The 57,327-nt window shown below is 62.0% G+C and carries 48 protein-coding genes, 1 rRNA gene and 2 pseudogenes (1 of these 51 only partly in view); 26 read left to right on the forward strand and 25 right to left on the reverse strand.

The window, feature by feature from the left end; all coding sequences use genetic code 11:
- The 4 genes from rrf to TU80_RS25010 all read left to right on the forward strand — a co-directional run.
- A 5S ribosomal RNA gene (gene rrf / locus TU80_RS34055) occupies nt 1-75 on the forward strand; the annotation flags it as partial.
- A gap of 168 nt (nt 76-243) precedes the next feature.
- Nucleotides 244-903, forward strand: coding sequence for a paraquat-inducible protein A (locus TU80_RS25000; RefSeq protein WP_046384830.1), 660 nt, complete (start codon nt 244-246; stop codon nt 901-903).
- Nucleotides 890-1,513, forward strand: a complete 624-nt coding sequence (locus tag TU80_RS25005) for a paraquat-inducible protein A (RefSeq protein WP_057005631.1) — start codon at nt 890-892, stop codon at nt 1,511-1,513. The genes TU80_RS25000 and TU80_RS25005 overlap by 14 nt, the downstream gene beginning before the upstream one ends.
- Nucleotides 1,506-3,809, forward strand: coding sequence for a PqiB family protein (locus tag TU80_RS25010; protein ID WP_057005632.1), 2,304 nt, complete (start codon nt 1,506-1,508; stop codon nt 3,807-3,809). The genes TU80_RS25005 and TU80_RS25010 overlap by 8 nt, the downstream gene beginning before the upstream one ends.
- 186 nt (nt 3,810-3,995) lie before the next feature.
- Here TU80_RS25010 and mksF read toward each other — a convergent pair whose 3' ends face one another.
- The 3 genes from mksF to mksB are packed head-to-tail and all read right to left on the reverse strand — an operon-like array spanning nt 3,996 to nt 8,807.
- Nucleotides 3,996-6,836 carry an Mks condensin complex protein MksF gene (gene mksF / locus TU80_RS25015; RefSeq protein WP_017844513.1) on the reverse strand — a complete coding sequence of 947 codons (2,841 nt, stop codon included), beginning with the start codon at nt 6,834-6,836 and terminating at the stop codon, nt 3,996-3,998.
- The gene (mksE, locus tag TU80_RS25020; protein ID WP_046384827.1) at nt 6,833-7,540 is read right to left on the reverse strand and encodes an Mks condensin complex protein MksE; all 708 of its coding nucleotides are present in this window, start codon (nt 7,538-7,540) and stop codon (nt 6,833-6,835) included. The genes mksF and mksE overlap by 4 nt, the downstream gene beginning before the upstream one ends.
- Nucleotides 7,530-8,807, reverse strand: a complete 1,278-nt coding sequence (gene mksB / locus TU80_RS25025; protein ID WP_017844511.1) for an Mks condensin complex protein MksB — start codon at nt 8,805-8,807, stop codon at nt 7,530-7,532. Before mksB ends, mksE begins: the two co-directional genes overlap by 11 nt.
- A gap of 187 nt (nt 8,808-8,994) precedes the next feature.
- Here mksB and TU80_RS25030 point away from each other — a divergent pair, with 187 nt between their 5' ends.
- Complete coding sequence (locus TU80_RS25030; protein ID WP_017844510.1) at nt 8,995-9,738, forward strand: hypothetical protein; 744 nt, start codon at nt 8,995-8,997, stop codon at nt 9,736-9,738.
- Nucleotides 9,731-10,183 carry a ribosomal protein S18-alanine N-acetyltransferase gene (rimI, locus tag TU80_RS25035; protein ID WP_057005633.1) on the forward strand — a complete coding sequence of 151 codons (453 nt, stop codon included), beginning with the start codon at nt 9,731-9,733 and terminating at the stop codon, nt 10,181-10,183. Before TU80_RS25030 ends, rimI begins: the two co-directional genes overlap by 8 nt.
- Nucleotides 10,184-10,236: 53 nt before the next feature.
- On the opposite strand, the gene TU80_RS25040 is transcribed toward rimI, so the two are convergent.
- Nucleotides 10,237-10,611, reverse strand: a complete 375-nt coding sequence (locus tag TU80_RS25040) for a hypothetical protein (RefSeq protein WP_046384824.1) — start codon at nt 10,609-10,611, stop codon at nt 10,237-10,239.
- 151 nt (nt 10,612-10,762) lie between these two features.
- Here TU80_RS25040 and can point away from each other — a divergent pair, with 151 nt between their 5' ends.
- A complete protein-coding gene (gene can / locus TU80_RS25045; RefSeq protein ID WP_017844507.1) occupies nt 10,763-11,407 on the forward strand; it encodes a carbonate dehydratase in 645 nt (214 codons plus the stop codon).
- Here can and TU80_RS25050 read toward each other — a convergent pair.
- The 4 genes from TU80_RS25050 to TU80_RS25065 form a co-directional block, all read right to left on the reverse strand.
- Nucleotides 11,404-11,928, reverse strand: a complete 525-nt coding sequence (locus tag TU80_RS25050; RefSeq protein ID WP_057005634.1) for an SET domain-containing protein — start codon at nt 11,926-11,928, stop codon at nt 11,404-11,406. The two genes, can and TU80_RS25050, sit on opposite strands and share 4 nt — an antisense overlap.
- A gap of 147 nt (nt 11,929-12,075) precedes the next feature.
- The gene (locus TU80_RS25055) at nt 12,076-13,245 is read right to left on the reverse strand and encodes a hypothetical protein (RefSeq protein ID WP_057005635.1); all 1,170 of its coding nucleotides are present in this window, start codon (nt 13,243-13,245) and stop codon (nt 12,076-12,078) included.
- Between the two features lie 122 nt (nt 13,246-13,367).
- The gene (locus tag TU80_RS25060) at nt 13,368-15,068 is read right to left on the reverse strand and encodes an acid phosphatase (RefSeq protein WP_017844504.1); all 1,701 of its coding nucleotides are present in this window, start codon (nt 15,066-15,068) and stop codon (nt 13,368-13,370) included.
- 141 nt (nt 15,069-15,209) lie between these two features.
- Nucleotides 15,210-16,628, reverse strand: a complete 1,419-nt coding sequence (locus TU80_RS25065) for a short-chain fatty acid transporter (RefSeq protein ID WP_017844502.1) — start codon at nt 16,626-16,628, stop codon at nt 15,210-15,212.
- 185 nt (nt 16,629-16,813) lie between these two features.
- Here TU80_RS25065 and TU80_RS25070 point away from each other — a divergent pair, with 185 nt between their 5' ends.
- The 7 genes from TU80_RS25070 (at nt 16,814) to TU80_RS25100 (ending at nt 26,487) form a co-directional block, all read left to right on the forward strand.
- Nucleotides 16,814-18,118, forward strand: coding sequence for an MFS transporter (locus TU80_RS25070; protein WP_046384821.1), 1,305 nt, complete (start codon nt 16,814-16,816; stop codon nt 18,116-18,118).
- 72 nt (nt 18,119-18,190) lie between these two features.
- Entirely contained in the window at nt 18,191-19,327 is a 1,137-nt protein-coding gene (locus tag TU80_RS25075; protein WP_046384820.1) for an XRE family transcriptional regulator, read from the forward strand.
- On the forward strand, nt 19,324-19,821 hold the full coding sequence (locus tag TU80_RS25080) for a DUF4411 family protein (RefSeq protein WP_017844499.1): 498 nt from the start codon (nt 19,324-19,326) through the stop codon (nt 19,819-19,821). Before TU80_RS25075 ends, TU80_RS25080 begins: the two co-directional genes overlap by 4 nt.
- Before the next feature lie 137 nt (nt 19,822-19,958).
- A complete protein-coding gene (locus TU80_RS25085) occupies nt 19,959-20,864 on the forward strand; it encodes a cation diffusion facilitator family transporter (RefSeq protein WP_046384819.1) in 906 nt (301 codons plus the stop codon).
- Between the two features lie 109 nt (nt 20,865-20,973).
- On the forward strand, nt 20,974-22,197 hold the full coding sequence (locus TU80_RS25090) for a TolC family protein (RefSeq protein ID WP_057005636.1): 1,224 nt from the start codon (nt 20,974-20,976) through the stop codon (nt 22,195-22,197).
- Between the two features lie 18 nt (nt 22,198-22,215).
- Nucleotides 22,216-23,322 (forward strand): efflux RND transporter periplasmic adaptor subunit, encoded by a 1,107-nt coding sequence (locus TU80_RS25095; protein WP_057005637.1) that lies wholly within the window; start codon nt 22,216-22,218, stop codon nt 23,320-23,322.
- 18 nt (nt 23,323-23,340) lie between these two features.
- Nucleotides 23,341-26,487 (forward strand): CusA/CzcA family heavy metal efflux RND transporter, encoded by a 3,147-nt coding sequence (locus tag TU80_RS25100; RefSeq protein WP_057005638.1) that lies wholly within the window; start codon nt 23,341-23,343, stop codon nt 26,485-26,487.
- Here the strand turns inward: TU80_RS25100 and TU80_RS25105 are convergent.
- From TU80_RS25105 to TU80_RS25115, 3 genes are all read right to left on the reverse strand, one after another.
- Nucleotides 26,411-27,847, reverse strand: coding sequence for a heavy metal sensor histidine kinase (locus TU80_RS25105; RefSeq protein WP_057005639.1), 1,437 nt, complete (start codon nt 27,845-27,847; stop codon nt 26,411-26,413). The genes TU80_RS25100 and TU80_RS25105 overlap by 77 nt on opposite strands.
- The gene (locus TU80_RS25110) at nt 27,844-28,518 is read right to left on the reverse strand and encodes a heavy metal response regulator transcription factor (RefSeq protein ID WP_046384814.1); all 675 of its coding nucleotides are present in this window, start codon (nt 28,516-28,518) and stop codon (nt 27,844-27,846) included. The genes TU80_RS25105 and TU80_RS25110 overlap by 4 nt, the downstream gene beginning before the upstream one ends.
- Before the next feature lie 343 nt (nt 28,519-28,861).
- Complete coding sequence (locus TU80_RS25115; protein WP_057005670.1) at nt 28,862-30,181, reverse strand: OprD family porin; 1,320 nt, start codon at nt 30,179-30,181, stop codon at nt 28,862-28,864.
- Nucleotides 30,182-30,406: 225 nt separating this feature from the next.
- Here TU80_RS25115 and TU80_RS25120 point away from each other — a divergent pair, with 225 nt between their 5' ends.
- From TU80_RS25120 to TU80_RS25130, 3 genes and pseudogenes are all read left to right on the forward strand, one after another.
- The gene (locus tag TU80_RS25120) at nt 30,407-30,739 is read left to right on the forward strand and encodes a DUF2790 domain-containing protein (RefSeq protein WP_046384813.1); all 333 of its coding nucleotides are present in this window, start codon (nt 30,407-30,409) and stop codon (nt 30,737-30,739) included.
- A gap of 25 nt (nt 30,740-30,764) precedes the next feature.
- Nucleotides 30,765-31,043: pseudogene (locus TU80_RS34060) on the forward strand (chemotaxis protein); the annotation flags it as partial.
- 60 nt (nt 31,044-31,103) lie between these two features.
- Entirely contained in the window at nt 31,104-31,691 is a 588-nt protein-coding gene (locus TU80_RS25130) for a flavin reductase family protein (RefSeq protein ID WP_057005641.1), read from the forward strand.
- A 6-nt stretch (nt 31,692-31,697) separates the two neighbouring features.
- Here TU80_RS25130 and TU80_RS25135 read toward each other — a convergent pair whose 3' ends face one another.
- The gene (locus TU80_RS25135; RefSeq protein ID WP_017844488.1) at nt 31,698-32,507 is read right to left on the reverse strand and encodes an AraC family transcriptional regulator; all 810 of its coding nucleotides are present in this window, start codon (nt 32,505-32,507) and stop codon (nt 31,698-31,700) included.
- A gap of 140 nt (nt 32,508-32,647) precedes the next feature.
- Between TU80_RS25135 and TU80_RS25140 the strand changes: the two genes are divergently transcribed.
- Entirely contained in the window at nt 32,648-33,286 is a 639-nt protein-coding gene (locus TU80_RS25140) for a LysE family transporter (RefSeq protein ID WP_057005642.1), read from the forward strand.
- Nucleotides 33,287-33,330: 44 nt separating this feature from the next.
- Nucleotides 33,331-34,425 carry a D-alanine--D-alanine ligase gene (ddlA, locus tag TU80_RS25145; protein WP_017844486.1) on the forward strand — a complete coding sequence of 365 codons (1,095 nt, stop codon included), beginning with the start codon at nt 33,331-33,333 and terminating at the stop codon, nt 34,423-34,425.
- A 27-nt stretch (nt 34,426-34,452) separates the two neighbouring features.
- Here ddlA and TU80_RS25150 read toward each other — a convergent pair whose 3' ends face one another.
- The 9 genes from TU80_RS25150 to ssuD form a co-directional block, all read right to left on the reverse strand.
- Nucleotides 34,453-34,767: a helix-turn-helix domain-containing protein gene (locus tag TU80_RS25150; protein WP_046384808.1), complete on the reverse strand. Its 315-nt coding sequence runs from the start codon at nt 34,765-34,767 to the stop codon at nt 34,453-34,455.
- Between the two features lie 896 nt (nt 34,768-35,663).
- On the reverse strand, nt 35,664-36,386 hold the full coding sequence (gene pgeF, locus TU80_RS25155) for a peptidoglycan editing factor PgeF (RefSeq protein WP_057005643.1): 723 nt from the start codon (nt 36,384-36,386) through the stop codon (nt 35,664-35,666).
- Nucleotides 36,387-36,411: 25 nt separating this feature from the next.
- Nucleotides 36,412-38,241, reverse strand: a complete 1,830-nt coding sequence (ggt, locus tag TU80_RS25160) for a gamma-glutamyltransferase (RefSeq protein ID WP_057005644.1) — start codon at nt 38,239-38,241, stop codon at nt 36,412-36,414.
- 35 nt (nt 38,242-38,276) lie between these two features.
- Nucleotides 38,277-39,056, reverse strand: coding sequence for a PhzF family phenazine biosynthesis protein (locus TU80_RS25165; protein WP_017844482.1), 780 nt, complete (start codon nt 39,054-39,056; stop codon nt 38,277-38,279).
- A 193-nt stretch (nt 39,057-39,249) separates the two neighbouring features.
- The gene (locus TU80_RS25170; protein ID WP_046384805.1) at nt 39,250-40,500 is read right to left on the reverse strand and encodes an acyl-CoA dehydrogenase family protein; all 1,251 of its coding nucleotides are present in this window, start codon (nt 40,498-40,500) and stop codon (nt 39,250-39,252) included.
- Nucleotides 40,501-40,531: 31 nt separating this feature from the next.
- Nucleotides 40,532-41,959, reverse strand: a complete 1,428-nt coding sequence (locus TU80_RS25175; RefSeq protein WP_057005645.1) for an LLM class flavin-dependent oxidoreductase — start codon at nt 41,957-41,959, stop codon at nt 40,532-40,534.
- 200 nt (nt 41,960-42,159) lie between these two features.
- Complete coding sequence (locus TU80_RS25180; RefSeq protein WP_057005646.1) at nt 42,160-43,332, reverse strand: acyl-CoA dehydrogenase family protein; 1,173 nt, start codon at nt 43,330-43,332, stop codon at nt 42,160-42,162.
- 78 nt (nt 43,333-43,410) lie between these two features.
- Nucleotides 43,411-44,256, reverse strand: a complete 846-nt coding sequence (locus tag TU80_RS25185; protein WP_046384802.1) for an amidohydrolase family protein — start codon at nt 44,254-44,256, stop codon at nt 43,411-43,413.
- Nucleotides 44,253-45,398, reverse strand: a complete 1,146-nt coding sequence (gene ssuD / locus TU80_RS25190) for an FMNH2-dependent alkanesulfonate monooxygenase (protein WP_057005647.1) — start codon at nt 45,396-45,398, stop codon at nt 44,253-44,255. The genes TU80_RS25185 and ssuD overlap by 4 nt, the downstream gene beginning before the upstream one ends.
- A 433-nt stretch (nt 45,399-45,831) precedes the next feature.
- Between ssuD and TU80_RS25195 the strand changes: the two genes are divergently transcribed.
- The 6 genes from TU80_RS25195 (at nt 45,832) to TU80_RS25220 (ending at nt 52,791) form a co-directional block, all read left to right on the forward strand.
- The gene (locus TU80_RS25195) at nt 45,832-46,923 is read left to right on the forward strand and encodes an AMP-binding protein (protein ID WP_057005648.1); all 1,092 of its coding nucleotides are present in this window, start codon (nt 45,832-45,834) and stop codon (nt 46,921-46,923) included.
- 8 nt (nt 46,924-46,931) lie between these two features.
- Nucleotides 46,932-47,732, forward strand: coding sequence for an ABC transporter ATP-binding protein (locus TU80_RS25200; protein WP_046384799.1), 801 nt, complete (start codon nt 46,932-46,934; stop codon nt 47,730-47,732).
- A 2-nt stretch (nt 47,733-47,734) separates the two neighbouring features.
- Complete coding sequence (locus TU80_RS25205; protein ID WP_057005649.1) at nt 47,735-48,616, forward strand: branched-chain amino acid ABC transporter permease; 882 nt, start codon at nt 47,735-47,737, stop codon at nt 48,614-48,616.
- A gap of 22 nt (nt 48,617-48,638) precedes the next feature.
- Nucleotides 48,639-49,706 carry a branched-chain amino acid ABC transporter permease gene (locus TU80_RS25210; RefSeq protein WP_057005650.1) on the forward strand — a complete coding sequence of 356 codons (1,068 nt, stop codon included), beginning with the start codon at nt 48,639-48,641 and terminating at the stop codon, nt 49,704-49,706.
- Nucleotides 49,707-49,754: 48 nt separating this feature from the next.
- Nucleotides 49,755-51,086 carry an ABC transporter substrate-binding protein gene (locus TU80_RS25215; RefSeq protein ID WP_057005651.1) on the forward strand — a complete coding sequence of 444 codons (1,332 nt, stop codon included), beginning with the start codon at nt 49,755-49,757 and terminating at the stop codon, nt 51,084-51,086.
- A 352-nt stretch (nt 51,087-51,438) separates the two neighbouring features.
- Complete coding sequence (locus TU80_RS25220; protein ID WP_046384795.1) at nt 51,439-52,791, forward strand: OprD family porin; 1,353 nt, start codon at nt 51,439-51,441, stop codon at nt 52,789-52,791.
- A gap of 104 nt (nt 52,792-52,895) precedes the next feature.
- Here TU80_RS25220 and TU80_RS34065 read toward each other — a convergent pair whose 3' ends face one another.
- From TU80_RS34065 to TU80_RS25235, 4 genes and pseudogenes are all read right to left on the reverse strand, one after another.
- Nucleotides 52,896-53,690, reverse strand: coding sequence for a methyl-accepting chemotaxis protein (locus tag TU80_RS34065; protein ID WP_390896568.1), 795 nt, complete (start codon nt 53,688-53,690; stop codon nt 52,896-52,898).
- Nucleotides 53,691-53,753: 63 nt separating this feature from the next.
- Nucleotides 53,754-54,770: pseudogene (locus TU80_RS34070) on the reverse strand (HAMP domain-containing protein); the annotation flags it as partial.
- 229 nt (nt 54,771-54,999) lie between these two features.
- Entirely contained in the window at nt 55,000-56,154 is a 1,155-nt protein-coding gene (locus tag TU80_RS25230; protein ID WP_057005653.1) for a Fic family protein, read from the reverse strand.
- A 306-nt stretch (nt 56,155-56,460) separates the two neighbouring features.
- Entirely contained in the window at nt 56,461-56,979 is a 519-nt protein-coding gene (locus TU80_RS25235; protein WP_057005654.1) for a carboxymuconolactone decarboxylase family protein, read from the reverse strand.
- Between the two features lie 129 nt (nt 56,980-57,108).
- Between TU80_RS25235 and TU80_RS25240 the strand changes: the two genes are divergently transcribed.
- Nucleotides 57,109-57,327, forward strand: the beginning of a protein-coding gene (locus TU80_RS25240; protein ID WP_046487441.1) for an AraC family transcriptional regulator. 606 nt of this gene lie beyond the right edge of the window; the window shows 219 of its 825 coding nt (coding positions 1-219); its start codon is at nt 57,109-57,111; its stop codon lies off the right edge, out of view.

Here is a 57,327-nt window from a genome sequence, read left to right on the forward strand (position 1 = left end):
GAACTCAGCAGTGAAACGATGCATCGCCGATGGTAGTGTGGGGTTTCCCCATGTGAGAGTAGGTCATCGTCAAGATTAAATTCCAGAACCCCTGTTTGCTCGCGCAGACAGGGGTTTTGTTTTGGGCGGTCGGAAAGGGTCAAGTGGCTCGCCCCCCTCGGTACTCGACAAAATTGCGCAGTTATTTCTGAACCAGACCACTAGAATAGGTACCTAACCTTTTTTAGCGTCCGAGCCCTATCTATGCCCGATCCGGTTGATGCCCCCAAGGTGTCGGATTTACCCCTGGACGACCTGGTGGCATGCCATGAGTGCGATTTATTGATGCGCAAACCTGTGCTCGCCCTCGGCGAAAAAGCCCAGTGCCCGCGCTGCGGTTACGAGCTGTACGCGCATCGCCACAACGTCGTCGAACGAAGCCTCGCCTTAGTCTTGGCAGCGCTATTGTTGTACATCCCCGCGAACTTTTTGCCCATCATGCAGCTCAATCTACTCGGACAGTCCTCGGAGGACACCGTGTGGACCGGCGTCGTCGGCCTGTTCGACACCGGCATGCACGGCGTCGCTGCCGTCGTGTTCCTGTGCAGCATGGGTATTCCCCTGCTCAAGTTGCTCTGCCAATTGGCGGTGTTGCTCAGCATCCGCTGGAACATCGGTCGCAGTTACGGGCTGTTGCTCTACCGCATTTACCATCACCTGAGAGATTGGGGGATGTTGGAGGTGTACCTGATGGGCGTCCTGGTGGCGATCGTAAAGCTCGCCGACATGGCCTCCATCACGATTGGCCTGGGTCTGGTCTGCTTCGTCAGCCTATTAATGGTTCAGGTTCTGCTTGAGGTGGTGATGTCGCCCCACCAGATCTGGCAAGCACTGTCAGGAGAGGATGATCATGCGGGCGATTGATGCAGGCATTCTGATTTGTACCGAATGCCACGAATTGAACAAGCAAGAACCGGACACCGATGAGCAAACCTGCACCCGTTGCGGTGCGCTGGTCCATGCCCGTCGTCCCAACAGCCTGACGCGCACCTGGGCCTTGCTGATCACCGCTGCGATTCTCTATATCCCGGCCAACCTGTTACCGATTATGACCGTCAATTCCCTCGGCCAGGGCGATCCCAGTACCATCATGTCCGGCGTGATCCAACTGGTGCAGCACGGCATGTTCCCCATCGCCGCCGTGGTGTTCATCGCCAGCATCCTGGTGCCGACGTTCAAGCTCATAGGTATTGGTCTGCTACTGTTCTCGGTGCAGCGTCACCAACCGCTGTCCGCGCAACAACGGATTATCATGTACCGCTTTATCGAATTCATCGGCCGCTGGTCCATGCTGGATATCTTCGTGATCGCCATCCTGGTGGCGGTTGTAAACTTTGGACGGCTTGCCAGTGTCGAGGCCAACCTCGGCGCGGCGGCGTTCGCCAGTGTGGTGATCTTGACGATGCTTGCCGCAGTAACTTTTGATCCCCGACTGATTTGGGATAACACGGAGTCGGACGACGACCATGAGTGATTTGCCTAAAGCTAAAACCCGCCCGGCTTCCAACTGGTCGGCTATTTGGGTACTGCCCCTGATCGCCCTGATCATCGGCGGTTGGTTGGGCTGGCGTGCCTATTCTCAGCAAGGCATCGAGATCCAGGTACGCTTCGAAAGCGGCGAAGGCATCCAGGTCAACAAGACCGAAGTAGTCTACAAAGGCATGCCCGTGGGCAAGGTCAAGACCCTGGCCCTGGACGACGAAGGCAACAATCGCGGGGTGATTGCCACCATCGAGATGAACAAGGACGTCGAGCAATACCTCAAGACCAACACGCGCTTCTGGCTGGTCAAACCCAGCGTCAGCCTCGCCGGCATCACCGGCCTGGAGACCCTTGTGTCGGGGAACTACATTGCCGCCAGCCCCGGCGACGGTGAGCCCACACGCAAATTCAAGGCGCTGTCCGAAGAACCGCCCTTGTCCGACGCCAAGCCAGGCCTGCACCTGACCATCAAGGCCGACCGCCTTGGCTCGCTCAACCGCGGCAGCCCGGTGTTCTACAAGCAGATCCAGGTCGGCCAGGTCAAAAGCTACCTGTTGTCCGAGGACCAGAGCACCGTCGAGATCAAGGTCTACATCGAACCGACCTACGCCAGCCTGGTGCGCAAACACACGCGTTTCTGGAACGCCAGCGGCATCAGCATCGACGCCAACCTCTCCGGCGTGAAGGTGCGCAGCGAATCGCTCTCCAGCATCGTCGCCGGCGGTATCGCCTTCGCCACCCCGGAGAATCGCAAGGACAGCCCGCCGACCGACTCGAGCCTGCCCTTCCGTCTGTATGAAGACTTCGACGCCGCCGCCGCCGGCATCAAGGTCAAGGTCAAACTCACCGACTTCGAAGGCCTGCAGGCCGGGCGCACCCCGGTGATGTACAAAGGCATCCAGGTCGGCAGCCTGAAAACCCTGAAGATCGACCCGGACCTGTCCAGCGCCAACGCCGAGCTGACCCTCGACCCATTGGCCGAAGACTACCTGGTACAGGACACCCAGTTCTGGGTGGTCAAGCCGTCGATTTCCCTGGCTGGCATCACTGGGCTCGAGGCGTTGGTCAAAGGTAACTACATCGCGGTTCGTCCCGGTGACAAAGGTTCTCCGCCCCAACGGGAATACGTGGCTCGAGCCAAGGCGCCGCCCTTGGACCTGCGTTCCCCTGGCCTGCACATGGTGCTGTTCACCGACAGCCTCGGCTCCTTGGATGTCGGCAGCCCGATCCTCTACAAGCAGGTCAAGGTCGGCTCGGTGCAGAGCTATCAGTTCTCGCGCAAGAACAAACAGCTGGTGATCGGCGTCCATATCGAGAAGGAGTACGCCAACCTGGTCAATGGTTCGACGCGTTTCTGGAACGCCAGCGGCGTGACCCTGACCGGCGGCCTCACCGGCGGTATCCAGGTGAAAAGCGAATCCCTGGCCAGCCTGATGTCCGGCGGTATCGCCTTTGAAACGCCGGAACCGAACGTGCCGCTGAAAAAACGTATCCCACGTTTCCGCCTGTTCGCCGATCGTGAAGCGGCCAATCAGAGTGGCACCCTGGTGACCATCAAAGTCGACCGCGCCGACGGCCTGCGCCCCGGCACCCCGGTGCGTTTCAAAGGCCTGGACGTCGGTAAGATCGAGAGCGTCGACCTCAGCGCCGATCTGCAATCGGTGCTGCTCGGTGCGCGCATCACCCAGGTGACGGATCGCATCGCACGCGTCGGCAGCCAGTTCTGGGTGGTCAAGCCGGAACTGGGCCTGATGAAAACCTCGAACCTGGAAACCCTGGTCACCGGCCAATACATCGAAGTGCTGCCCGCGCTGAAAAACGCCGGGCCGCAGAAGAGCTTCGTCGCGTTGGACCAGCCGCCCGAAGCCGTCCACCAGGAGGCAGGCCTGAGCCTGGTACTGAGTGCCGCACGCCGTGGTTCGCTCAAAGAAGGCGTGCCCGTCACTTACCGCGAAGTCACTGTGGGCAAAGTCACCGGCTACGAATTGGGCCAGACCGCTGACCGCGTGCTGATCCACATCCTGATCGAGCCCAAGTACGCGGCGTTGGTGCGCAGCGGCAGCCGCTTCTGGAACAGCAGCGGTTTTGGTCTCGACTTCGGCCTGTTCAAAGGCGCGACGGTACGCACCGAGTCCCTGGAAACCCTGGTTGCCGGCGGCATCGCCTTCGCCACGCCCGATGGCGAACGCATGGGCAGCGCCGCGCGGCCGCAGCAAACCTTCCCGCTGTTCGATAAGTTTGAGGATGAGTGGCTGACCTGGGCGCCTAAGATTCCGCTGGGCAAGTAGGCCGAGGCGCGGCTATCGCGGGCAAGCCCCCTCCCACAGATGAGCGCATTCCTACAGGATAAACGCGGTCACTTGTGGGAGGGGGCTTGCCCGCGATGAGGCCCTCAAAAACACCACCAAACCCCAGCCCACAAAAAAGGCCGCGATCCATAAGATCGCGGCCTTTTGGCATTTCACCGCCGAACGTCAGACCTCATCCAACTCCGGCTCATCCGCCTGCACCGTCACCGTTGCCTTCACCGCATCATGGCGCCGGATGTACTTCCAGTCCGCCTCATCGATGTAGATCCCGTTCGGCCCGCTGCCGCCTTCCAGGTCGATCGCCACCTGGGCCGACACCTGCGGCTTCACGCTCGCCAGGATCGGCACGAAGCCCAATTGCAGGCTGGTCTCCAGCAGCGCCGCCTGGTTCTTCTCATCGATGTCGGCCGCTTCGTCGAGGTAGTACGGCAAGCGCACGCGCCCGGCCTGGTCGCGGTCCATCAAGTGCAGCAACAAATACATGTTGGTCAGCGCCTTGATGGTCATGGTGGTGCCGTTGGACGCCGCGCCATCGATGTCGGTGTGAATCACCGGCTGGCCATGCACCTTGGTGATCTCGAACGCCAGTTCGAACAAGTCCTTGAGGCCCAACTGGTTGTGGTTGGCCGCCACCAGGCGCGCCAGGTATTCCTTGGCCTCTTCGTTCTTGTTGTCCTGCTCGGCGCTCTGGCTCAAGTCGAACACCGACAGGGTTTCGCCTTCTTCGTACTGACCGGCGCTGTGGATGATCTGGTCGATATGCTTGAGCGCTTCCTTGTTCGGTGCCAGCACGATGCGGAAACTCTGCAGGTTCGACACCTGGCGCTTGTTGATCTCACGGTTGAACAAGGCCAGTTGGTGTTCCAGGCTGTCGTAGTCGCTGCGGATATTGCGCAAGGTCCGTGCGATATCGGTGACCGCCGCGCGCCGTGCCTTGCCCAGGGTCAGGGCTTCGTCGGTACGGTGAGCATAGGCGTTGATCAGCAGTTGCAGACGCCGCTCCACGTCATCCTCGCTGTCGAATTTGGCCACGCCCTTGAGGCGAACCTGGGCGTACAGCGCTTCGATCTGGCCATCAGCGCGCAGCAAGCCTTGCCAACTGTCCTGATAGTCATTGAGCAGCGGCAGCAGGTTGTCCATGGAATCGTCGACCGGGTCCATGAACGGCGTGCCGAACGGCAAGTCCGCCGGCAGCAACTGGCGACGGCGCAAAGCGTCATCCAGGGTGCGTTGCTTGGCTTCCATATCGCCGATCTGGCGACCGACCAGTTGCAGCTTGGCCGACAGTTGCTGGACACGTTCGGTGAACGCATCGCTGGAGCGTTTCAATTCATCCTGGGCGGCTTCCATCTGCGCCAGCTGTTCCAGCTTCTCGCCTTCTTCGGCGCTCAGGGTTTGCGCACGGCGGAAATCTTCCAGGGCCTTTTGCGCGTCCAGCACTTGCTGGTACAGCGCTTCGGTCTGGGTTTTACTCGCGGCGCGGTCAGAGGCCACCGCCTGCTGCGTCTTGAGCTGCTTGAGTTCTTTTTCCAGGCGCTCTTTCTGGTCGCGCAACGCCGCACGATCCGCCAGGGCCTGCAAGGCGGGCGGCTCGATGTGGGAGATGTCGATCGACAGCCCCGGCACTTCAAAGCGCTCACCCTTGAAACCATCAAGGATCAGTTCCAGGGATTTGACCCACTGGCCGTCCTCATCCAGCGTGATGCCATGCTCACCCAGCGGCAGGCTGAACAGCGAACTGTTGAACAGACGCATCAGACGCTCGACATCTTGCTGCGAGAATTCTTCGCGCAGCTTGGCGTAACTGTTGTTGTCTGCGTGATCGAGCTGTTGCTTGACCGACTTCAGGCGTTTTTCCAGCTCGCGCAGGCGCTCGTCCAAGTCCTCGGCGCTGAACTGCCGCGACTGCGCCAGGGCGCCGGCGAGTTCATCGTGGGCATCCTTGGCTGCCAGCAGTTGCTGTTCCAGCACCCTGACATCATCGACCAGCGCAAAGCGATGCTTGAGCACCGACAGCTCGCCCAGCCAACGCTGGATACCGCTGATTTCGCGCTCCAGGCGCATCAGCTCCTGGGTGCCGCCACGTTGGTCGTGCTGCAGCGCGTCCTGCTCGTTGCGGTAGTGCTCGGCCTGGATGGTCAGCTCTTCCTTGCGCGCACTGGCGTAGTCCGACCAGGTGCCCAGCAGCGAGTCCAACAGCGGCGACAGGCGATGCAATTTGCCGCGCAGGATGTCGCGTTGTTTCACGCCATTGGCCAGGGCCTCGACCAGCGGGCCGGCGGCGACCAGGGAGTTGTAGTCCTGCTCCATGCGTCGCACGTCGCGGAAGGCTTCTTCACACGCGGCGATGTAATCGACACTGCCGGAGCGCAGGCTGTGCTCAAACGCATCGAGGAACAATTGCTTGAGCTTGGCTGCGGTGATTTCGCGCATGTGCAGCAGGTTGATAAACAGCGCGCGGAAGGTCTTCAGGCTCTGTTCGCTGGTGGAACGCAGCGGGATCAGCGTCAGGTCCAGCGGGATCGACGTGTGGCCGCCGACCAGCAAACGACGTAGTTCATCGGGCTTGAGTTCGTAGGCTTTCAGGCCCTCGCGCTCCAGGTTGGTGAACAGCTCTTTCTGGCGCAGGCAGGTGTCGTTTTTCTGGTAGTGGGCCAGGTCGAGCTTACCGGCGTAGGCAAAGAACTGGTGACCGAAACCACCGCCCGGGCCGCGCCCGACCACGCCGATCACATGCGGGCCGTGGGGCAGGGAGACTTCCACGAGGATGTAGCTGGTGTCGGTGGCGAAGTAGAAGCGCCGCGATTGTTCCAGGGTGTACTTGCCGAAACTCATGTCCGACATGCGCGCCAGGATCGGGAACTGCAAGGCGTTGATCGATGCGGATTTACCCAGGTTGTTCGCGCCGTACACCGACAGCGGCTCTTCGAGCGGGAACAAACCGAGGCTGTAGCCGGCGGTATTCAATAGGGCGAAGCGGCGGATGCCGTAGCGTTCCTTGCTCATGCGTCGGTCTCCTGTTCTTCGGCAATGGCGCGGGCCAGGGCGTCTTCTTCGCTTTCGTCGGCAAAGTCGCTCAAGTCCAGCGGGTCATCGGTCTTCAGCAGTTTTTCATCGCTGTCTTCATCGATGAGCACCGGTGTCGGCAATGGCAGCACGCTGTGGATGCTGGCCGCGAGGTCGCGGTCCTGTTGCACCGACAGGCACACATCGAGGAAGCGATGCATCGGCGGCAGAAAGCGATAGATGCCGTTTTCTTCGCTGGCAAAACCCAGTTGGGTCATGCGGCGCATGATTTTCTCTTCGAGCTCTTCCTGGGTTTGCACTTCGGCCTGGATAAACAGGTCGCGGTATTTTTCCAGCAGTGACGGCAGTTCATCGCGGCCGAGGCTGCCGCCGTCGAGCACGGCAATCGGGTCGCGGCCCTGGTCGGCCAGGTGCTCGACGATGATAAAGGTGAACAGCGCCAGGCGCTGCGCGGTCTTGTTCACCTGCGCGCTGGCGATGGCCGAATCCGGCACGAAGTAATAGAAACCACGGGTATCGCACACCAGTTCAAAGCCCAGGGCCTTGAACAGCGTGCGGTACTGGTCCTGGAAATTCGACAGTTGTGCGTACAGCTCCGGGTCGCGGCGGCTGACGTGGTAACCCTTGAACAGCTCGCGAAAGATCGGCGCCAGCTGGGACAGTTCGGATAGATCAAGATGCATAAGGGGTGCTCGCAGAATTCTCGGCGGCGTCGGGCGTGGCCGGGAGCAGGGCGAATGAGCGCAGGCTGACCTGATGCTCGTGTGTGTGGTAATCGCGGCGTTCCAGGCGCTCGCGCTTGAAGCGTTTTTCGCGGGACAGGCGCGAGAACCAGTAGAGCAATTCGTCGGTGGCGCCGTCCGGTTCCTGTTCCAGCAGCCATGTCATCAGGTCCGGCATCGGCAGCGCGTCTTCGCAGCGTTCGAGCATTTCCTTGACCGTGCGCGGTGCGCGCTGGGCTTCGCCTTTATGGGACTTGTGCGCCTTGGGGAAGCGCGCCGGTTTCGGCTCGAAGTTCGCCAGGGCGTACACGTAGGCCTCGACCTGGCTGGCGCTGCCGAGGAAGGTGCTTTGCGGCCGGGTGAACATCGGCATCGCGGCCTGCGGCACCGCGTCCAGGCCTTTACGGCGAATGGCCGACAGCGCCAGCGCGGCGCCACGGGTCACGGCGTTGTGCCGACGCGCTTCTTCACGCAGCGGCAGCAGCAGCTCGCGGGCGTGACGCAGGGTCAACTGGGCGCTGGTCTGCATTTCGAGGATGCGCGCGTGGGTGCGCAACAGCATGTCGTCGTCGACCAGATGGCCGAGGCGCTGCTGCTCGGTGAGCAGGCGCAGCAGCACGTTTTCGACCTTGCGCACGCCTTGTTCGAAGGCGCCGTCGGCGTTCACCAGTTGGATCATCGGTTCGACGTATTCGTCCCAGGTCGCCAGCACTTCGGCGTAGCGCTGACGCAACGGGATCTGCCGGTCGCTGGTCTTGGCGCGGTCGGCCACGGCGGCGAGGGCCTGTTCGTCGTTGGCGAGTTTTTTCAGCACGTCGCGCACGCGCATGTCGAGCAGGCGCAGTTGCCGGGCCAGGTCGTGGCCGTCACGGATGTCGAAGGCGTCCTGGATATAACCGGCCAGGCGCTCGAGGTGGCGCAGGTAGGCTTCGATTTCCAGGCACAGGCCAAGCCGGTGCTCCTTGCGAAGATAGGCGAGGAAGTCGTGGATCTGCGCATTGAGCTCGAAACGGTTCGGGCTCTTGGCGACAGGCACCAGGATATCCAGGCGAATCCACACGTCCAGCAGGCTGGTGATGTCCTGGGGCGTGCTGTCCAGTTGTTGGGCGGCCAGTTGTGCGCGCAGCTCGCCGAGGCTCAGGGTGCCTTGGTCGAAGTGTTCGCACAGTGGCTCAAGTAAGGCCCAGTGTTCGGCGAGGGCGCGCAGGACGCGCTTGGGTTCGATCATGGGAATGGCCGGCTGGTTGGCGATTAAAAGTCGCAATTGTACTGCATCAGGCGCGGGATTTATCCACAGCCGGTCAGTGCGCAGTGGGCGATTGTTACCGAACAGCGGTAGAATCCCCGCTCTTTACTTATCCACAAGTGGCCGAGCTGTGCTTATCGAGTCCCGACGTCGCGCTTACTTGACTGCCATGCAGGTGGTCAACTGGCTGCCCCGCACCGAACTGCCGTTTGCCGCCCCGTCGCGGCCCGAGCTGCTGCAGGCGCTCGAGCCCGATGACGGATTGGAAACGTCGGGCGAGGAGGCGGCTGCGCCCGTGGCGGTGGTCAAGCCTGAGCCGCCGACGCGGCCGGTGGTCGAACGCGCCAAGGTCGAGGTGCCACGCCCGTCGCCGATGGCCAAGCCGGCGGTGGCTGAAGAGGCGGCCCCGGTGGTCAAGGCGCCTGTCGTCCCACCGCCGCGGTTTGCCCTGCAATTGCTGCGGGCCGGGCGTTGCCTGTTGCTGGTCGAGCTGCCTACCGGCGAGCGCTTCCAGACCCGCGATCCGGCCTACATGTTGCTCAAGGACATGCTGCGCGCCGCCGGCCTGCCCGACAGCCCGCAAATCGTCGGCGACCCGGTGCGCTGGCCGTTGCTGGTGCGCGGCACCATGGACCAGGGCCCGGACGCCGCGCGGGATTTTGTGCAAGGTTTTGTGTCGGCACGCCTGGAAGACGAACCCTGCGTGTGCCTGTGGCTGATCGGCCTGCCCGCCGTGCGGTTTGCAGGCGAAGCCGATGCCGAAGTCTGGTACCGCGAGCTGCAGGTCGAAGGCCTGGGCTCGGTATGGGCCCTGCCGGGCCTGGAATTATTAATGGAAGAGCCACAGCGTAAGGCTGATGTCTGGCAAGCCATGCGCCGGCTGATGGCGCGCTGGAAAACAATCGATGAGTGAGGCTTTATCCTTCCGCCCGATGACCGAGGCCGACCTCGACGCCGTGCTGAAAATCGAATATGCGGCATACAGCCACCCCTGGACCCGCGGGATCTTTCTCGACGGGCTGGGCAAGTACCAGATCTGGCTGATGTTCGAAGGTGAGCAGCAAGTGGGCCACGGGGTGGTGCAGATCATCCTCGATGAAGCGCATTTGCTGAACATCACCGTCAAACCGGAAAACCAGGGCCGCGGTCTCGGCCTGGCGCTGCTCGAGACCCTGATGTCCCGCGCCTATGCCGCCAGCGCACGGGAATGTTTCCTCGAAGTGCGTGACAGCAATGCCGGCGCGTTCCGGCTGTATGAACGCTATGGCTTCAATGAAATCGGCCGTCGGCGCGATTACTACCCAGCCGTCGGCGGTCGCGAAGATGCGGTCGTGATGGCCTGCACCCTCGTCGACTGAACACGCAACCCATGTGGGAGCCAGCGCCCTCCCACATTTGGAACTACAGGGTGTCAGCGGTTGCCGTCGACAGGATCTCGCTCGGCCAATTCGGCCTCATCCAACCCGTTGCCGCCGCCGATGTCATCTTCATTCACGATGCTCAGGTCCCAATCGGCCTGTTCGCCTTCGCCTTCTTCCTGTGCATCCCGTGCGCCGTCCTCGCGGATCAGGTTCTCCGGGCTCATCTCGTCATCGGTCGTCTCGGCCTCGCCCACCCGTTTATCGCGCATCCGGTGTTTGCGCTCGACAAGCGGCAGTTCATCGCCGATTTGCGCCGTCGGCTCTTGATCGTCAAAGTCCAGCTCGCGCACCGAGCCCATGCGATCCTCATTGTCATCAATCGGTTCCGGCTGTGTAGCGCCGTATGGACGTCGTGATTCAGTCATGGCCAATCCTCATACTGTGGGGCTTATAGTGTGTGGACAGGCCTGGCGCACCAAGATTCAAGTCATCGCCTGCCGTCTATCTTTATTCCGGGCGTGACCCGGACGGGCGGTCGTCTGTCAAAGCTGCGCATCATTCCTGAGGCTTTCCCTGATGAACGAACTACAAGAGCTGCTTGATAACAACGAACGCTGGGCGGATGCGATCAAACAGGAAGATCCCGAATTCTTCGCCAAACTGGCCCGCCAGCAAGCACCGGAATACCTGTGGATCGGCTGTTCCGACGCCCGCGTACCGGCCAACGAAATCGTCGGCATGCTGCCGGGTGATCTGTTCGTACACCGTAATGTGGCCAACGTGGTGCTGCACACCGACCTTAACTGCCTGTCGGTGATTCAGTACGCCGTCGATGTGCTCAAGGTCAAACATATCCTGGTCACCGGCCACTATGGCTGCGGCGGTGTGCGGGCGTCGATGCAGGACCGTCAGTTCGGCCTGATCGACGGCTGGCTGCGCACCATTCGCGACCTTTACTACGAAAACCGCGATCTGCTGGCCAAGTTGCCGACTGAGGAAGAGCGCGTCGACCGCCTCTGCGAATTGAACGTGGTTCAGCAGGTGGCCAACGTCGGTCATACCAGCATCGTGCAAAACGCCTGGCACCGGGGGCAGAGCCTGTCGATCCACGGTTGCATCTACGGCATCAAGGATGGCCGCTGGAAGAGCTTGAACACCACTATCACTGGTTTTGAGCAGTTGCCGCCGCAGTATCGCTTGCGCCCGCTGGGTGAAGCCTAAGGGCGCTTGCGCTCGCGCCACAGGGTCATGAACGTCTGCCCTTCGGCGTTCAGCGGCTCCTGGCTGCCGGTGATCCAGCCCCGGCAGTTCAGCTCGCCGCATTGGCACGCGAACTGCCGGAACAGCGCGTCCTCGGTGCAGGCGTAATCCAGGGTCAACAGGGCGCCGGCCGCGATGGGCTGCACGGTCCAGAGCTCCAGGTAGGTGGTGTCCAAAAATACATTCGGGTTGCAGGAGTGGCGCAGCAGGCCGCAGAACCAACAGTCGTACAAGTGGATGCGCGGCGACAGTTGCAAGGTGTGCGGGCGTCGCTCGTTCACCGCGTAGCCGGAGACCTTGGCAATGCGTATGCGACTCTCAAAGGCGATGCGCGTCTTGACCCTGGCCCCGGCGCCGTCCCTGGCGTGGCTGACCTGGAAGTGTTTGGACGAAGGGTAGCCCTGCCCGACGAACAGTGTCTTGAACGGGTAAAGGCAGTCATTCACAGGGTTTACAGCCTTATCCATGGCGCGAGTTTTCATAACTCTCCTGGGTTGGGCTGCATCGACCTGCGGGTGGTGTCTGACTGCCAGTCTTGCAGCGGATGGGCCCGGATCAAGACTCGCTGAACATAACGCCGATTTCTACTGTCAACTTTGACAGTAGAAATCGGTTTTTTTTTTGCGTTTTTACAGCGCCGGGGCGCTGATCGTCGGGGTGGGCGCGGCGTCTTTCAGTTGTTTGAGCTGGGCTTTGATCGCGGACGTGGCGCATTTGGCGTTGGCCTGTTCCGGGGTCAGGTTGCGCACCGAGGTGTAGAACAATTCGCAGGTCTGTTCTTTACGCGTGACCTGCCAGGTGTTCATGCACGCCTTGAGCAGCACATTCGCATCGCTCGCCGGTTTCTGGCCCATTCCGGCTTGCCAGCAGGCGGCGCTCAAATCCTGGCCCATCACTTTCAAACCGGCCTCGTCGGCCTTCTGCTCGTTACCGTCATACGTGTCGGGGCTTGCCGCATACCAGATGTAACTGGGGTGGTTGGCGCCCAGGACCGAGACGGTTTTGCCGGGGATCGGGCTGATCTGCGCCAGGCCCAGCACACCCACGGTTTGCCCGTATTGTTGCTTGATCCAACTGCGCACCGGTGCGCCGAACGCGACCATCGGCAACGCACCTTTGGGCGGCAGGCTCAGTTCCTTGACCATGCGTGTCTGGTAGTCGGTGAAGTAGCTGTAGACGTTTTCCAGGTCTTTCCCGGCGTTGGACGGCGCGGCGATCGGGGCGATGTCGATGATGGTCTGGTAGGCCGGGGTTTCGGTGGCCGGAATGCCATTGTCGACGAGCAGGGCGGCCCAGCGGTCGGTGGTGGCCGATTCCAGGTAATCTTGGGCCTGGGTCAGTGAGTAATCTGGCGGAAAGTGCAGCAGTTCGATGCTTTTGCGGTTTTCCAGGGCCATGCCCAGCGGCAGGAACAAGTACCAGTTGTAAGCCCACTTGCCATCGCTGTTAAGCCGGCTCGCGCCCTGGTAGGCCAGGTCGGCGGTAGCGAGCAAGCTCGTCAGCGGCTGGCCATAGTTGTCGGGCACGCCGCTGAAGGTCGCCGCGACCTGGCCGTCATGCTTTCTGACGCTGACCTTGGCGCGGCTGTAACCGTCGCGCTGCAGGCTCTGGTTGAGGTAGTGCTCGACGGTCTGCTCCAGCGTCCACGGCCGGAAGCAGATCACGTTGCAGTTATTGGGGTAAGCGAACAACTGGGTAACCCGTTGCGTGCTGCCCAGCGGTACGTCGATGTCGGCCTGTACGACCGCACTCGCGATCAGTGCGGCCAAGGTGAAGGACAACCTGGTCGGTTTAAACATAGATGATTCCTTGTCAGCGAGAGCCCGTCTGCGCGGGGTGAAAGCCCACCTCCACACAGTAGCGGCTGACCAGGAAAACCGCGTGCAAAATCGCCGGGCGTGTCGCTATTGGATAAGCCGTCCTACACCTCGAACTGCAACGCATTGCTCAAGTCGCCCATCGGTTTCTGGCCGCGGGCGATCATGGCGTCGTCGCGCCGCTTGAGCCCGTCCAGTGTCTCCAACTGGAAGACGCGGGTGATCAGGCGCAGGATCGACGCGGTGTCGTACACCGTATGGTCCACCGTGCCTTTGCGCGCGAACGGCGACACCACCAGGGTCGGAACCCGTGTGCCAGGGCCCCAGCGGTCGCCTTTGGGCGGTGCCACGTGGTCCCACCAGCCGCCGTTTTCATCGACGGTCACCACCACCACCATGTTTTTCCACTGCGGGCTTTCCTGCAGCACCTTGAGGGCGCGGGTGATATGGCGGTCGCCCGAGGCTACGTCGGCATAACCGGCGTGCATGTTGAGGTTGCCCTGGGGTTTGTAGAAGGTCACGGCGGGCAGCTTGCCCGCCTGCGCGTCGGCAAAGAACTTGTTGGTGCTCGACTCATCGCCCAGGCCCGCGTCGCGCAGGCGCTTGTCACGCTCCGCGCGGTTTTCCGGGCCCTGTTGCTTGAAGTAGTTGAACGGCTGGTGGTGGTACTGGAAGTTGGGGATCTTCGGAATGCCGCCCGAGTCCTTGAACTGTTCCAGCGTCGCTTGCCAGGCCCCGGCGTACCAGGCCCAGTCGATGTTCTTTTTCGACAGCTTGTCGCCGATGTGTTCGTGGGTCTGCGGCACCAGCACGTTGGGCAGGTCGGGCTTGGCGTAGTCCGGGTTTTGCGGGTCGCGAATCCAGGTCGGCCAGTAGGGCGGGGCCAGGGTGTTCACGGCGTAACCGTCCGGGGTCAGCGCGCTCGGGCCGAACTGCGGCGGGCCGCTCATGGCGCTGGCCGGGGATTTGTCCAGGGGCTTGAGGCGTGGGTCGGTGGGATCGTCGCTTTGCAGCGTGGCGATCTGCGCCTTGGCCACCGACTGCGCGGCGTTCGGATAAACCGGCGCGGTCGCGCTGATCAGGTATTGGTGGTTGAGGAACGAGCCGCCAAATGCGCCCTGGAAGAAGTTATCGCAGAGCACAAACTCCTTGGCCACGTCCCACAGGCGCAGGGAATAACGGCTCTGGGCGTAATGCCCCATCACCAGGCCGCCGGAGTCGGCCCAGGCGACGAAATTGTCGTTCTTGCCGCCGTTGATCTGCATCTGGTTCTGGTAGAACACGTGCCACAAATCCCGGGTGACCAGGCTCAAGGGCAGGTCTTCGGCGTTCGGGCCCTTGAGGGCGAACGGGGCGTTGGGCAGGTTTTCCTGGAATTGCACTTCGCTGGGGTAGGTCACCCCGTCGACGCTTTGCGAGCCGACTTGCAACACACCACCCCACACCGGGGGCAGGGTGGTCAATACGCTGGCGTCGCGGTCGCGCTGCTGATAGTCGGCGGGAGACAACGCCGACAGCGGTTTCTCCAGCCCGGGGAAATCGGCAAACAGGTTGTTGAAGCTGCGGTTTTCGGCGTAGATCACCACGACGGTTTTCACTTGGTCGTGTAATGCCTTATCCAACTCTTGCGGCGTGAGCGGCCGAGGCAGCGGTTTGCCCGGCGCGTCGCCGGGATTGCCGCAGGCACTCAAGGTCGCGCCCACCCCCAGCACCGCTGCGCCGCCGAGGAAGCGTCGCCGGCTGGTGTCTACCGGCGGTTGATCGATGGAATCGGGGGCCGGGCGGTCTTCGTGCTCGTCACTCATTGCGGGAGTCCTTGCTGGCGGTTTGTTGCAAGATATTTCGCCAGGACGGTAGCAGTGGAATGTGACGCAGGGAAGACAGCTTGAAGTTACACGCTTTAAGCGGAAAGCCTGGAGCTACAAACCTCAAGCTTGCCGCTGCGTTTAAGGCATCACCGGCGGCAAATACTTCAACGTCGTCCCCAACGCCCACAACAAAAACAACACCAACGGCGCGTGTACCAGCAACTGCACGAACGAAAACCCGATCAGATCCCGCGCCTTCAGCCCCAACACGCCCAGCAGCGGCAGCATATAAAACGGGTTGATCAAATTCGGCAGCGCCTCGGCCGCGTTGTAGATCTGCACGGCCCAGCCCAGGTGGTATTGCAGGTCAGTGGCCACTTGCATCACGTAGGGCGCTTCGATGATCCACTTGCCGCCGCCCGACGGGATGAAGAAACCCAGCACCGCCGAGTACACGCCCATCAACAGGGCATAGGTGTCGTGGGAGGCGATGGAGGTGAAGAAGGTCGAGATATGGTGAGCCAGGGTCTGGCCGTCGCCGCCCTTGACCACCGTCATCAGCGCGGCAATCGAGCCGTACAGCGGGAACTGGATCAGCACGCCGGTGGTGGTTGGCACCGCGCGGGCGACCGCGTCCAGAAAGCTGCGCGGGCGCCAGTGCAGCAGCGCACCGACCATGATGAACAGGAAGTTATAGGTGTTCAGCCCGGAAATCGCGCTGATCGCCGGTTTGGTCGAGAACTCGTGGAACAACCAACCCGCCGCCAGCACCGCCAGCAGGATCGTCAGCACCGGGCTGTGTTCCAGCCATTCGCCCGGGCGTGTCGGGGCCTGCGGCGTGGGCAGGTTGAAGGCCGGGTCGACCCCGCAGGCCTTGGCGTCACGGGCGCTGTTCGGGCCGGGCGCGGTGGCGTAGGCGATGATCAGCGAGACCACGATCAGCGCCAGCAGCAGCACGCCGGATTGCCACAGGAAGATGGTGTCGGTGAACGGGATCACCCCGGTGATCGACAGGATCGACGGCGGCAAACTGGCCGGGTTGGCCTGCAACTGCGCGGCCGACGACGACAGCCCCAGCGCCCATACCGCGCCGAGCCCCAGGTAGGCCGCGGCACCGGCAGCGCGGTAGTCCATGCGCAAGTCCGTGCGCCGCGCCAATGCGCGCACCAGTAAACCGCCGAACACCAGGGACAGCCCCCAGTTGAGCAACGAGGCAACCATGGAAATCAACGCCACCCAAGCCACGGCCGAGCGGCCGTTCTTCGGGATGCGCGCCAGGCGGTCGATCAGTTTCACCGCCGGTGGCGAACTGGCGACCACGTAACCGCCGATCACCACGAAGGCCATCTGCATGGTGAACGGGATCAGGCTCCAGAACCCATCGCCAAACGCCTTGGCGGCTTCGGTCGGCGCGGCGCCCATGCCCAGGGTCGCCACGGCGACAATGATCACGGCGAGGGCGGCAAACACCCAGGAGTCGGGAAACCAGCGTTCGGCGAAATTGGAGCAGCGCAGGGCAAATCGGGCATAGCGGCTTTCTTCGATAGCATCGGCCACGAGTCATTCCTCTTGTAATTGTTATGGTTTTGGCAGTTTTACGGCATGTTCCGCTACGGCCATTGATATGGGAATGCAGTTATCTTCATCGATCATTGAGGAAAACAAATATATCCGCCGCGATTGCCATCATCCGGCGCAGCTCATAACCTGCACGCCATTTTGTTTGTCTGCCGAGCCTCAACATGACTGCCACCTCGCTTGCCCAGGCGCAGCGTTTTTCCCGCTCCGACTACAAAACCCTGGGCCTGGCCGCCCTCGGCGGTGCCCTGGAAATCTACGACTTCATCATTTTCGTGTTTTTCGCGCTGACCCTCAGCCAACTGTTCTTCCCGCCGGAAATGCCCGAGTGGCTGCGCCTGCTGCAAAGTTTCGGGATCTTCGTCACCGGCTACCTCGCGCGCCCGCTGGGCGGCATCCTGATGGCGCACTTCGCCGATCACCTGGGGCGCAAGCGCGTGTTCAGCCTGAGCATCCTGATGATGGCCTTGCCCTGCCTGCTGATCGGGATCATGCCGACCTACGCGCAAATCGGCTATTTCGCACCGCTGATCCTGCTGGTGCTGCGCGTGCTGCAAGGTGCGGCGGTGGGTGGTGAAGTGCCCAGCGCCTGGACCTTTGTCGCTGAGCACGCGCCGCCCCATCACCGCGGTTACGCCTTGGGCTTCCTGCAGGCCGGCCTGACCTTCGGCTACCTGCTCGGCGCACTGACCGCCACGCTGCTGGCGCAAATCTTCACCCCGGCGGAGATCCTCGACTACGCCTGGCGCTTCCCCTTCCTGCTCGGCGGCGTTTTCGGCGTGATCGGCGTGTGGCTGCGCCGCTGGCTCAACGAAACCCCGGTATTCCTCGACATGCAGGCGCGCCGCCAAGCCGCCGCCGAACTGCCGCTGCGCACCGTATTGCGCGACCATCGCCGCGTGTTGCTGCCGGCGATGATCCTCACCTGCGTGCTCACCTCCGCCGTGGTGGTGCTGGTGGTCATCACCCCGACCATGATGCAGAAAACCTTCGGCATGACGCCCAGCCACACCTTCGCCCTGAGTGCGCTGGGCATTGTGTTCCTGAACATCGGTTGCGTACTCGCCGGCCTGCTGGTGGACCGCATCGGCGCCTGGCGCGCGGTGCTGGTCTACAGCCTGTTGCTGCCACTGGGGATCGCCGTGTTATACGCCAGCCTGATCGCCGGTGGCGTCTGGCTCGGCGCGGCATATGCCGTGGCAGGCTTGAGCTGCGGCGTGGTCGGCGCAGTGCCGTCGGTGATGGTCGGACTGTTCCCGGCGCCGGTGCGGGTGTCAGGCATTTCCTTCACCTACAACATTGCCTACGCGCTGTGGGCGAGCACCACGCCCTTGATGCTGATCGCACTGATGCCGACCAGCCCGTGGATTTGCGTGGGTTATTGCGTGGTGATGGGCGCGGTGGGGGTGGTGAGTGTGGTGCTGTTCAGCAAGCGCCACGCAGTGGATGCAGGCGCTCGCGGAGCCTAAGGGCCACCAATTGACGGGTATTGCGGCCGCTCCTATAGTCAGGTCCACCCCCCGATCAGCACATAGCCCTTCATGACCCAGACGGCCCTTATCAACCCCGCCATTCTGTCCTGGTCTCGCCAGCGGGCGGGGCTGTCTGAGGCTCAGGTCGCCAAGGGGCTTACGGTCAAGACGCAAAGGGTCATGGAGTGGGAGAGCGGCCGGAGCCTTCCCACCTTTAACCAGGCGCAAAAGTGGGCTGCCATCGCGCATGTTCCTTTTGGTTTTCTCTTTCTCCAGGCGCCTCCACAGGAGCATCTGCCACTTCCGGACCTGCGCACGGTAGGCGGCGAATTACCCGATAAACCCAGCCTGGATTTGATGGACACCGTCAGGGATGTGCTACGCAAACAGGCCTGGTACCTGGAGTATTTGCAGGATCACGAACGAGCGCCGCTTTCCTTTGTCGGGAGCTTCAACAGTCGCTCGCCGATCAAGGACGTCGTTGCCGATATCCGTCGTGTCCTGGGCGTAACCGATGCCCCGGCCCGTATGAGTTATGAAGACTATATGCGGGCATTGGTGAGTGGCGCGGAAGACGCCGGCATTCTCGTTATGCGCAGCGGTGTTGCCTTGGGCAATACCCGCAGGAAACTTGATGTCAGCGAGTTTCGAGGATTTGCGATCAGCAACGTGATGGCCCCCGTTGTGTTTATCAACAGTGCGGATGCACCCTCGGCACGGCTTTTTACCCTGGTGCATGAGCTTGCCCATCTCTGGATCGGCAGTACGGGCGTATCCGATGGGGGCAGTCAGGGGCCTGGTCAAGAAGAAGCCTTCTGCAATGCGGTGGCGGGCGAGTTTCTTGCGCCGGGAATCGCCTTCAGCGCGTACTGGGACAGCGATCTTTACTGGGAAGACAACCTGGCGCCTTTGGCGGGGCGCTTTCATGTCAGCACACTCGTCATTGCCCGCCGTGCGCGTGACCTTGGTTACATCAGCGGCGATCAATACGGCGCCTACTACCGACGGATCTTGCAGGCATATCGAGATAAGGACGGCGGTGGAGGGGACTACTACCGTACCGCTGCGACCAGGAACAGTACCCGGTTGAGCAAGGCTGTTCTGGCGCAAGCCCAGAGCGGTCAGATTTTGCTACGCGACGCGGGAAAACTGCTGGGTGTGCAGCCTGCCAAGTTGAAGACGTATGGAATGAAGCTCTCGGCATGAAGCATCTATTGGATTCGAATACGCTGATCGAGGCCAAGAATCGCTATTACGGGATGACGATTTGTCCGGGCTATTGGGCATGGATACTTCAACAACACCAGGCTTTGGAGATTGCCAGTATCGTACCGGTAAGGGACGAGCTGGCTAAAGGCAATGACGATCTGACCCAGTGGGTCAAGAGCAATGCCCAGCTCTTTGAAGACGCCAGCGATGAACGGACTCAAGTGGCATTTGGGTATATCGTCGCCAAAATTGCCGAGCAGGCGCCGCTGATGAAGGTTGGCGCGCTTGAGGAGTTTCTTGAAGGGGCAGACCCGTGGCTGATTGCCAAGGCGATGACGACGGGAGCGGTGGTTGTAACCCATGAAGTGTATAACCCCGATATCAAGCGTAAATACACCATTCCCAATGTGTGCTCACTGGTCGGCGTCTCTTATATGAATACGTTTGAGTTGCTCGGTAAGCTGGACGCACGTTTCGTTTTGCACCGCTGACCCATTGGGGCAAAGAGGTTTTGGTGTCATCAAAGGTAACCGCCTGCTGGCGTGCGGATGACAATTTTGTAACCCGTGCCAGCGTATTTAGCCGATAGCTCTATGATTCATCCAACCACACCCCACGAGGATGTTTCATGAGCGCAGGACACAACCACGCCCAGGTACGCGCCGGCCACGAACGGCAGTTGTGGATGGCCCTCGGGCTGACCAGCAGTTTCATGATTGCCGAGGTGATCGGTGCCTTTATCACCGGCAGCCTGGCGCTGTTGTCCGATGCCGCGCACATGATGACCGACGCCCTGGCCATGGCGATTTCCCTGGTGGCGATCCAGATCGCCAAGCGCCCCGCCGACCGCAAGCGCACGTTCGGCTATGCCCGCTTTGAAATCCTGGCGGCGGCGTTCAATGCCTTGCTGCTGTTTGCGGTGGCGTTCTACATCCTTTATGAGGCCTATCAACGCCTGCAGGCACCCGCCGAAATCCAGTCGACCGGCATGCTGGTGATCGCCGTGCTGGGGCTGCTCGTCAACCTGATCTCCATGCGCCTGCTCAGCGCCGGCAGCGGCGAAAGCCTGAATGTCAAAGGCGCGTACCTGGAGGTCTGGAGCGACATGCTCGGCTCTATCGGCGTGATCATCGCGGCCGTCGTGATCATGTTGACCGGCTGGGCTTGGGTCGACTCCGTGGTGGCGGCGGCGATTGGTTTCTGGGTGTTGCCGCGCACCTGGGTGCTGCTCAAGGACAGCATGAATGTGCTGCTGCAAGGCGTGCCCGACGGCGTCGATATCGACAGCGTGGAGCAGGCCATGCGTGGCGTGCCCGGCGTGAAGGACGTACACGACCTGCATATCTGGGCGCTCACCAGTGGCAAGAACGTGCTGAGCAGCCATCTGGTGGCGGATGCGATGCCGGGCACCGAACAGCAGGTCCTCGCTCAAGTGACGCAATTGCTGCATGAACAATTCGATATTTCCCACGTCACGCTGCAGGTCGAGGGCGAGGGTTTTCATCGTGACGGGCCCGAAGACGCCCATGCTTGAGCCTTGCTAACGGATTTGTAATGTTCGCCCCACCGCCCTGATAAGTACCGAAAGTTACAGTGCCCCGGCTTGGATTTATCCGCCATTTCATGGGCCTGGAACTCTCGTTATGCCAACTCGTGCAAGAACTCTACTGTGCTCGATCATCGTGTTGCTGGCGACGGCGCAAGGGGTCGGCGCCCAAACCCTGACCCTCGACGCCGCCCTGCAAACCGCCTTCGCCAACAACCCCGACCTGGCCGCCGCGCAATGGGAGATCGACATCGCCAGCGGCGGCCGCCAGCAGGCGGGGCTGATCCCCAACCCGGTGGCCTCGTGGGATGCCGAAGACACCCGCCGCGACACCCGCACCACCACGCTCAAGTTAAGCCAGACCCTGGAACTGGGCGGCAAGCGCGGCGCGCGCATCGAGCTCGCCACGCGCGGCCAGGACGTCGCGGCGCTGACCCTCGAACAGCGCCGCAACGGCTTGCGCGCCGAGGTGATCGACAGTTATTACGGCGCCCTTCGCGCCCAGGAGCGCCTCGACCTGGCGCAACGCTCCCTGGCGTTGGCCGAGCGCGGCCTGGTGATCGCCAACGGCCGCGTCAACGCCGGTAAATCGTCGCCAGTGGAAGCCACCCGCGCCCAGGTGCAGTTGTCGGAAATCCGCCTGGAACTCAACCGCGCCCAGATGGGTGTCAGCGATGCCTATCGCCGCCTGGCCGCCAGCACCGGCAGCGCCGCGCCCGACTTCGCCGCCGTCGCCACGCCAAGCAGCGGCCCGGCGACGTTGCCGCCCGCCGCGCAACTGCTGGCGCGTCTTGAACAGACCGCCGAGCTGCGCCTGGCCGAACTGCAAATCCTGCAGAACGAAGCCAGCGTGGGCCTGGAAAAAGCCCAGCGCATCCCCGACCTCGATGTGTCGATTGGCAGCCAGTACGACGCCAGCGTGCGCGAGCGCGTGAATCTGGTGGGCGTATCGATGCCGATCCCGCTGTTCAACCGCAATCAGGGCAACGTGCTCGCGGCCACCCGCCGTGCCGACCAGGCCCGTGACCTGCGCAACGCCGCCGAACTGCGCCTGCGCACCGAAACCCGCCAGGCCCTGGACCTGTGGCAAACCGCGAACACCGAAGTGCGCGCGTTCAACCAGCAGATCCTGCCCGCCGCGCAGAGCGCGGTGGACAGCGCCACCCGTGGCTTCGAAATGGGCAAGTTCAACTTCCTCGACGTCCTCGACGCCCAGCGCACCTTGATCGCTGCCCGCACCCAATACCTCACGGCGACCGCCCAGGCCACCGACGCCTGGGTACGCATCGAACGGATCTACGGCGACCTCGCCCGTTTCTGATTTTTTTTGGAGTCCTCTATGCAGACTAAACATGGCGTGGCGCTAGCCCTTGTCCTGGGCCTGATGCTGTCCGGCCTGGCAAACGCCGAGGAAGAAGAAGGCACACTCGAACTCACCGAGCAGCAGATCGAGGCCGCGGGTATTCAACTGGCCCAGGCCCAGCCGCGGCCGATCAGCACGGTGCTGTCGTTGCCGGGTGAAGTGCGCTTCGATGAAGACCGCACGTCGCACATCGTGCCGCGTGCGGCGGGGGTGGTGGAGGCAGTGAAGGTCAACCTCGGCCAGACGGTCAAGCAAGGCGAGTTGCTGGCGGTGATCGCCAGCCAGCAGATTTCCGATCAGCGCAGCGAGCTGGCCGCCAGCCAGCGCCGCCTCGAACTGGCGCGCACCACCTTCCAGCGCGAGCGCCAACTGTGGCAGGACAAGATCTCCGCCGAGCAGGATTACCTGCTGGCGCGCCAGGCCTTGCAGGAAGCCGAAATCGCCCTGAACAACGCCCGCCAGAAGATGACCGCCCTCAGCGGCAGCGCCGTGCCGGCCGGCGGTAATCGCTATGAATTGCGCGCACCGTTCGCCGGCGTGGTGGTGGAGAAACACCTGGGCGTCGGCGAGGTGGTCAGCGAGACCAGCAACGCCTTCACCTTGTCGGACCTGTCGCAGGTGTGGGTCACGTTCGGCGTCTTTCCCAAGGACTTGAACAAGGTCCGCGTCGGCAAGCCGGTGAAAGTCAGCTCCACCGAAATGGGCACCGAAGTACTCGGTACCGTGGCCTATGTGGGCAACTTGCTGGGCGAGCAGACGCGCACCGCCACCGTGCGCGTGACCGTGCCCAACCCCGATGACGCCTGGCGCCCGGGGTTGTTCGTCGCCGTACAGATCGCCACCGACACCTACCAGGCCAAGGTCACCGTGCCCGAGGCCGCGATCCAGACCGTCGAGGACAAGCCCTCGGTGTTCGTTCGCACGGCGGACGGGTTCGTCACCCGCCATCTGGAACTGGGCGTCAGCGAAAACGGCTACGTCGAAGTGCGCCGGGGCCTCGACGCCGGGGCACAGGTGGCCACGGTTGGCAGCTTCATCCTCAAGTCCGAACTGGGCAAAGGCTCGGCCGAACACGCCCATTGATCCTGCGAGTGATTTCCCATGTTTGAGCGCCTTATCCAATTCGCCATCGAGCAGCGCATCATCGTGCTGTTGGCGGTGCTGTTGATGGCCGGTGTCGGCGTCGCCAGCTATCAGAAACTGCCCATCGACGCGGTGCCCGACATCACCAATGTGCAGGTGCAGATCAACTCGGCGGCACCCGGTTTTTCGCCGCTGGAAACCGAACAGCGCATCACCTTTCCCATCGAAACCGCGATGGCCGGGTTGCCGGGGTTGCAGCAGACCCGTTCGCTGTCGCGCTCCGGTTTGTCCCAGGTCACGGTGATCTTCAAGGACGGCACCGACCTGTTCTTTGCCCGCCAATTGGTCAACGAACGCCTGCAAGTCGCCCGTGAACAATTGCCCGTCGGCATCGAAACGGCGATGGGGCCGATTTCCACCGGTCTTGGGGAAATTTTCCTATGGACCGTGGAAGCCGAAGAGGGCGCGCGCAAGGACGACGGCACGCCCTACACGCCGACCGACCTGCGCGTGATCCAGGACTGGATCATCAAGCCGCAACTGCGCAACGTGCCCGGCGTGGCCGAGATCAACACCATCGGTGGTTTTGCCAAGGAATACCAGATCGCCCCCGACCCCAAGCGCCTGGCGGCCTACAACCTGACCTTGAGCGATCTGGTCACCGCGCTGGAACGCAACAACGCCAACGTCGGTGCCGGCTACATCGAGCGCAGCGGCGAGCAATTGCTGATCCGCGCACCGGGGCAAGTGGCGTCGATCGACGATATCGCCAACATCGTCATCACCACCTCGGACGGCACGCCGATCCGCGTGCGCAATGTGGCCCAGGTCGAGATCGGCCGTGAGCTGCGTACCGGCGCCGCCACCGAAAACGGCCGTGAAGTGGTGCTGGGCACGGTGTTCATGTTGATCGGCGAAAACAGCCGCACCGTGTCCCAGGCCGTGGCTGCGCGACTCGAACAGATCAACCGCTCGCTGCCCGAGGGCGTGGTCGCCGTGACCGTCTACGACCGCACCAACCTCGTCGAAAAAGCCATCGCCACCGTGAAGAAAAACCTCTTCGAAGGCGCGTTGCTGGTGGTCGCGGTGTTGTTCCTGTTCCTCGGCAACATCCGCGCGGCGCTGATCACCGCGATGGTGATCCCGCTGGCGATGCTGTTCACCTTTACCGGCATGTTCACCAACAAAGTCAGCGCCAACCTGATGAGCCTCGGCGCGCTGGACTTCGGCATCATCGTCGACGGCGCGGTGGTGATCGTCGAGAACGCGATCCGTCGCCTGGCCCATGCGCAACAGCGACACGGCCGCCTGTTGACCCGCAGCGAGCGCCTGCACGAAGTGTTCGCGGCGGCCAAGGAGGCGCGGCGCGCGCTGATCTTCGGGCAACTGATCATCATGGTGGTGTACCTGCCGATCTTCGCCCTCACCGGCGTGGCCGGGAAAATGTTCCACCCCATGGCCTTCACCGTGGTGATCGCCCTGTTCGGCGCGATGATCCTCTCGGTGACCTTTGTGCCGGCGGCGATTGCGCTGTTTGTCACCGGCAAGGTCAAGGAAGAAGAAAACCTGGTGATGCGCAGTGCGCGCCGGGTCTATGCGCCGGTGCTCGATGGGGTGATGGCGCGGCGCCCGCTGGTGTTCGGTTTGGCGCTGTTGACCATCGTCGCCTCGGGGCTGGTGGCCAGCCGCATGGGCAGCGAATTCATCCCCAGCCTCAGCGAAGGCGACTTCGCCCAGCAAGCCCTGCGCGTGCCCGGCACCAGCCTGACGCAGTCGGTGCAGATGCAACAGCAGTTGGAAAAAACCTTGATGGCCCAGGTGCCGGAAATCGAACGGGTCTTCGCCCGCACCGGCACCGCGGAGATTGCCTCCGACCCGATGCCACCGAACATTTCCGACAGCTACGTGATGCTCAAGCCCAAGGATCAGTGGCCTGATCCGCAGAAGTCCCGCGAAACGCTGATCGCCGATATCCAGCGCGCCAGTGCGATTGTGCCGGGCAGTGCGTATGAACTGTCACAACCGATCCAACTGCGCTTCAACGAGCTGATTTCCGGGGTGCGCAGCGACGTGGCGGTGAAGGTGTTCGGCGACGACATGGCGGTGCTCAACGCCACCGCCGGGGAAATCGCCGAGACCTTGCAAGGCCTGAACGGCGCCTCGGAAGTGAAGGTCGAACAGACCTCCGGCCTGCCGGTACTGACCATCAATATCGACCGCGACAAGGCCGCGCGGTTTGGCCTGAACGTCGGCGATGTGCAGGACACGATTGCCGTCGCAGTCGGTGGGCGCCAGGCCGGAACGTTGTACGAAGGTGACCGACGTTTCGACATGGTCGTGCGTTTGTCTGACGCATTGCGCACCGATATCGACGGCTTGTCGCGGCTGCTGATCCCGGTGCCGGCGCTGGCCGGTAACGCCTCCGGGCAACTGGGCTTTATCGCCTTGTCCCAGGTCGCCAGCCTCGACCTGGTGCTGGGCCCGAACCAGATCAGCCGCGAGAACGGCAAGCGCCTGGTGATTGTCAGCGCCAACGTGCGGGGGCGTGATATCGGCTCGTTTGTCCAAGAGGCCGAAGCCGCCATCGGCGCGCAGGTCAAAGTGCCGGTTGGCTACTGGACCACCTGGGGCGGGCAGTTCGAACAGTTGAAGGAGGCCTCCGACCGCCTGCGCATCGTGGTGCCGGTGGCGCTGCTGCTGGTGTTCGGGCTGTTGTTCATGATGTTCAACAACCTCAAGGACGGGCTGTTGGTGTTCACCGGGATTCCGTTCGCCTTGACCGGTGGGATCATGGCGCTGTGGCTGCGCGATATTCCGCTGTCGATCTCGGCCGGGGTGGGCTTTATCGCCTTGTCCGGCGTGGCGGTGCTCAACGGCCTGGTGATGATCGCGTTTATCCGCAACCTGCGCGAGGAAGGGCGCTCGCTGTCGATGGCCATCAACGAGGGCGCGCTGACCCGGCTGCGCCCGGTGTTGATGACGGCGCTGGTGGCCTCCCTCGGGTTTATCCCCATGGCCCTGGCCACCGGCACCGGCGCCGAGGTGCAGCGGCCGCTGGCGACGGTGGTGATCGGCGGGATCATTTCCTCTACGTTGCTGACCTTGCTGGTGCTGCCGGCGTTGTATCACTGGGCGCATCGCAAGGACGAGGAAACACCAGGCTGAAGCGCGTAAAACGCCCCGGCTGGCTGCTGACATCGGCGTGGCCCTGATGCAGGTGCATGATCGACTGCACGATGGCCAGCCCCAGGCCGGTGCCGCCCTCGGCGCGGGTACGGCTGCTGTCGGCGCGGTAGAAGCGTTCGAACAAGTGCGGCAGGTGGTGCGCTTCGATGCCGCGCCCGGGGTTGCCGACCGACAGCGATACACGCTGGCCGTAGGTTTCCACCAGCAACAACACGGTAGACGCGGTTGGCGTGTGGCGGATGGCATTGGACAGCAAGTTGGAGATTGCCCGCTGGATCATCAGGCGATCGCCCATCACCCAGGTGTCGCCGCGCAGGTTCAGGGTCACCTGTTTGTCCTCGGCGCTCAAGGCAAACAGCTCCATCACCCGCTGCGCTTCGTCACCCAACGACACCCGGGCAAACCCGGCCCGCGCCGCCGGATGGCTGACCTGGGCCAGAAACAGCATGTCGGAGACGATGCGCGACAGGCGTTCCATTTCCTCGACGCAGGATTCCAGGCCCGCTTGGTATTCCTGCGAAGGCCGCTCGCGGGACAACGTCACCTGCGCCTTGCCCATCAGGTTGGTCAACGGCGCGCGCAGTTCGTGGGCCAGGTCATCGGAGAACTGCGACAGTTGCCGCACACCGTCGTCCAGGCGGTGCAGCATGAAGTTGATGCCCTGGGCCAACTCGCCCAGCTCCTTGGGCAGGTTGTCCAGCGCCAGGCGATGGGTCAGGTCCTGGGTGCTGACCTGCGCCGCCACACGGCTGAACTGCTGCAACGGCGCCAGCCCGCGCTGCACCAGCCACCAGGCGCCCATGCCGATCAGGATCAGCAGCAGCGGCAGGGCGATCACCGTGGAGCGCAGGTAGGCACTGAGCAACGCCTCATCGTCGGAGCGGTCCAGCGAGAGCAGCACGCGCACGTTCTCGCCATTGCGCAGCGCCACCATGCGCGAGGCGCTGAGGATGCGGTTGCCATGCCCGTCCACCCAGTTCAGGTAGGCCAGGGTCTTGCCGGCCGGTACGTCGAGCAACAACGGCTGCTGGGGTTTTGCGCCCACGCTGAGGAGCACCGGCGCATCGGCCTGGGTGCTCATGATGGTCAGGTAGATATTGTCGTGGCCCATCACCAGGTCCAGCAGCGAGTGGGGGCGGCTGCTGATGTCGCGGGGGGCGAGGCTCTGGCTCAGGCTGTGTTCCAACTGATCCAGCTTGTTTTCCAGGCCCTTGCGCGCGAGTTTGTCCAGCTCGTGGGTCAAGGCCAGGTAAGCCAGGGTCGCCAGCAGCACGACCAGTCCGGCGCCCATCAGGCTGACCGTCAGGCCCAGGCGCATCGACAGGCTGCTGGTCCTCATTGACGCGCCTCCAGCACGTAACCGACGCCGCGAATGGTGTGGATCAGCTTGACCTCGCTCTGGTCGTCGACCTTGCCGCGCAGGCGGCTGATGGAGACTTCGACGACGTTGGTGTCGCAGTCGAAGTTCATGTCCCACACCAGCGAGATGATTTGCGTGCGGGTCATCACCTCGCCGGCCTGGCGCATTAATACGTGCAGCAGGGCGAACTCCTTGGTGGTCAGGTCGATGCGTCGTGTGCCGCGGTAGGCGCGGTGGCGGCGCGGGTCCAGCTCCAGGTCGGCGACGCGCAACACGTCCGGCAACGGAATGTGCTCGCTGCGGCGCAACAGCGTGCGGACGCGAGCCAGCAGTTCGGGGAATTCGAAGGGTTTGACCAGGTAATCATCGGCGCCCATGTCCAGGCCCTTGATCTTGTCGGCCAGCCGGCCGCGGGCGGTCAGCATCATCACCCGCTGGTTGCCGTCGCGGCGCAGGTGTTCCAGCACTTCCCAACCGTCGGTGTTGGGCAGGTTCACGTCGAGGATCACCAGTTCATAGGTGTGTTGCCGGGCCAGGTGCAGGCCGTCGACGCCACTGGCGGCGCAATCGACGACATAGCCGCTTTCGGTCAGGCCCTGCTGCAAGTAATCGGCGGTTTTCTGCTCGTCCTCAACCACAAGGATACGCATGGGGATTTACCTTCAAAGGAAACGGAGAGGGGGCATGGCCTCATAGAGGCGCTGAATTTGGCTGTAGGAAAACTCTGAGCCGTGAAGTCGCTATAGGGTCAAGCCACGTCAGGTAGCTGCGACGATTCGCCGCTGTGCGAGTGAACAAAAAAACGCCCCAAGCGGGGCGTAAAAAGTTCATCTCCGTTCCAAAGGAGCTACACAAAAGCCGCAGAGATGAATAGTGCTCGATGCGCAGTATAAAAACTGCAACTTAACGCGAAGGTGAGGCCGATATTACAGTTCTGACAGATTTGAACCTGTGAAGAGATGTACTTCATCGGCAAGTAAATGTAAGCGTTGCTTAGAGCACCGCCAGTGGATATTCGATAATGACCCTTACTTCTTCCAGGTCCGACTCAAATGCACTTGAGCGCACGCTCGCCTGGCGCAGGCGCAGGGATAAGTCCTTCAGCGTGCCGGCCTGCACCACGTACTTGGCTTCGATATTGCGTTCCCAGCGGCGCTGATCGGTGAGCGGATTACCGGCGGCATCGCGGCGCATATACACCGCGTTGGCGTTGCTGTAGTCGGCACCGCTGCCTTTGGCGTAGCGGGTCATGAACGTCAGGCCGGGAATGCCGAAGGCCTGCATGTCCAGGTCGTAGCGCACCATCCATGAGCGTTCCTTGGGCGAATTGAAGTCGCTGTACTGGATCGAGTTGTTGAGGAAGATCGAGTCCGACTGGCGCAGGTAATCGAAGTCGTCGTCACCATTGTTGCGCTGGTGCGACACGGCAACGCTGTGGGCGCCGACTTTCACCCCGAGCCGGGCGCTCCAGATGTTGTTGTCGAATGTTCCCAGGCGCTTTTTGCCCTCGTCCACGGCCTTGTAGTAATTGACGTCGCCGAACAGCGAAACGTCTTCGGTGAGCGGGTAACTGGCGGTGCTGCCGACGTAGTATTGGTCCCAGGCGTCTTTCAGGCGGCTGCTGTACAGGCTGAAACCGAGGTGCTTGTTGAGTTGATAGTCACCGCCGAAATAGCCGATCCAGGGCGAGTCGACCGGGCCCGCATAAAACGTCGCGAAGCCTTTGTTCATGCCGCTTTCATTGGGCTGGCTCATGCCGCTCAAGCGTCCGCCCTGCAGGCTCAGGCCGGCGAGGCTGGTGTTTTGCACGGTGACGCCACGGAAACTTTCCGGCAATACACGGGAGTCGCCGTAGGCCACCACCGGCGTCAGCGGGAACACGTCGCCGGCCTTGATCACTGTGTCCAGCACGCGCAGTTTCGCGGCGCCGCCGACCTTGCTGTAGCTGTCTTCGGGGCGGTTGTCGCGGTCCACCGGCAACATGCCGAACGAGCCCTTGCCGCCGCTGCGGCCGGTGCCCGAATCGAGTTTCACGCCGACCATGGCAAACGCATCCAGGCCAAAACCCACGGTGCCTTGGGTGAAGCCGGACTCGAACTTGCCGATCAGCCCCTGCGCCCAGGCTTCTGAATAGCCGTTGCCGGTCGGGCTGGATTGGCCTTTGCGATCATCGCGGTTGAAGTAAAAATTACGTGCCAGCACGTTCAGGCGGCTGCCTTCGATAAAACCGTCGGGCTGGTCTTCCACGGCCAGCGCTGTCAGGGGCAAGGCGGCGACAAGTGAGAGGGGAAGGGTGTAATAACGGATATGCATGTTTCGCTCCTCGGTATTGGCAGTGATCAGCTTCTTATGGAGGCGGGCGTTCTTATTGATTTGGCCCGGGCTGATAGTTGCAAACCGTGGATAACGGCTGTGTTGCGTGAACATTACAATTTTGGAACCTTAGTGCCACCTAACAAATACGTAATCTTCTGGTGAACATCGCGTCAGGGTTGTTTGGTTAGTCTCGACACTGAACTTTCAGTCGAGGAATGAACAATGAACTTTTATAAAACCAGCCTGGGTATATTGACGGCCATCCTGTCCTTCGGCGCATTGGCCGAAGGCGGCGGCGATCGCACGTTTGCGCTGATGATGGAGCGCAATGAACAAGCCATGACCGAATACGCGGCCAGAGAGGGCAAAGCGGCCCCGGTGGTGCAGACCTATCGCTATGGCATGACCCTGGACATCGCCAAGGTGGTCAACGTGACACCACCGATCCGCTCATGCAGCCCCGTGCCCTCGCGCATGACCTACGAAGACACCAGCGGCAAGCTCAATACCCTGGAATATCAAGTGATGGGTATCTGCCGGAACAATGGCAGCTGACCGCTGTAAAAAAGAGTGACGCCGGGCATTGAAGCGCTCTTCAGAAAACGCCGGCCACACCGATGAAGGCCGGGTGGAATGGGCGAATGCCAACTTCCTGCAACTGGCTTACTCGATGTCGCAACTGCAGGCGCGCGGCGAACACGTTGTCGGTGCGGTGCGCCTGATGAGTGACGGCCGCCAGCAAGCCGAGCAGGGCCTGGCCCTGGCGGCCGAAGCCGGCACGGTGATCGTGGACATCCAGGACGGCGCACAAAAGGTCGTCAGCGCAGTCGGACAGTTCGCCAACCAGCTCTCGAACTGACCCGTAGGGCTTGTGCTTGAGGTATCGTAGGTTTTTTCACTATTGAAGAGCCGATCCTTCATGAGCCCCGACCACTGCCGCCCCGTTCCGCTGTCCAAGGCCTACCGCTTGCTCAACCACGGCCCGACCGTGCTGGTCAGCGCCGCGCATGACGGTCAGCGCAATATCATGGCTGCCGCCTGGGCCATGCCGTTGGATTTCGAACCGCCGAAAGTCGCCGTCGTGCTGGACAAGGCCACCTGGACCCGGCAACTGCTGGAACGCGCCGGCACCTTCGTGCTGCAGGTGCCCTGCGCGGCCCAGGCCGATCTCGTCCAGACGGTGGGCACTACCAGCGGCGCGGAACTCGACAAATTCGCCGCCTATGGCCTGCGCACCTTCAACGGTGAACACACTGAGGCGCCTTTGCTCGAAGGCTGCGTCGCGTGGTTGGAATGCCGCCTGTTGCCCGAACCGCACACCCAGCAGACCTACGATCTGTTCCTCAGCGAAGTGGTCGCGGCGTATGCCGACGAGCGCGTGTTCAGCGAAGGGCACTGGCACTTCGAAGGCTTTGATCAACTGCGCACCTTGCACCATGTGGCGGGCGGGCATTTCCTCACGATCGGCCAGCCGATTGACGGGCAGCAGCTGACGCCCGCCGGTTGAGCGCGTTCAGCGCCCGAGCATCTTCACCCAGCGCGCCGGCGGCATGCCGTAGGTGCTGTGAAATTGTCGGGTCATGTGGCTCTGGTCGGTGAAGCCGGCGATCATCGCTGCGTCCACCAGCGTTTTGCCCTGGGCCAGCAGGCTGCGTACCAGATCCAGCCGGCGCATGGTCAGGTAGCGGTAAGGGCTGGTGCCGAACAACAAACGAAAATCCCGCGACAAGGCCCAGCGGTCGCGGCCGGCGTGTTCGGCCATTTCATCCAGGGTGATGCTGCGGCCCAGGGCGCTGTGGATAAATTCCCGGGCGCGTTCGGCGGCGACGTAATCGAAGGTCTTGCGGGTGGTGATCGCTCCCGAGGCGTTGTTCAAGGCTTGGGCCAGGTCGAACAGGGCGTCCTGCTCCTGCAGCCGGTCGATCGGGCAGTCCAGGCTTTGCAGCAACACTTCGCTGGCGCGAAACAGCCACGGGTCGGTGGACACCCCGCCGGGGATAAACGGCAACGGCTTGCCGCCGAGGATCTGTTGGACCAGCGCCGGCTCCACATAGATCATGCGGTACTTGAAGCCTTCCTCGCTGCCGGCGCGGCCGTCATGGGTCTCGTCGGGATGAATCACCATGGTGGTGCCGGGCAGGCCATGGGTCATGCCGCCGCGATAATGAAAACTCTGCACGCCGAACAAGGTGCGACCGATGGCATAGGTGTCATGGCGATGCAGGTCGAACGCGATGCCGGCGAAGTACGCCTCGATACGGTCCAGGCCACTGGCATGCGGCGCGCGGTGGACCCAGTCGAGGGTGGGGGTGGGTTTACCCATGGTGACTTGTCACAAGAAGAGGTGGAAACACGTTAACCGAGTCTGAGGCCCTTGTCTGCCGGGGTCTTGTACGATTGTGCAGGGGGGCAGGCGAGGCCTATGATCGCTGTTCGTGCCCTGTGCTGATGGAGTTGCCCGCCATGGATTTGCTCAACCCCGCCTACGTGACGCCCCTGATCTCGCTGGCCCTGCTGTGGACGGTGGCGGTGGTCACGCCCGGGCCCAATTTCTTCAACACCGCGCAACTGGCCGCCAGCTGTTCGCGCCGCCATGGCGTGGTGGCCTCGGCGGGTGTCGCGACTGGGACGATCCTGTGGGGGCTGGCCGGTGGGCTGGGCATAAAGTCGCTGTTTACCGCCGCACCCATGCTGTACCTGGCGTTCAAGATCATCGGTGGCTGCTACCTGATCTACCTGGGGTTGAAGCTGTTCAAACGCTCGGCGCCGGCGATGGGGCAGAGCCGCTTGCCGCACGGGGCTCGGCGCTCGTTGTTTTCCGCCTGGCGCCTGGGGTTGCTGGGCAATCTGTCCAATCCCAAGGCCGCGCTGTTCGTCGCCACCATCTTCGCGTCCACCATGCCGCCGTCGCCATCGCCGATGCTGTTGACCCTGGCGGTGATCATCATGGCCACCTTGTCGTTCAGCTGGTATTCCAGCGTGGCCCTGGTGTTTTCCAGTGCGCGCATGGCCGACCTCTACAGCCGCTCGCGTAAATGGCTCGACCGTTTTGCCGGGAGTTGCTACATGCTGTTCGGTGCACATCTGGTAGCGAATCGCTGACCGCTTATGGTAAGAAGCCTTACTTTCAACAGTGAGGTTGGGTCATGAGCAAGGTGCGCGTAGGGATTATTTTTGGTGGCCGTTCGGCCGAGCACGAAGTCTCGCTGCAATCGGCGCGCAATATTGTCGATGCCCTCGACCGCTCGCGCTTCGAGCCGGTGCTGATCGGTATCGACAAGGCCGGTCACTGGCACCTTAACGACACCTCGAACTTCCTGATCAACCAGGAAAACCCGGCGCTGATCGCCCTCAACCAGTCCAACCGCGAACTGGCGGTGGTGCCGGGCAAGGCCAGCCAGCAAGTGGTGGAAACCGCCGGCAGCGGCCTGCTCGCGCATATCGATGTGATCTTCCCCATCGTCCACGGCACCCTCGGCGAGGACGGTTGCCTGCAAGGCCTGCTGCGCATGGCCGACCTGCCTTTCGTCGGCTCCGACGTGCTCGGCTCGGCGGTGTGCATGGACAAAGACATCAGCAAACGCTTGCTGCGCGACGCCGGCATTGCCGTCACGCCGTTTATCACCCTCAACCGCAACAACGCGGCGCGCACGTCGTTCGACATGGCGGTGGGCAAGCTCGGCCTGCCGATGTTCGTCAAACCCGCCAACCAAGGCTCTTCGGTGGGCGTGAGCAAAGTGAACGACGAGGCCGAATACCACGCCGCCGTCGAACTGGCCCTGGGTTTTGACGAGAAAGTGCTGGTGGAGTCCGCCGTCCACGGCCGCGAAATCGAATGCGCCGTGCTGGGCAACGAACATCCCATCGCCAGCGGTTGCGGCGAGATCGTGGTGAGCAGCGGCTTCTATTCCTACGACAGCAAGTACATCGACGACCAGGCGGCCCAAGTGGTAGTGCCGGCCGATATCAGCGTGCAAGCCAGCGAGCGGATTCGCCGCCTGGCCGTCGAAGCGTTCGAGGTGTTGGGGTGCGCAGGGCTGGCGCGGGTCGATGTGTTCCTCACCGAGGACGGCGAAGTGCTGATCAACGAAATCAACTCGTTGCCGGGTTTTACCCGGATCAGCATGTACCCCAAGCTGTGGCAGGCGGCGGGGATGAGCTACAGCGAGTTGGTCAGCCGCTTGATTGAACTGGCGTTGGAGCGGCATGCGGGGCGCAAGGGGTTGAAGATCAGCCGATAGTCATCGCCCGGCGCGTCAGTAACGCCATCAGGCGTTACTGAGGACTTCCCGGAAAACGTCCGGTCTTATAGCCGCAATATGCAGCAGCGAACGTGCTGCGCCGGAGGGGGAGCGACGCCCTTGTTCCCACTCTTGAAGGGTTCTTATCGACACCCCCAATAGCTCGGCAAATTTGGCTTGCGACAACCCAGTCTTACTTCTTGCGTCCGCGGCTTGAGTGATTTCAACCTGGTGGACTGCGCCGTAAAGCCCCGCTTTGACATCCTGAATGGCTGCCAGTAATTCTTCGCCGATAGCGCGCTTGGCGTCACGTTCCTTCAGCTGTTTCTCAGTGAGTGGCATGGTTCATGTCCTTCGCGATTTTGTACAGGATATGCGCTGGAATAGGCTCGGTAGCGCCCTTGCCGTAAATCAGCAGGGCTACTACTGCTCCACACGACAATTGTGTGGTGTAGATGATCCGCACTGATCCACTTTTACCTCGGCCTTCCAGGCTCCAGCGTACTTTGCGGCAGCCACCCGAGCCGGGAATTACGGTTCCGGCGTCTGACGTAGCTTCTGGCAAGAAAGGGCGGGCCAGAAAATCGCAGTAGTGGAGCCGCTGTTCAAGGGCGTTTTTATCGCAAAAAATGACATGGCACTTTGCGTTTTGTCTCAGGGAGCATAGGTATCCACACAACTTTGGCGTGGTCCTGAACCTGTGGCGAGGGAGCTTGCTCCCGTGACGGCTCGGGAGCCGACGACTATCTAACTGATGCCCCGCGACCTAAATGTGGGAGGGGTGGTGCGACGATTCGACTTGCCCCCGATGGCGGCCTGACAGCCGACCAAGATGTTGGATCAGACTGAGTACATATCCGTTGCTGCGGTAACGGCGGCTATTGGTTCCGCTCTTACAGCGGCTCACTTTTGGAAAGGCCCAAAAGTAAGCAAAAGGCCTTCGCCCCACCACTCGGCACCTCGCCTAGGCTCGGTGTGCCCGTAATCCGACATTGATTTGGGGGGCCGCCGCCACGCGCCATCCATGGCGCGGGGCGGCTAAACCGGCATCCCTGCCGGTTTACCCCCCAAATCAATATCGAATTCCGGCCAGCGTGGTTTAACGGGGCGCCTGAGATCAAAAGCAAAATCAAGAGCGGCTCGCTTCGCATCGTGGTTACCGTTGGCTGCTACAAAGTTGTATAGATACCTATGCTCAGGGAGAGGACATTCAAAAGAGGGCTGTAGGCCTTTGTTAATCAGCTTGTACGAGCAATCCACGAATACAACAACGTCTTCGCCTCTTGCGGTTGATGCGTGCGTCGGCGGTAGCTGGCAAACGTCGGTGATGTGCAGTAGGTACACACCTCACTCACTTCAATCTGCTCGCGCCGAATGCCTGCCGCTTGCAGCAGCATCAGCCCATACCCGCTCAAGTCAAACCATGCGCTGCCCGCTTGTCTCGCCTGGGGCGGTGCAATTTCCGGCGTCAGCAGCGGTGCCGGTTGCTCAGCGCTCCATGGCGCCTGGCGGTGTGGCCACAGGTGCCCTTGGTCCGACTGGAACTCGGCAATAAACGCCGCGCTCACCTCATAACAACAGGGCTTGATCGACGGCCCGATTGCCACCTGCAATTGATCGACAGCCACTCCTTCAGCGGCAAAGCGCTGCACGGCGCTGGCGATGATCCCGCGTTGCAGGCCCTTCCAGCCACCGTGCACAGCGGCCACCCAGTCACCGTTGTTCGAGGCGAACAGAATGGGCAGGCAGTCGGCGGTGATTACCGCGATCGGGTGGTGATGGCGCGTCAACACGCCATCGGCTTCGACCGTATTGGCCACCCGATCTGCCTGCCATTCCATCACCGACGCACTGTGTATCTGCTTGCAGATGAATACCTCTTCCGGCCGCTGCGGGTCATTGATCGAACAAAAACCGTGGTCGACACCAGGAACGGAACCGAGATTGTTTGCCTTGCGCACTGTGCTGTTCTCCGTGCATTAACGATCAATCGCCCAACGCCTCTCCCTCCCGCCGAGGGTCGGCACCGCCGCTCAGCGTCACCGTGCCCTGCGCATCCTGCGTGCGAACGATGGCCTGGATGCCACTGGTCATCTCGATCTCGCTCAGCGCATGGCCCTTGTCCCTGAGCGCCTGTTTCAACGCCGGGCTGAACAGGCCGGTTTCCAGTTCGGTAGCGCCATTGCGGCTGCCGAAGTTGGGCAGGCTGATCGCGGCTTGCGGGTCGAGTTGCCAGTCGAGCATCGCCACCAGGGATTTGCTCACGTATTCGATGATCTGCGAGCCGCCCGGCGAACCCAGGGCGGCCAGCAACTCACCGCTGTGGCGGTCGAACACCAGGGTCGGCGCCATGGCCGAGCGTGGGCGTTTGCCGGGTTGCACGCGGTTGGCCACCGGCTGGCCGTTTTCTTCGGGAATGAACGAGAAGTCGGTCATCTGGTTGTTGAGCACAAAGCCCTGGACCATCAGGTGCGAGCCAAATGCGGACTCCACCGTGGTGGTCATCGACACGGCGCCACCCTGGTCATCCACCGCCACCACTTGTGAGGTGGAGATGCGCAGCGGCGAGCGGTCCGGGGCATACGCCACTTGAATGCCCGCCGGTTGGCCCGGCTGCGCGATGCCCAGGCTGCGTTCACCGATCAGCGCGGCGCGTCGGGCCAGGTAATCCGGGGCGACCAGGCCGGCGACCGGCACCGGCACAAAGTCGGCATCGGCCACATACAGGGCGCGGTCGGCAAAGGCCAGGCGCCCGGCCTCGGCGATCAGGTGAACCGCCTCGGGCGTGGGCTCAAGGCCGGCGGGGGAGGCGCTCTTGAGCGGCGTCATGGGCGCGATGGCCAGGCGCGGGTCGCGGGCTTGCAGGGCCTGCAACGTGCCGAGGATCTGCGCGATGGCAATCCCGCCCGACGACGGCGGCGGCATGCCACAGATTTTCCAGCGCTTGTAATCGGTACACAGCGGCGCACGCTCCTTGGCCGCGTAGCCTGCAAGGTCGGCCTCGGACAGGCTGCCCGCGTTGCGGTGGCCCTGCACTTTGCGTGCGATCTCGTCGGCAATCGGGCCGTGGTACAGCGCGTCCGGGCCTTCCTCGGCGATGCGCTTGAACACGGCGGCCAGCGCCGGGTTTTTCAATAGGGTGCCGGTGGCTTTGGGCGTGCCATCGGCGTTCAGAAAGTAGGCCGCCATCTCCGGCGACTGTGGGATAAAACGGTCAGCGGCTATCAGGCTGTGCAAGCGCGGCGAGATGGCGAAGCCGTGTTCCGACAGCCGGATCGCCGGCTCGAACAACCGGGCCCAGGGCAGATGCCCGGTCTTTTTGTGCGCCAGCTCCAGCGCTCGCAACACCCCCGGCGTGCCCACCGAACGCCCGCCGATCTGCGCTGCGGTAAACGCCATCGGCTGCCCGTCGGGCTTGAGGAACAAGCGCTCGGTCGCCCCGGCCGGTGCGGTTTCCCGGCCGTCATACGCCTGCACGCGGTTCCCGTCCCACAGCATGATGAACGCGCCGCCGCCAATCCCCGACGACTGCGGCTCCACCAGCGTCAACACCGCCTGCATGGCGATCGCCGCGTCGATTGCCGAACCGCCCTGGCGCAACATCTCGCGCCCGGCTTCGGCCGCCAGCGGGTTGGCCGCTGCCGCCATATGCTGCGCGGCATGGCGCGGGCTGAGGTCGGTGCGATAGCCCGAGCCCAACTCCGGCGCTGCTGGCGGTTCGTTGACCGGGGAGTGGCAGGCCACCAGGGCCAGGGCTGCGGCAATGACTGTCAGGTGACGGCGGGCAATCGAAAACACGCGTTGAACTCCGTTCATTTTGCGAATGATCTGTCGTTCTTGGGGAGTGCGTTTTACAGGTAGATCGAGCCCTGCATATACAGCACAGCCTTGCCGGAAATAATCACCCGGTCGCCCTTGAGGGCACAGCGCAACTGGCCCTTGCGCGTGCCGCCCTGTTCGGCGCTCAGGCTTGTCTTGCCCAGGCGCTCGGCCCAGAACGGCGCCAGCGAGGTGTGCGCCGAACCGGTGACAGGGTCTTCATTGACCCCCACATTCGGGCCGAACCAACGGGAAATGAAATCGAACCGCGCACTCTTGGCCGTCACCGCAATCCCGCGTTTGGGCAGGCCCTTGAGCCGGGCGAAATCCGGGGTGAGCGCGGCGACCTGGGCTTCGTCGTCGAGCAACACGATGTAGTCATCGGTGCCGAACACCTCGGCGCGTTCAATCCCCAGCGCGCTCAACATTCCGGCAGGCGGCTCGCACGCTTGTGGCGCTTTCGCCGGGAAATCCATCGCCAGTTCATCGCCCTCGCGGGTTACCCGGAGCTCGCCGCTGCGCGTTGCAAACCGCAGCACGTCAGGCGCATCCGCCAACGCATTGATCAACACCCACGCCGCTGCAAGCGTGGCATGGCCGCACAGGTCGACTTCGACGGTCGGGGTGAACCAGCGCAACTCATAAAAATCGTCACGCGGTACGAAGTAGGCGGTTTCGGACAGGTTGTTTTCGGCGGCGATGTTTTGCAGTTGCGCGTCGCTCAGCCACTCGGTCAGCGGGCACACCGCAGCGGGGTTGCCGCCGAAAGGGTGTTGGCTGAAGGCGTCGACTTGGTAGATGTCCAGTTTCACCGTGGTGTACTCCATGTGCGAGGGGGAGGCTGGACACTAACAGCGGGCTGCGGGGAGCGTCAAAATACAGATGGGCTGTTTTTTTGCGCGCATGCACGAGGCCGCGAGGGACGCGGCGCAGCTTTTTCGGCGGCTCGGAAAAAAATGCCCCGACGGGCCGGGGCATTTCAGGTCGCGGTTTTACGTGCTGGCGCTATTTCGCTGCTTGGTTTTGCGGGCCGCCACTGCCGATCTGCCACACGTAGGGCGGTTCGGTGCCGTTGATTTCCCAATCACCGATGATCCGCTCTTTATAGATCAATGGATTATGCGAGGCCGCGGTGCGCGCATTGCGCCAGTGGCGGTCGAGTTGCAGGCTCGTGCGTGCGGCGGAAGCGCCCAGGGCGTTGAACAGGTCGCTGGTGGCGCGAAGCACCAGCTCGGCAATCACCACTTGCGCTTGGGCCGACTCCAGCTCCGCAGCGATGTTGGCCTCGCGTTCGACCTGCGCATCCTTGGCGAAGTGCGCCACGTAGGCGCGTTGCGACGCCGCGGCGGCGCGCAGGGCGGCCGCTTCGGCGGTGTAGACCTGCGCCGAGGCTTTGCCGACCACCTGCTGCACCTGGGCATCGTCACGCACCGCTGCCGCATTGCCATGGCTGAACACCCGGGCGCGAACACGTACCTGTTGGGCCACCTCTCGCACAGCCGCCTGCCCCGACCCGACCAGGACGGCCAGCAGGGTCAGTTGGTAAAACGCCGTCTGGTATTTAAAGCGCGTCGAGAAGTCGATCAGGTGGTCGTCTTCGACCACTGCGTTTTCAAACACTGACGTGCCGCTGCCGGTGGTGCGCTGCCCAAAGCCATCCCAATCGTCGCTTTGCCGCACACCCGGTTGCTGCACGCGGACCGCCGCGATCACGTCGGCGCCGGTGTCGTCCCGTTGGGCGTACAGGTCGATCCAGTCGGCGAACAGGCTGCCGGTGCTGTAGAACTTGGTGCCGTTGGCGACCCATTGCTCGCCCTGGCGGCTGATGCGGGTAATCACCTGGCCGATCTTCACGTCGCCGACTTCGGTCCAGGCATTGCCGACCAGTTCCCCGGCCACAAACCGCTCGAACCAGGCGTTCTGGGCGCTGAATGCCTGGGCATTGAGGCGGTCTTCGACAAACGCAAAATGCCCGCGCAGGGCTTGTGTCACGTTGGAGTCGGCGGCCGCCAGTTCAATCAACAGTTGGAACAGTTGCGGCAGCGAGGCGCCGGCCCCGCCGAATTCGACCGGGACACGCACGGCGCCGAACCCGGCGTGCTTGAGCCATTGGATCGGTTCGAACGGCAGCGTGCGGCTGCGTTCGCGCTCGACCGCCCCTTCGGCAATCCGCGCAAAGATCGGCCGAAAACGCGCGGCGAGCGCTTCGTAATCGGTGCCGACAGACAATGTATTCAGCGTGGTGAAACTGGACATAGGATGAATTCCTCTTCAGCGCAGTCAAGCGTCAAGTCAGGTCGGAGAATCTGGACGGTTTGGTGTGGTCGGTGGCGTTGGCGCCGGTTTTGAACGCTCCGCGATAACGCGCCGCCGGATGGTCATCGGCGGCGTAGGGCGAAGTGCCGTCGAGGAGGTTTTCGCGCAGGGTGTCGCCCTCATAGGAGGTGCGGACACGGCCCCGGCGTTGCAGCTCGGGAACGATGAACTCGACGAGGTCTTCGAAGGTGCCCGGGGTGATCGCATAGGCCAGGTTGAACCCGTCGATACCACCGACGTCCACCCAGCGCTCCATCTCGTCGGCCACCGTTTTCGGGCCGCCCACCAGCACTGGGCCCAAGCCGCCGATGCTGCGGTGTTTGATGATGTCGCGCGGCGTCCACTTGCGGTCGGGGTCGGCGGTGGCGAGCAGTTCCAGCACCGAGCGGATGCTGTCGTTGTCGATCGCTTCCAGGGGTTGGTCCGGGTCGTATTCGGAGAAATCGATACCGGTCCAGCCGCCGTAAAACGACAACATGCCTTCGCCGTTGGCATAGCTCAGGTAGTCGCGGTATTTGGCTTGCGCGGCTTCATCGCTTTCACCGGTGATCACCGTCAGCAGTGTGAACACCTTGACCGAGTCACGGCTGCGGCCGGCTGCCACGGCGCGGTTGCGGATGTCATCGGAGACCTCGCGCGCCTGTTCGGCGGTGGCCGGGCTGATGAACACCCCTTCGGCGTGCTTGGCGGCAAAGGCGCGGCCACGGCTGGAAGCGCCGGCCTGGAAAATCACCGGGGTGCGCTGTGGCGACGGCTCGGACAGATGAATGCCCGGCACATCGTAGTATTTGCCCTTGTGGCCGATCGGATGGACTTTGCTCGGGTCGGTAAAAACCCCGCGCTCGCGGTCACGCAGCACCGCGTCTTCATCCCAGGAGCCTTCCCACAGCTTGTAGGTCACGTCCAGAAACTCATCGGCGATGTCATAGCGTTCGTCGTGGGAAATCTGTTGCTTGAGGCCCAGGTTGACCGCCGCGCTGTTGAGGTACGAGGTCACCACGTTCCACGCCACGCGGCCTTTGGTCAGGTGGTCGAGGGTCGAGAACTTTCGCGCCAGGGCGTAAGGCTGTTCGTAGGTCAGCGCCGAGGTCACGCCAAAGCCCAAGTGCTTGGTGACGGTGGCCATGGCCGGCACTTGAAAGAACGGATCGTTGACCGGCACCTGGTCGGCGTCGAGCAAGGAGGTTTCCACCGAGCCGCGATAGATGTCATAGACGCCGACGACGTCGGCGATAAACACCGAGTCGAAATAGCCGCGCTCAAGCAGCTTGGCCAACTCGACCCAGTAATCGAGATCCTTGTATTTCCATGCCTGGCTGTCCGGGTGACGCCAGGTGCCCGCGGCCTGATGACTCACGCAGGTCATTTCAAACGCATTGAGGATAATGCGGGAAGCCATAGTCGATTAACTCCAGTTGTCTTGATTCATGGGGCACGCAGGGCCGTTCACTCGTGGTTTGAGGGGGTGATTGCATGGTTCATGCCGAGTGCCAAAGGCCCGTAATGCCTGGGTTTTGTCGGTTCCTGGGGCTGGCGGCCTATCACTGGAGCAACACTTTGTTGTTCTGGTGAACGGTGGCGAACACCCGGCGCGTGTGGTCAGGAATAGAAACTCGGTGTCGGCGGTTTTTGCTTCAACGCCCATTCGCCGAGTTCGCGGATGCGGTAGTCCACCGGGTCGTGCAGGGTCTGGGTCCGCAGGTTGCGCCAGTAGCGGTCGAAGCGCCGCGAGGCGTGGGTGGCGCGGGCGCCTGTCACCTCAAACAGCCTCGAACTGAGGTCCAGGCCCACTCGCGTGGCGTGGACCTTGGCGCTGCCGATGGCCAGGGCCAGGTTCGCCCGTTCCTCGGCGCGCAGTTGTTCGCCACGGTTCCAGGCCTTGTCGAACAACGCATTGGCCCGTTCGGCCAGGGCGCGGACTGCCTCCAGGCCGGCCCAGAACTCGCCGTAGTGGGCCAGCACATACGGGTCGTCGACCGCCCGCTCGACCTCGGACTTGAACCAGGCGCGTGCTTCGTGGGTGGTGTAGTGCTGCGCCTGCTCGAAGGCGCCTTCGGCAATGCCGAGGAATAGGTTGACGAAGGTCAGTTGCGCCAACAGCGGTCGCAGCCCGGAAAACACCGTGCTCAGCGGGCCCGGGTCCAGCAGCAGTTCATCTGCGGCGACCCGCACGCGTTCGAAACGGGCGCTGCCGCTGTCGGTCTGGCGTTGGCCCATGTTGTTCCAGTCGTTGAGCAGGGTAATGCCGGCGCGGTCGGTGGGGATCGCGGCGATCAGCAGTTTGCCTGTGCCACTGTCCTCCAGCGCCGAGGCGATCAGGCGGTCGGAGTCGCTGGCCCCGGAACAGAAGCTTTTCATTCCGGTGAACTCGCGCCCGCCGTCCACACGCGTGGCCACGGTGCGGGTGTCCAGCGGGTTGAGCGCGTTGCCCCAGAACCAACGCTGGCGGACCGTCTGCTCCAGCCAGGGCTGCCACTGATCGGGCCGCGAGAACAGGCGCACGGTGGCGAGCATCAAGTGTTGGAAACCGAACACGTGGGCCATCGAACTGTCGACCTTGGCGAACTCGCGCACGATGTTCAGGGTGTCGCTCCAGCTGGCGCCGAGGCCGCCGAATTCATGGGGAATACTCAGGGTCAGCAGGCCGCTGTCGCGCAGGGCATCACGCTCGCGCTTGGGTGTGCCGCCGCGTTCGTCGCGCTCGACAGCCGTACTCGCCCAGTCGGCCGCCAGACGGCGGGCGACCTGCACAGGATCGTTGGGGGTGGTCACAGGGGAACTCCTTGCAATGGAAAACAACGCCAGGTCGGCCTGGGTGGCGGTCGGTCCCGGCGTGTGGCGCGACGTGTTCTACAACCCGAACAGGCGGGCGGCGTTGCCATAGAGGACGTTGTCGAGCACCTCGGGTCGCAAACCCAGGCGCAGGACATCCTCGATGGATTGGCGAATCGGGCGGAACGGATAGGACGAGCCGAACAACAGCTGCTCTGCCAGAAAGCCGTTGGCCGCTTGCACGTAGGCTTCGCTGCCGGGCTGGAACAGGTACATGTCCGGCACCAGGTAGATGTTCGGGTAGCGAAAGGCCACGCCGAGCGCTTGCTGCACGTTGGGCCAGTAGCCGTGGTAGCAGACGATCGCCAACTGCGGGAATGCCCGGGCGACCTTGGCCAGGCGTTCGGGGTTGTTGAAGGCGGGGTCCGGGGTGGTTGGCCCGCTCATCAGAAACAGCGGAATACCGCGTGCCTGCAAATGCTCGTAGATCGGCCAGTACAACGGGTCATCCGCCTGCCTGGCCGGTTCGCCAAACCCCGGCTCCAGGTCGATGCCGGCCAGGCCCAGCCCTGAGATGGCGCGCTCGATTTCGCCCAGTGCGCCGTCGATACCCTGCAGCGCCGGGTCGATGCTGGCGATGCCGAGCAGCTCAGCGTGGTCGCGCACAATGCTGTGAATCAGGTCGTTGGGCAGATGCTGGCCGGGGGTGTGCCGACCGACCACCACCGCCCGGCTCAACCCGGCGTCGCGCACTTCATCGAGAAACCCCTGGGGTGTGCGCGAACGGGCGAAGTGCTCGTCGTCGCCACGCGTGCCCACCCGCCGGTTCAGCCAGCGGGCGGTGGCGGTCTCGGCGCTGCCTGGGGTGGCGCCGAAAAAATCATGCAGGTACGCCGGGCGGCAGCGCATATCAATCACGTTCATGCCGTGGCCTCTTCCTTGGCCGAGGTGTGGCCGGCGCGCACGTCGAACGCGCCGCCGGTGAGTACTTGGTCGCGGACCGTGACAGGCTGTTTGCCCAACAGCGGGAACACCAGTTCGGCAAAGCGGAAAGCCTCTTCCAGGTGCGGGTAGCCGGACAGTACAAAGCGGTCTACGCCGAGGTCGGCATATTCCTGCAGACGCTTGGCCACGGTCTCGGGGTCGCCCACCAGCGCCGTACCGGCGCCGCCGCGCACCAGGCCGACACCGGCCCACAGGTTGGGCGAGACCTCGAGTTTGTCGCGCTGTCCGCCATGCAAGGCGGCCATGCGGCGCTGGCCTTCGGAGTCCATCTTGGCGTAGTTCTCTTGGGCGTCGGCGATCACATCGTCGTCGAGGTGGCTGATCAGCTCTTCGGCCGCCGCCCAGGCCTGCTCGTTGGTTTCACGCACGATCACATGCAGGCGCACGCCGAAATGCAGGGTGCGGCCATATTTTTTCGCGCGCTCGCGCACATCGGCGATCTTCGCGGCCACGGCCGCCGGCGGTTCGCCCCAGGTCAGGTAGGCGTCGACCTGTTGCGCCGCCAGCTCATGGGCGGCCGGGGACGACCCGCCAAAATACAGGGGCGGGTGCGGTTGCTGCACGGGTTTGAAGAAGTTCTGCGCGCCTTCGACGCGCACATGCTTACCGGTGAAATCCACCACCTCGCCACTGAGCAAGCGACGCCACACGTTGAGGAATTCGCCAGCGGCTTCGTAGCGTTGGTCGTGGTCGAGGAAAATACCGTCGGCGGCCAACTCGGTGGCATCACCACCGGGCACCACGTTGAGTAACAGGCGGCCGTTGCTGGCCTGGTCCAGTGTGGCCGCTTGACGGGCCGACGCCGTGGGGTTGCCCAGCGAGGTGCGCAGCGCCACCAGCAACTTCAGGCGATGGGTGACCGGTACCAGGCTGGCGGCGGTAATCCATGGGTCCAGGCAACTGCTGCCGGTGGGAATCAACACCCCGTCATAGCCCAGGCTCTCGGCGGCGACCGCGATTTGCTGCATGTACTGATTGGTGGCCGGGCGGCCGCTGTCGGATCGGCCCAGGTAACGGGTGTCGCCGGAGGTGGGCAGAAACCAAAAAATATCAAGACTCATCAACATGCTCCTCGCTGCAAAAATAAGAAGCCCGCTGCCTTGGGTAAGGTAAGACGGCAGCAGGTTGTGCAACGCAGGGCCGGCACGGCTCTAGGGAGGCGCTTGTTGGAACAAGTCTGTGGCTGTGGCCGATGGTTCTGAAGGAGCAAGCATCGTACCAACCCATCAACTTATTGATTTGTAAGGTGATTGTTGTTTTTTGGCGAGGCGCTGAGTGTCGCTGGAGGAGAGGAAGTGTTGAACCACTGTTGCCTGGCAGACAGTTGTGCACAAAGCGGGAAGTGTTCGCAGGGCAACAGGTGTTAAGCAGGCTGTGCCGAATCAATACATGATTGTGCTCGAGGTTTTTATATAAGTGATTGATAAATAACGATTTAAACCTTGGCATGGAGACTGCAGAAGGGCCTGTATAGCACTCTGAAGGAGAGTCCCCATGGCCCAGACACTGCCTCTGGCGTTGTTACAGCAAGCCCAGGCCCGAGGTGCGGCGATTGCCCTGCGCTACAAGCGCCTGGGCATCTGGCATGCGCGCACTTGGAGCGAGTTGGCGCAGGAGGTCAGCCGCCTGGCGGCAGCCCTGCATCAGCGCGGGTTCAGTCGCCACGACGATTTACTGATCATCAGCCAGGCCCGTTCCGAAGCCTTGTTACTGGCCCTGGCCGCGCAGTGGCTGGGCGGCAGCGTCACCCTGCTGGACCCCGAACGCGACAACCGCGCATTGCTGGCCCGGCTGCGCCCGAGCTTCGTGCTGGCCGAAACCCTGGAGGCGGTGCAACAGGTCGGTCATGCCGATCGTGCGCCTCCGGTATTGCTGTTCCTCGACGGGCGCGGTCTGAACGCCGGTGACGGGAAGGGGTTGAGCGCTTACGCCGATTTGTCCGCTGGCGTGGCGGCGGAACCGCCGGCCTGCGCCACTGATTCCGCAGCCGTCGCCTTCGTGTTCCATGCCGATACGCATGGGCCTTCCCTGCGGTTGAGCCATGCGCAATTGCTGGGGGGCGCACGCAAGCTGGTGGCGCGCGAGCAACTGAGCGGCGCTGAAGAAGCCTTGGCCGCCCGCGTGTTCGCCGCCAGCGGTCAGGCGCGTTACCTGCTGGCGCCCTGGCTCTGCGCCGGGTTCTGCCTGAATTTCCCGGAAGCCATGGCCACGCGCGATACCGATCGCCGTGAATTGGGGCCAACCCTGGTGCTGGGCACGCGTGAGTCCTATGCCCGTCTGGAGCTGTGGGCCCGAGAGCGCCTACCGTTGCCCGGCACGCTCGCGCATCGGGTGTACCGCTGGGCAATGACGCCGGATGCCCAGGGTTTGCGCCGCTGGCTCGGCTACTGGCTGGTCCGCAGACCCTTGCTCGATGTGTTGGGCATGAGCCGCCTGCGCGTGCCGTTGCTGGTCGGGCCCGCGCTGAGCCAAGAGAGCGCCGCTTTCTTTGCTGCTTTGGGCATCCATCCGGGCGCCTGGCAGGAACCTTCCGCCCGGCCGGAACGTGCCGAGGCCCACACCCACCTGATTTCTCACTCCGTCTGACGAGCCCCATGAGCGCAACCACTGAATCCGAATTACTGCGGCTCGATGACATCTCCCTGTCGTTCAAGGGCGTCAAGGCCATCACCTCCATCAGCTTCGCCGTGAAGGCCGGGGAAATCTGTGCATTGATCGGCCCCAACGGCGCGGGCAAAAGTTCGCTGCTCAACGTGATCAATGGCGTCTACCAGGCCCAGAGCGGCAGCATCACCTATGCCGGACAGGCCCGGCGGCGCATGCGCCCGCACCAGGCCGCCGAGCGCGGTATTGCGCGGACCTTTCAAAACATCGCGCTGTTCAAGGGCATGAGCGTGCTCGACAACGTGCTGACCGGCCGCAACCTCAAGCGCCGCAGTAGTTGGGTCGAGCAGATGCTGCGCCTGGGCCGTGCGCCTCGCGAGGACGACGAGCAGCGCCTTCACGCCGAACACATCATCGAGTTTCTGCGTATCCACCCCTGGCGCCATGTGCTGGTGGGCACGCTGCCTTACGGTTTGCAGAAACGCGTCGAGCTGGCCCGCGCCCTGGCTGCGCAGCCCCGGCTGCTGCTGCTGGATGAACCCATGGCCGGCATGAACGCTGAAGAGAAGGGCCAGATGAGCCAATTCATCCGCGACATCAACCGCGAGTTCGGCACCACCGTGGTGTTGATCGAGCACGACATCGGGGTGGTCATGGGCTTGTGCGACCACGTGGTGGTGCTCGATTACGGCCGCAAAATCGGCGATGGCACGCCCGAGCAAGTGCGCGCCAACCCCGATGTGATCGCTGCTTACCTGGGCACGCGGCGTTCCCGTGCGGAGAGCCACTGAACATGCAATTTTTCTTCGAAGTGCTGATTGGCGGGCTGCTGGCGGGCGTCATGTACTCCCTGGTGGCGATTGGTTTTGTCCTGATCTACAAGGCCTCCGGGGTGTTCAATTTCGCCCAGGGGGCGATGGTGCTGTTCGCCGCGCTGACCTTTGTCAGCCTGCTCGAACGCGGCTTCCCGTTCGTGTGGGCCTTTGTCATCACCCTGGCGAGCATGGTGGTCCTGGCGCTGCTGATCGAAAAAATGGTGCTGCGGCCGCTGGTCAATCGCGCACCGATCATCCTGTTCATGGCCACGCTTGGGCTGTCCTACCTGATCGAAGGGTTTGCGCAGTTCCTGTGGGGGGCTCAGGTCCACGGCCTGGAGTTGGGCATCGCTGATGAGCCGTTGGAAATCCGCGGCATGCTGCTTTCGCAGTTCGACCTGTTCGCCGCCGGAACGGCCGCCACACTGGTGATCGCCCTGTCGCTGCTGTTCAACCGGACCCGCGTCGGTTTGTCGCTGCGCGCGGTTGCCGACGATCCGTTGGCGTCCCTGGCGATTGGCATCCGCCTGCCACGCATCTGGGCGCTGGTCTGGGCGGTGGCGGGTTTTGTCGGGCTGGTGGCCGGGTTGCTCTGGGGCGCTCGCCTCGGGGTGCAGTTCTCCTTGTCATTGGTGGTGCTCAAGGCCTTGCCGGTGTTGATCATCGGCGGTTTTTCCTCCATCGGCGGGGCGATTGTCGGCGGGCTGATCATCGGCGCGGCGGAAAAAATCGCGGAGATTTACCTCGGCCCGATCATCGGAAGCGGCATCGAAAACTGGGTGCCTTACGTCCTCGCCTTGCTGTTTCTGTTGGTGCGGCCTGCCGGGTTGTTCGGCGAGCGGGCGATCGAACGGGTCTGATTTTCTTTCAAGGAATGCCTCCATGCTTTATCGAGAAGCCGGTCAACTGAGCACCTCTTATGCGATGGAACGGCGCACGTTCCGCTTGCGCCAGGACCGCGTGGGCTTGTGGCTGCTGTTGGGGTTTGCCTTCATTGCGGTGCCCTGGCTGGGCAATGACTATTGGTTCAGCGCGATTCTGCTGCCGCTGCTGGTGCTGTCCCTGGCGGGGCTGGGGCTGAACCTGTTGACCGGTTATGCCGGGCAGTTGTCCCTCGGGTCGGCGGCGTTCATGGCGGTGGGTGCGTTCGCGGCCTACAACCTGCAATTGCGCGTGCCGGGTTTGCCGTTGCTGGTGAGTTTCGCGCTGGGCGGAGTGATTGCTGCGCTGGTGGCTGTGCTCTTCGGTTTGCCGAGCCTGCGGATCAAGGGCTTTTACCTGCTGGTGGCGACCCTGGCCGCGCAGTTTGTGGTGGAGTGGGTACTGACCCGGTTCAGTTGGTTTACCAACGACAACGCCTCCGGGGTCATCACCTCGCCACCGCTGCTGATCGCGGGGCTGGATTTCAGTTCGCCCCGTGGGCGTTATCTGCTGACCCTGGCGGTGGTCGTGGTGCTGTTCTGGCTGGGCAAAAACCTGGTGCGCAGCGAGTTGGGCCGCAACTGGATGGCCGTGCGCGACATGGACACCGCAGCCTCTGTGATCGGCATCCGCCTGTTCAAGGCCAAGCTGCTGGCGTTTGCCATCAGTGGCTTCTACCTGGGGGTTGCCGGTTCGCTGTGGGCGTTTGCCTACCTGGGCACGGTGGAGCCCCACGGCTTCGATCTCAGCCGCTCGTTTCAAGTGCTCTTCATCATCATTATCGGCGGCCTGGGCAGTGTGCTCGGCAATGTCCTGGGCGCCGCTTTCATCGTGCTGTTCCCGATTCTGCTGGCCAACCTCTTCGGGCTGTTGCCCGGTGGGCTGATCGATTCCGGCCAGTTGGAAAACCTGCAGAAAATGCTCTTTGGCGCGTTGATCATCGCTTTTCTGATCAAGGAACCCGAGGGCCTGGCCCGACTGTGGCAACGCTTTCGCCAACGGGCGCGGATCTGGCCGCTGCGTTACTGATTGTTCTCATCCCTGACCCCCATCCTTCGTTCACGAGGAACTGCCTTCATGACTCACCGCACACCGCTGCGCCGCCTGCTATTGGGCCTGGCCTTGATCACCGCCGGGCTCAGTGCCGGCGCTCACGCCGACAACGAACAGTACTTCCCCTTGCAGAGCTATCGGGTCGGCCCCTACGCCGCCGGTGGCACCGGCTTCTTCGGCGGGTTTATCGACTACCTGCAATACATCAACGCAAAGGGTGGGGTGAACGGCGTCAAGCTGACCTGGAGCGAGTGCGAAACCGAGTACGTGGTGGAGAAGGGCGTCGAATGTTACGAGCGCCTCAAAGGCGGCCTCAACGGCGCGCCAGCCGCCGCGACCAACCCGCTGTCGGTGGGCATCGCCTACGCGACGCTGGACCGTTCGACGGCCGACAAATTGCCGCTGATCACCATCAACCACGGCCGTACCGATTCCACCGACGGTAGCGTGTTCCCTTACGTGTTCCCGCTGCAGCTCAACCCGTATTCGGAAGTCTCGGCAATCATCAACTACATCGGCACGCGCGAAGGTGGGGCGGACAAACTCAAAGACAAGAAAATCGCCGTGCTGTACCACGGCTCGCCGTATGGCAAGGAAACCAATGGCGTCTTGGAAACCCTAGCGAAAAACGCCGGTTTCGAACTGACCCTGCTGGAAGTGCCGCACCCCGGCAACGAGCAGCAATCGCAGTGGCTCAATATCCGTCGCCTCAAGCCGGACTGGGTGATCCTGCGCGGTTGGGGGGTGATGAATCCGGTGGCGCTGAAGTCGGCGCAAAAGGTCGGTTACCCGGTGGATCACATCATCGGCAACATCTGGAGCAACTCGGAAGAGGACGTGGTGCCGGCAGGCGCGGCCGCCAAGGGCTTCATTTCCATCACCACGCACCCTTCCGGGACGGATTTCCCGGTGCTGCAGGGCATCAAGCAAAGCGTGGTGGACGCCGGCAAGGGCAACCTGGCCGATCCGAAGCGTTTCGGTACGGTGTACTACAACCTCGGTGTGGTGAACGGCATTCTCAACGTCGAAGCCGTGCGCCTTGCGCAGGCCAAATACGGCGCCAAGCCGTTGACCGGCGAGCAGGTGCGTTGGGGCTTCGAACACCTGAACCTCGACGATGCGCGGTTGCAGGCATTGGGCGCCAAGGGCCTGGTGCAACCGTTGAAGTTGTCGTGCGCCGATCATGAAGGCGGCGGCGCGGTGCGCTTTCAGCAATGGGACGGCCAGCGCTGGAACCTGATCAGCGACTGGGTCCAGGCCGACCGTGCGTTGCTGCGGCCGATCATCGAGGCTTCCGCGGCCCAGTACGCCAAGGAAAAAGGCATCAGCCCGCGCAATTGCAGCCAGGAGCAATAAGGTCCGTTAAGCCAGAGTCTGCAAGCCAACCCTCCCTTGTCGAGGGGGCGAGCGGGTCGTTGTTTTCTACGAACAGTCGATCCTCGCCTTGCGCGGCGTAACACAAAGGAAAGGCCACAAGCCTTTCCTTTTTTTTTTGTATAGGCGACAGCACAAGTTCAACTTGTGCCAAGTGTTTGCAGTGCAACAGCGGACGCGCAAAGTGCGGATTAATACATGCGATAAATAGTGGATAACTTTATTTAACTAATTGAAATATAAGTATTTATTGTATTGGCATGATTTTCGGAATGTTAAGGCAGGATCAGCATTTTTTGCCGCCCTCCCTCCTTGACAGTTTGAAGAGAACAACATGCGTAAAGTAGCTGCTTTGTCTGCGTTTTTTGCCGTTACCGCGCCCGGTTATTCATGGGCCGCCAGTGATAAAAATGAAAATGGATTTATTGAAGATAGCCATTTGAACATTCTCAACCGGGACTTCTATTTCAGTCAGGATTTCCGTAATGGCAGCAGTGCAACCAACCCTCACACGGGGGCGCGCCAGAGCCGCCGGGCGGAATGGGCCCATTCGGTCATCGGGCGCTTCGAATCCGGCTTTACCCAGGGCCCCGTAGGGTTCGGGGTCGATGCTTACGGGCAGTTCGGGGTCAAGCTCGACGGCGGTGATGGCGTGGTGGGCAACGGTGTCGGCGGGCCGGGGTTGATTCCGCGCAAAGGCGACAACAACGGCGAGCCCAAGGATGAGTGGGGCAAGGCCGGTGGCGCGGTCAAGGTGCGGGCGTTCGATACGGTGGTCAAATACGGCGATGTGTCCCCGACCAGCCCGGTACTCCATGCCGGTGATATCCGCCTGTTGCCGCAAACCCTGACCGGTCTGATCTTCGACAACACCTCCATCGCCGGCTTGAAGATCGAGGGCGGCAAACTGACGGCGTCCAGCGATCGCAGCGGCGTCAACCATAGCGGTGACCTGGGCACGGTCTACGGTGGTCGCTTGACCGGGGCGGATAATGTGCAGTACATCGGTGCGGATTATCGCTTCAACGACAACTGGAGTTTCAAACTGCACACCAGCCGCCTGGATAACGTCTGGAACCAGTCCTTCGCCCGGGTCGACTTCAAGCAACGGCTGACCCCCACCATCACTTGGGATACGGGGCTCAATTACTACCGCACCCGCGACAGTGGCGACGCCCTGCTGGGTAAGATCGATAACGACAGCTGGAGCACGCACCTGGGGCTGAATGTCGGATTCAACCGTTTTCTGCTGGCCTACGAGCAAGTGCGCGGTGACTCGCCGTTCGACTATGTGTGGAACACCTACGACCTGGAACTCGACAACGCTTCCCAATGGTCAGACTTCAACAACCCCAACGAACGCTCCTGGCAGGCCAGCTATACCTATGACTTCGCCGGGTTGGGGCTGCCGGGGCTGAGCCTCACGGGCCGTTACCTGCGCGGTGACAACATTGACGGCACGCGGGCAACGGGCGGCTACACGGCGTTCAACAGCGTCAGTGACGGCAAGCACTGGGAGCGTGATTTCTGGGCGAGCTACATCGTTCAGAGCGGCCCGGCAAAGGACCTGAAGCTCCAAGTACTGCAAGCGACGCACCGGGTGGGAGGCGATTTCGGTAACTACGACGCCAACGTTGACGAGCTGCGGGTCATCGTCGAATACCCGCTGGATTTGCGCATGCTGTAACCGCGCCATCGGTGGCATGGCAGCAACAAAAAGCCCGCGCGAGGCGGGCTTCTTGGGGATTCATAGGCGGCCGTGGACGTCTATGGATCGGTGCCTGGAACCGGTCAGATACGGAAACTGCCCACCAGATGCTTCAAGCGTGCCGCCTGCTGTTCCAGGTCGGCGCAGGCGCGTAGGGTCGATTGCAGGTTTTCCACGCCTTCCTGATTGAGCGTGTTGATCTCGGTGATGTCCATGTTGATCGACTCCACCACCGAGGTCTGCTCCTCGGTGGCGGTGGCGACCGACTGGTTCATCCCATCGATCTCGCCGATGCGCTGGGTCACGCTGCTCAAGCGTTCGCCGACCTGGTTGGCGATCTCTACGCTGTCGAGGCTGTGGCGCTGGCTTTCGCCCATGGTGCTGACCGAATCCCGGGCGCCGACTTGCAGCTCCTCGATCATCGTTTGCACCTGTTGCGCCGACTCCTGGGTGCGGTGCGCCAGGTTGCGCACTTCATCGGCCACCACGGCAAACCCACGCCCGGCGTCACCCGCCCGGGCGGCTTCGATGGCCGCGTTGAGCGCCAGCAGGTTGGTTTGCTGGGAGATGCTGGTGATCACTTCGAGGATCTGCCCGATATTCACCGTTTTGCTGTTCAGCGACTCGATATTCGTACTCGAGGCGCTGAGCATTTCCGACAGCTGATTCATTGCACCGATGTTGCGCTCCACCACTTGCTGACCCTGCTCGGCCATCCCGCGCGCGTCGCTGGCCTGGTGCGAGGCCTCAGCCGCATTACGGGCTATTTCCTGAGCCGCGGCCCCCAGTTCGTTGATGGCGGCGGCCACACTGTTGGTTCGGCTAGCCTGTTCGTCGGAGTTGAGCATGGATGAGTTGGAGGCGCTGACCACGCGCATTGCCACTTCGTTGACGTGCTCGGTCGCCGACGAGACCTCTCGGATCGAGGTGTGAATACGTTCGACAAAACGGTTGAACGCATTGCCCAGCATGCCGAACTCGTCATGCGTGTGGATGACCAGGCGTTTGGTGAGGTCACCTTCGCCTTGGGCAATGTCCTCCATTGCGCGGGTCATCGCGTGCAGCGGTTGGAGCAATACGCGGATCAGCAGACTCAGCAGGACGATGATGATGACCACCGCAACGATGGTGGCAATCACCGCCGAATAGCGAAACTTGCTCAGCGTTGCGTAAGCCTTGTCTTTATCAATAGACAGGCCGATGTACCAGTTGGCCGAAGGTAGACCTTTGATCGGTGCGAAGGTCAGCAAGCGGGCTTGCCCGTTGAACTGGACCTCGGTCAGCTCGCCGGAAAGTTTCGGTGTGTGTGTAGGGTACAAATCCGAAAGCGACTTCATCACCAGCGCTTTGTCCGGATGGACCAGGATCTTGCCCTGATCGTTGACCAGGAAGGCATAGCCCATGCCGCCAAAGTTCAACGAGTTGATGATTTCCACCAGGCCATCCAGCGCCAGATCGCCGCCGACCACACCGATGTTGCTGGAAACCTTGCTGATGACACCAATGACCATCTTGTTGGTGGCCATATCGATATAAGGCTCAGTCAGCATGGCGCCGCTGGCGTTCATACCGTCCTTGTACCAAGCCCGGGAGCGCGGGTCATAGCCATCGGGCATCTTGGTGTTCGGACGAATACTGAAGCTGCCGTCGACCTTGCCTAGGTAGTCGGTGAGAAAACTTGAGGTCAGGACGCTTTCATCCATCAGCGTCTCGGCGTTGGCAGGCTCCCTGGCAATGTTCTGCGCCAGGTTCGTCACCAGATTGATCCGCCCCTCCAGCAGGTTGCGAATATTGGTGGAGGTCGACTCACCCATTTCAGCCAAATAGTTTTCCAGGCTGGTGCGGGTGGCATTGCGCTGTAGATAGTCGTTGTATAGCGTGAACAGGGTGAAGGCGAGCATCACTATCAGCGACACGGCCAAAAGAATTTTATGACTGAAACGAAGGCTTTTATTCATGGCGTATTGAGTTCGCTAGGTCTTTTGCGGGGACTGTGGAAGCGTATCGGCTGGAGCCTGGTAAACCTTGAGATGCGAAGAGTCTGTTTACTGCGACGGAGGAAGGTAAAGGGGGCAAGGAGCGACCGCCAGAAACGACAAAGCCCGCAGGAGGCGGGCTTCTTGAGGGGCGTCATAGACTGCTGCACAGCGGCGGGGGATTTCCGCTCATTCGGTTTTTAATCGATGCTCAGGGGCTTTCCAGCGGCTCAGGTATGAAGCCTTGCTCCCTGAGGGACTTGATTACACCTCGAATGAGATAGTTGTTGGAAAAACCGATCGTGTACTGCCTCGCGCCGGCGTTCAGCGGTAGAAGCATCCGTTGGTCCACCAGCTTTTTGATCAGGTAAGTCCGTTGATTGCTAGACTGCTGTGGGATTACGGCTGCTACATCTGCCGATTTTACGACCTTCAGTTTTATTGCGGCCAACAGCACCGCTTCCTCTGTCTCCGTGATCCATTTGCGTTCGCGTGCGAAGGCCACGGCAGGCACGAGTATGCGTTTGGTCAGGTATGCGTAGTCTGTGAGGCGATCGACTTTCTCCAGCTCCTCACGAACCCCTTCCAGCACGTAGGTACACCACGCCTCCAGTCCGTCCTTTGTTCCTTTGTCGGCGGTGGCAAGCATTGCGTAATAGCGCTCACGATCGTTGCAGAATACGGCCGTAGGATTCAGGACACGGCCGCCGGCGTTGACGTTGAAACCATACTTGATCAGGAGTGCGTAGGTTAGCAGCCTGACCACGCGGCCATTGCCATTGCCGAATGGATGTATCCATCCAAATCTATGGTGAGCGAGCGCAACCTTCATGAGGTCGTATTTCGGGGGAGCTTCGTGATTCACGAATGCGACAAGTTCCTGCATATACGCTTGAACGTGGATGAAGTCAGGAGGCTGGTGATCAGACTGAGATATTCTGGCCCCTCCACTGCGATAGGCTCCGGGCGTTTTGTCGCCCTCACGCACCAGATCGTCGACGGTCATCGCGTGCAGCTCTCGAATCATCTGCTCGGTCAGCGCTGCGCCGGGCGCCATGATCCGCTCAATGTAGTCCATCGCCTTTTCAATATTGGCCACCTCGCGCAACGGGTCCGTGTCCTGGGCCTTACCTTCGACCTTGCTGTCTATATAGTCCGCCAACGTTGTGTGGTTGCCTTCTATGCGGGCAGAACCGAGGCTTTCCAGTGCATGGAAAAGCGATTTGAGTTGGTAGAACACCTGCGGCGGCGTATCACCTTCAAGCCTTAGGCGACGCAGATGCTCCAGTTCGCTCAGTACATCGACAAGGTCCGAGTCAAAGGACGGATTGAGAAGCTCAAGGTCGTGATGGATAAATGTAGGCATATGGAAAGATATCTCAAGCCGGCCGAAAGGTTATCTTGAAAAAAATCAGGGAAGCTGCCGTAATTAAGGGTGTTTGCTTAGAGTGCGCTAAACATTATCTTGAATTCAGGCTTAAGCTAACTCAAAAATGAGCAATGATTAAGTGAGAAATCTCGATGGTTAGCGGAGGGCATGGCGAGGATGTGCTTTCGGCAGGTCTGACTGATGGGGCCTTTGAGCGTCATGAATCGCCGCCAGGCCTTCAAGGTCAGCAGCAAGGGCTGACCTTGGTATTGCAGGTGCTGGAAACTGCTACGGAAATAGCCGTTAGTTTGACGATGGCGGGAAGTCGATATCGGTAGCGGCGATGTTGTTCAAATAGTTGGTCAGGGTTAACAGCGTGATCTGTGCCACCACCTCCACGATCTTGCTATCGGTAAGACCGGCGTTGTGCGCTGCGGTGATCTGGGCATCACTCAATTGTCCGCGGCTTTCGGTGATTTGATGCGCCAGAGCCGCGACCGCGCTGAGTGTGCCCATGCGTGCTTTGCCAACGGCCTCATCGCTCAAGCCAGCCTTGGCACCAAAGAATGCATGTGCGGCCACGCAGTAGTCGCAACCGTTGACCTCTGACGCAGCGAGGGCAACGACCTCACGCTCAACGGCACTCAGTGAGGTTTTACCCAAGGCCTGAGCGAGGCTCTGGTAACCACTCAATGCGGCCGGGGAGTGAGCCAGGGTTTTAAATACGTTGGGAATAAACCCAAGACCTTTTTGGATACCTTCAAGAGCAGCGCGCGAGCCAGCAGGGGCTTGGTCCAGCGAGAGAGCCGCGATACGAGTCATGGTAATTCTCCAGTAGATTGATTAGCCGGCTTGTCGATCAAGCCTGGTGTCAATATTAGGGAGGCAGACTTTCCTTTCGGATTCAGATCGTCGAACTTATGCAACAGATCGTCTAAATTTGAGCGAGCTATGGACCGATTATCGACACTGCTTAAACACTTCAATCTGCATGCGTCCACGTTTCACCAGGGTGGTTTTTGCGGAACAACCAACCTCTATGGGCAGGGCAGTTTCGGACACGCACATTTACTGCGTTCGGGACGCCTGGCCCTAAGGGACAAGCGCGGCCAGCTCATTGAGTTGACGGAGCCCAGCCTGATTCTGGCGGTGCGCCCGCAGGAGCATCAG

This window comes from Pseudomonas veronii (assembly GCF_001439695.1).
Classification (GTDB): domain Bacteria; phylum Pseudomonadota; class Gammaproteobacteria; order Pseudomonadales; family Pseudomonadaceae; genus Aquipseudomonas; species Aquipseudomonas veronii.

Excerpts from the sequence above, each read along its gene's own strand:
- TU80_RS25110 (WP_046384814.1), bottom strand. The coding sequence starts at position 28,518 with ATGCGTATCCTTGTGGTTGAGGACGAGCAGAAAACCGCCGATTACTTG.
- TU80_RS25010 (WP_057005632.1), top strand. The coding sequence starts at position 1,506 with ATGAGTGATTTGCCTAAAGCTAAAACCCGCCCGGCTTCCAACTGGTCG.
- ddlA (WP_017844486.1), top strand. The coding sequence starts at position 33,331 with ATGAGCAAGGTGCGCGTAGGGATTATTTTTGGTGGCCGTTCGGCCGAG.
- TU80_RS25210 (WP_057005650.1), top strand. The coding sequence starts at position 48,639 with ATGCTTTATCGAGAAGCCGGTCAACTGAGCACCTCTTATGCGATGGAA.
- ssuD (WP_057005647.1), bottom strand. The coding sequence starts at position 45,398 with ATGAGTCTTGATATTTTTTGGTTTCTGCCCACCTCCGGCGACACCCGT.
- mksB (WP_017844511.1), bottom strand. The coding sequence starts at position 8,807 with ATGATCGAACCCAAGCGCGTCCTGCGCGCCCTCGCCGAACACTGGGCC.
- TU80_RS25050 (WP_057005634.1), bottom strand. The coding sequence starts at position 11,928 with ATGAAAACTCGCGCCATGGATAAGGCTGTAAACCCTGTGAATGACTGC.
- TU80_RS25150 (WP_046384808.1), bottom strand. The coding sequence starts at position 34,767 with ATGCCACTCACTGAGAAACAGCTGAAGGAACGTGACGCCAAGCGCGCT.
- TU80_RS25185 (WP_046384802.1), bottom strand. The coding sequence starts at position 44,256 with ATGAACGTGATTGATATGCGCTGCCGCCCGGCGTACCTGCATGATTTT.
- TU80_RS25230 (WP_057005653.1), bottom strand. The coding sequence starts at position 56,154 with ATGCCTACATTTATCCATCACGACCTTGAGCTTCTCAATCCGTCCTTT.
- TU80_RS25005 (WP_057005631.1), top strand. The coding sequence starts at position 890 with ATGCGGGCGATTGATGCAGGCATTCTGATTTGTACCGAATGCCACGAA.
- TU80_RS25115 (WP_057005670.1), bottom strand. The coding sequence starts at position 30,181 with ATGCATATCCGTTATTACACCCTTCCCCTCTCACTTGTCGCCGCCTTG.
- TU80_RS25105 (WP_057005639.1), bottom strand. The coding sequence starts at position 27,847 with ATGAGGACCAGCAGCCTGTCGATGCGCCTGGGCCTGACGGTCAGCCTG.
- TU80_RS25195 (WP_057005648.1), top strand. The coding sequence starts at position 45,832 with ATGGCCCAGACACTGCCTCTGGCGTTGTTACAGCAAGCCCAGGCCCGA.
- TU80_RS25040 (WP_046384824.1), bottom strand. The coding sequence starts at position 10,611 with ATGACTGAATCACGACGTCCATACGGCGCTACACAGCCGGAACCGATT.
- TU80_RS25170 (WP_046384805.1), bottom strand. The coding sequence starts at position 40,500 with ATGTCCAGTTTCACCACGCTGAATACATTGTCTGTCGGCACCGATTAC.
- TU80_RS25200 (WP_046384799.1), top strand. The coding sequence starts at position 46,932 with ATGAGCGCAACCACTGAATCCGAATTACTGCGGCTCGATGACATCTCC.
- TU80_RS25135 (WP_017844488.1), bottom strand. The coding sequence starts at position 32,507 with ATGGGTAAACCCACCCCCACCCTCGACTGGGTCCACCGCGCGCCGCAT.
- TU80_RS25070 (WP_046384821.1), top strand. The coding sequence starts at position 16,814 with ATGACTGCCACCTCGCTTGCCCAGGCGCAGCGTTTTTCCCGCTCCGAC.
- TU80_RS25120 (WP_046384813.1), top strand. The coding sequence starts at position 30,407 with ATGAACTTTTATAAAACCAGCCTGGGTATATTGACGGCCATCCTGTCC.
- TU80_RS25000 (WP_046384830.1), top strand. The coding sequence starts at position 244 with ATGCCCGATCCGGTTGATGCCCCCAAGGTGTCGGATTTACCCCTGGAC.
- mksE (WP_046384827.1), bottom strand. The coding sequence starts at position 7,540 with ATGCATCTTGATCTATCCGAACTGTCCCAGCTGGCGCCGATCTTTCGC.
- TU80_RS25140 (WP_057005642.1), top strand. The coding sequence starts at position 32,648 with ATGGATTTGCTCAACCCCGCCTACGTGACGCCCCTGATCTCGCTGGCC.
- TU80_RS25175 (WP_057005645.1), bottom strand. The coding sequence starts at position 41,959 with ATGGCTTCCCGCATTATCCTCAATGCGTTTGAAATGACCTGCGTGAGT.
- TU80_RS25130 (WP_057005641.1), top strand. The coding sequence starts at position 31,104 with ATGAGCCCCGACCACTGCCGCCCCGTTCCGCTGTCCAAGGCCTACCGC.
- TU80_RS25235 (WP_057005654.1), bottom strand. The coding sequence starts at position 56,979 with ATGACTCGTATCGCGGCTCTCTCGCTGGACCAAGCCCCTGCTGGCTCG.
- ggt (WP_057005644.1), bottom strand. The coding sequence starts at position 38,241 with ATGAACGGAGTTCAACGCGTGTTTTCGATTGCCCGCCGTCACCTGACA.
- TU80_RS25075 (WP_046384820.1), top strand. The coding sequence starts at position 18,191 with ATGACCCAGACGGCCCTTATCAACCCCGCCATTCTGTCCTGGTCTCGC.
- TU80_RS25030 (WP_017844510.1), top strand. The coding sequence starts at position 8,995 with ATGCAGGTGGTCAACTGGCTGCCCCGCACCGAACTGCCGTTTGCCGCC.
- TU80_RS25220 (WP_046384795.1), top strand. The coding sequence starts at position 51,439 with ATGCGTAAAGTAGCTGCTTTGTCTGCGTTTTTTGCCGTTACCGCGCCC.
- TU80_RS25080 (WP_017844499.1), top strand. The coding sequence starts at position 19,324 with ATGAAGCATCTATTGGATTCGAATACGCTGATCGAGGCCAAGAATCGC.
- TU80_RS25055 (WP_057005635.1), bottom strand. The coding sequence starts at position 13,245 with ATGTTTAAACCGACCAGGTTGTCCTTCACCTTGGCCGCACTGATCGCG.
- mksF (WP_017844513.1), bottom strand. The coding sequence starts at position 6,836 with ATGAGCAAGGAACGCTACGGCATCCGCCGCTTCGCCCTATTGAATACC.
- TU80_RS25060 (WP_017844504.1), bottom strand. The coding sequence starts at position 15,068 with ATGAGTGACGAGCACGAAGACCGCCCGGCCCCCGATTCCATCGATCAA.
- TU80_RS34065 (WP_390896568.1), bottom strand. The coding sequence starts at position 53,690 with ATGCGCGTGGTCAGCGCCTCCAACTCATCCATGCTCAACTCCGACGAA.
- TU80_RS25095 (WP_057005637.1), top strand. The coding sequence starts at position 22,216 with ATGCAGACTAAACATGGCGTGGCGCTAGCCCTTGTCCTGGGCCTGATG.
- TU80_RS25205 (WP_057005649.1), top strand. The coding sequence starts at position 47,735 with ATGCAATTTTTCTTCGAAGTGCTGATTGGCGGGCTGCTGGCGGGCGTC.
- TU80_RS25090 (WP_057005636.1), top strand. The coding sequence starts at position 20,974 with ATGCCAACTCGTGCAAGAACTCTACTGTGCTCGATCATCGTGTTGCTG.
- TU80_RS25085 (WP_046384819.1), top strand. The coding sequence starts at position 19,959 with ATGAGCGCAGGACACAACCACGCCCAGGTACGCGCCGGCCACGAACGG.
- rimI (WP_057005633.1), top strand. The coding sequence starts at position 9,731 with ATGAGTGAGGCTTTATCCTTCCGCCCGATGACCGAGGCCGACCTCGAC.
- TU80_RS25100 (WP_057005638.1), top strand. The coding sequence starts at position 23,341 with ATGTTTGAGCGCCTTATCCAATTCGCCATCGAGCAGCGCATCATCGTG.
- TU80_RS25215 (WP_057005651.1), top strand. The coding sequence starts at position 49,755 with ATGACTCACCGCACACCGCTGCGCCGCCTGCTATTGGGCCTGGCCTTG.
- can (WP_017844507.1), top strand. The coding sequence starts at position 10,763 with ATGAACGAACTACAAGAGCTGCTTGATAACAACGAACGCTGGGCGGAT.